The organism is Chloroflexota bacterium, from assembly GCA_035652535.1.
Lineage (GTDB): Bacteria > Chloroflexota > UBA6077 > UBA6077 > SHYK01 > DASRDP01.
On sequence record DASRDP010000065.1, the window covers coordinates 1 to 44,904 of the forward strand.

A 44,904-nucleotide genomic window follows, 5' to 3' on the forward strand; every position below is an offset into this window, starting at 1 on the left:
CCCGCCCCTGCCGTAGCGGGGGAGGGTGGGGGTGGGGGCTGCCCTTCGACGGGCTCAGGGCGAACGGTGGAGATCCGCGATACCCCCGCCCCTGCCGTAGCGGGGGAGGGTGGGGGTGGGGGCTGCCCTTCGACGGGCTCAGGGCGAACGGTGGAGATCCGCGATACCCCCTCCCCTGCCGTAGCGGGGGAGGGTGGGGGTGGGGGCTGCCCTTCGACGGGCTCAGGGGGGGCAGCCCAGTGGATGGCGTCGGCTACCGCTCGCACCGACTTGTCCAGCCCCAGGCTATAGATCACCGTACCGGTCGCGTGCGTGTCCCCGTCGTGGAAGAGGTTCCTGAGGCGAAAGTCCACCGGGTCCCAGCCCATCTCCTTCGCGATGATGTCCATCTGCGACTCGTAGGCCCAGCACACCTGCATGATGCCGAAGCCGCGAAAGGCCCCGGCGGGCGGCTTATTGGTGTAGACGCTGAAGGAGTCGATGCGGACGTTGGGGATGACGTAAGGGCCCGCGCTGGTGTACCCCGACTTGTGCGTGACCCGCGGCCCGATGTCGGCGTAGGCGCCCGTATCCCACAGGATCTGGCAGTCGCGGGCGAGGAGCCGGCCGTCGCGGGTCACGCCCGTCGTGAGGGTCGCCGAGACGCCATGCTTGGTGATGGTGTGGAACTCCTCCTTGCGGCTGAGACGCACCTTGACGGGGCGCCCGGACGCGCGGGCGAGGAGCGCTGTGATCGGCTCGAGCTTCATGTAGAGCTTGCTGCCGAACCCGCCGCCCAGATATGGGACCATGACCCGAACGTGCGACTCCGGCAGGTGGAACATGTTGGCGAGCATGATGCGCACGTAGGAGGGGCTCTGGGTGGCCGACCAGACCTGGAGTCGGTCGGCGCCCTTCCACTGGGCGATGGTGCAGTGGGTCTCGAGATCGGCGTGCTGGGTGGCGGGATTCGAAAAGGTGTGGGTGAAGACCCGGTCGGAGCGACGGAGGCCCTCGTCGACGTCGCCCCTGCGCAGTTTGTACTGGAAGCAGGCATTGCTCGTGGCGGGCACGTCCTCCCCGCCCAGCAGCTCGATGAGGTCGGCGAAGGTGCCCGCCGGGACGAGCCGCTCGCAGATGAGGGGCGCGCCGGGGGCCATGGCCGCGTGGACGTCGAACACGGCCGGCAGCTCCTCGACTTCGACGTCGATGAGGTCCAGCGCCTCCTCCGCCGTGTCGCGGTCGACCGCCGCGACCGCGGCGACCGGGTCGCCCACGTACCGAACCTTGCCGATGGCCAGGGCGGCCTGGTCCTTGAAGGCCGGACCGGTGAACGGGTCGATGTCCATGGCCAGAAGGTCTGCCCCGGTGAGGACGGCGCGCACGCCGGGGAGTCGACGCGCGCGGCTGGTGTCGACGTTCAGGATGCGCCCGTGCGGCACTCGGCTTCGGAGCAGCGCGCCGTGGAGCATGCCGGGCAGCGTGATGTTGTCGACGAACTCGAGGCGGCCGGTCACTTTCTCCCGTCCCTCGACCCGCCGAACGTCGCTGCCGACGATCCCGAAATCCAACGACCCCATTCAGCGAATCTCCAAGCCGGCGCGGTCGGCGGCCGATTCGAGGGTGCGGCGCACGAAGACTTCCGTGACCGTGCGCTTGTAGTCCGCCGAGCCTCGAACGTCGTCCAGCGGCTCTGCCGCGGCGGCATAGCGCCGGGCGACCTCGCCGACGTTCGCCTGGGAGAGGCGCTCGCCGCGCAGGATCGCCTCGGCCGATGGGACGCGCAGCGGCCGATTGGCCACGCACCCGACGACGACCCGCGCCTCCCGCACGCGCCCGTCGTCCGGCTCCAGCAGCGCCGCGACGCCAACGGTCGGCCAGTCGTTCGGCGAGAGGGCGCAGTATTTCCGGTAAGCGCCCCGAAGGGCTGGCGACGGGGATGGCACGTCCACGTCCACGATCAACTCGTCCGGCTCGAGGCAGGTCTCGTAATAGTCGACCAGGAGATCGCCAACCGGGAGGCGCCGCAGGCCGCTGGGACCGCGGACACCGACAGTCGCGTCTAGCGCCATGAGCACGGGGGGGAGGTCCATGTGAATGTCCGCCTGGGCGAGATGGCCGCCGATCGTGGCCACGTTCCGCACGCGGACGTTGCCCACGAGACGTAGCGCCTCCGCGAGAACAGGGAGGCGCTGGGCGAGCTCGGCCGAGCGCTCGATGGCGCGGAGGGTGGTCGCGGCGCCGATGTGGACCCCGGCCGCGCTCGTGGCGACGCCCTGGAGCGTCGGAATGTCGACGACGCTGATGAGAGCCCGGGCCTGGAGCAGCCGCTCGCGGAGGAGGGCGATCAGCATCGCACCGCCGGCGATCCACCGCGCGTCGTCCCCGTGCTGGGCGGCGAGAGCGATCGCGTCATCGACTGTCGTTGGCAGTAGAAGGTCGAAGGGTCGCACGAATTCGCCCCCGTGAGGAGAGACGCCCGGCACATGGCCGGGGTGGGGTGGGGTCAGTATAGCGCTGTGTCCCGAGGGGGAGCCACGGGATTGGGGCGACTGGGGTGCCGCTCGTGGGTCACATCCTATGACCATAGCCGCTTGACAAGCCGGAAATGCTCTCGATAATTGCCCTAGGCACGAGCCACGGCTGTGGCCCGACGGGCGCAATCCGCTCGACGGGCTCAGGCCCGGCGGCGGGCAGTTGACAAACGGAGTGGCGTGCGGGAGGGCAGGCATGCGGCAGTGGCGCTTTCTCGCGCTCAGCTGGATGACGATTGCGCTCCTTGCGGCTGGATGCGCGGGAACCCCCGGCGCGCCGCCGCGGACCAGTGACGCGGCGTCGTCACGCGCCTCCAGCGGGCCGAAGCACATCGTCGCCGCGATGATGGGGAACCCGCCGACGCCCATCGAAAAAGCGGTCGGTGGAGGGAGCGGCGGTCGCATACCGGGGATTACGGGGCTGCAGCAGCTCGTGGACGCTGGGCTCACGATCCTCGACGACAAAGGCCACCATTTGCCCCTGGTGGCCGAGGCTGTGCCGTCGCTGGAGAATGGGCTCTGGATCGTCAGCCCCGATGGCCGCATGCAGACGACCTGGAAGATCCGGCAGGGCGCGACCTGGCACGACGGGGCCCCCTTCACGTCGGAGGACCTGGTCTTTACGTCCGTCGTCGAGCAGGACAACGACTTGCCGTTCGAGCGAAATCCGGCCTACCGGATGATCGAGAGTATCGAGGGACCGGATCCCCAGACCATCGTCGTGAAATGGAAGCAACCCTTCATCGACGCGGACCAGTTCTACATCAGCCCGCAGCTTCCGAAGCACATCCTGGAGAAGCCCTTCATCGAGAACAAGGAGAGCTTCCAGGCCCTTCCGTACTGGAACGTCGAGTTCATCGGTAACGGGCCGTACAAGGTCAGGGAATGGGCGCGCGACACGTACACGGTACTGCAGGCGAACGACGCGTGGATCGAAGGTCGGCCGAAGATCGACGAGATCGAGGTGCGCTTCCTCGCCGACGAGAACGCCTTCATGGCGAACATTCTGGCGAACCAGATCGACGTCACCATCGGGAAGAGCATCACGCTCGAGCAGACGCTCTCCGTGCGCGACCAATGGGCCAACGGCCACATCGAGATGATTCCCGAGACGACCATGAAGATCTGGCCGCAGTTCATCGGCGCCAACCCGCAAATCATCACGAACGTGCAGTTCAGGAAGGCCCTGATGGCCGCGACGAATCGGCAGGAGATGGTGGACACCATCATGGGGGGCCTCTCGTCTGTGGCGCACTCCAACCTCTTGCCGACGGACGCGGAGATCTCGGAAGTGGATTCGGCAATCGTGAAGTACCAGTTCGATCCGCGCCAGGCGACGCGGCTGATCGAGGGCCTGGGCTACACGAAGGGCAACGACGGACTCTTCCACGATCAGGCGGGCCAGCCGCTGAGCGTGCAGATCACCTCGACGGACGAGAACCAGAATACGAAGCCGATGTTCGCGGTGGCCGAATATTGGCAGCAGGCCGGCGTCGGCACGGAGACGGTCATCATTCCCATTCAGCGCCAGCGCGACCGCGAGTATCGCGCCACGTTCCCCGGCTTCGCGCTCCAGGGCGGAGCGAGCGGACTGGCCGCACTCCAGAACTCGCACGGATCGCAGGCTCGCCTGCCGGAGAACAACTACACGGGCAGCAACTACTCCCGGTACATCAATCCGGAGTTCGATGCCCTCCTCGACACGTATGCGAGCACGATTCCGCGCGTCGAGCGGCTTGAGGCCCTCAAAGCGGTCCTGCATATGATGACAGACCAACTGAGCATGATGACGCTCTACTACGCGACGTCCAGCACGATGATCAGCAATCGGATGGTGAACGCCGGCCGCGACCCCACGTGGAACGCCCCGCAGTGGGATCTCAAGTAGGGGCGCGGGCCTGAGTCTCCCCCTCCGCCGCCGCATACATCGGGCTTGGACCACGTGCCAGATCTGGTCAGCGTGCCGCCGACTTTGGCGGCTCGGATGTGAGTCGGATTCCGAGGCCGCGCACGGTGATCAGCATGCCCACCGCGGCGGGGTCTCTCTCGACCTTTCGGCGGAGGCGATGCAGCGCCACGCGCAGTGACTCGATCATACTCGGGTCCTGCGTCTCACATGCGTGTTGCAGGAGAACGAAGGTTGGAACAACGGAATCCGCGTTGAGCATCAGGCAGCGAAGGAGTCGGAACTCCGTCAGGCTGAGATTGAGCGGCGCGCCACTGCTACGGACCTCGTGGCGACGCTCGTCGAGCGTGAGCGGCCCGACCCGGATGACCGATTCGGCCTGGAGCGGAGCAGCGGCCGCCGTGCGGAGACGAGCGCGAATCCGTGCCAAGAGCTCGCGATAGCCGAACGGCTTGGTGACATAGTCATCAGCGCCGAGGTCCAGACCGAGGACCCTGTCCTCCTCAGCAGTGCGTCCGGTCAACAACAGAACGGGGACGCTGTGCGTGCGTCGAAGCTCACGGAGCAAGTCGAAGCCAGATTCGACGCCGAGGTTCAGATCGAGCACGACGAGGTCTGGCGGGGCAGTCTGGATCTCGAGCATCGCCGAGCGCAGATCGTCGGCGCTGGCCACGGAGTAGCCCGCACGACGGAGCGCGTCGCCCAGGATGTCCACCAATTCAACGTCGTCGTCGACGAGGAGAATTCTCACGCGGCGGCGTCCGCCAGCGGGAGAGTGATCCAGAAGTGAGTTCCGCGGCGGGTCTCGGTGTCGAGTCCGACGTTGCCACCATGCGCCTCGATCGTGCTCTTTACGATGGCGAGGCCGAGGCCAGCGCCGGGAAGCTGGAGGGAATTGGAGCCGCGGAAGAAACGGGTAAAGACGTTGCCCCGCTCATCAACGGGTATGCCCGGGCCACGATCCTCGACCGTGATTCGGGCGAACCCATTGGCCGTGTCGACTCGGACGCACACAGGCTCACCGGCGGGTCCGTACGTGGACGCGTTGCTGAGAAGGTTGACGAGGGCCTGGACCACGTACCGATTGTGGGCGCGAACGACGAGCCGCTCGTCGGCGACGTCGAAGTCGAGCCTTTGGTCGCGGCCCTCGAGGAGCGGGGCGACGGCATCCGCCGCTTCCGCGAGGATGGGCATCAGGAGGGTGGGGCGCGGTTTGATGACGAGCCGGCCCGACTGGATGTTCTCGGCGCTCAGCAAGTTGTCCATGAGCGTGTGGAGCCGGGTAGCCGTGCGTCGGCCAGCGCCTACCAGGTTCGCATATTCGCGAGCGCTCAGTTCGCCGGACTGTGTCGCCAGGATTTCGAGCACGTTCTCGACCACTGCGAGGGGCGCGCGAATTTCGTGGGCGACGAGCGCCATGTACTGCTCGCGCTGTCGGTTTGCGGTGTCCATCGCGGCAGAGGCGAGGCGCACGTCGATCGTGCCGCCAGCCAGCCGGACGTGTGCCTGCATGAGGTCAATCTCCCACGGCTCGTATCGATGCGCGTCGTCGTGGACGAGCAGGAGGACGTAAACGCGGTCGGTGGTGATGCGCCCTGCCACGAGAGTCAGGACCTGCGCACCGCATTCCAGCAACTCGGATGGCACCGTGGATGGTCGGTCGATGCTCGGAGCGATTTGGACGCTGGCGCCGCGCCGCAGGTCGGCCAGTGTCTCGCCTGAGAGGATCGCGGCGACGTGCCAATCCTGCAGAGGGCAGCGCCCGCGGTGGATGGCCAGCACGTCTACGGCCGCCGCCGCGCCGATGCTGCAAAGGGCGACGGCCTCGGCGCGATAGCGGTGGGCGGCCATTTGCGCGATGATTTCGGCGATTCGGCTTGGGTCCTGCTCGCCGGCGAGGCGAGCCGCGACGGCGGCCAGCTCCTCGGACCCGGCGATCCGCCCCGCCAGCTCGAGGCCGACGGCGTGGAGGCGCGCCGAGATCTCGCGCTGCTCCTCCAGGCTCTTCTGGAGCGCCTCGCCGCGCTGGCGCGCGATCCGCGCATTGAAGGCCATGCTCTGGGTGGCGATGGCGGTGACGTTGAGGCCGAGATAGTTGAGGAGCAGGTCCGCTAGGGGCACTGCCGTGCGGGCGCCGAGCGCGTGCGCGAACGTGGCATAGGCGAAGGAGACGTAGAGGAGGTGCGCGACGGCCACCGAGGCGCGCTGGGACCGGCGGACCGAGACGGCCACGGCTCCGGTGTAATAGAGCCCAAGCATGACGCCCTGTTGGCGCGGGGCGAGCGTGTACGCTGCGCCGAAGCTGATCGCCGCAATGATCGGGAGGAGGAGCGAAGGTTTGCGCCAAATCAGCTCCGAGGTGAGCGCGACCGCACCAATGAGGCTGAACGCGCCAGCGAGCATGCCCTCCGACAGGAGCCATTCGCCGTAAATCAGAAGCGCGGCGGACACCACGAGCTCCATCACGGTATGGGACTGGGCGAACCGCTGGAGGGTCTGGTGAATTCGTGCGATCATGGGCGCGGCTCCGGCCGAGCTTCTGCGTGCTATTGACGCAGCTCTCCACGAATTTGCCCTGCAATGCTGCGAAAAGCGTCGGAAAGATTGATGCTGGTGTCACCCTTCAGTAACGGGTAGTAGTGGTCGCAGCCAATTTTTGATGACGAGATGTGGATCAGCTCCCAGTCCACGGACATGGCGGACGCGGGGACTGTCGTCTCAAGGCCCTCGGCCGAAGTTCGGTTGGCGCAGTGGTGGGGCGTACCGGTGAGGCCGCTCGCGCCCGCTTTGAAGATCCCCACGGTGAAGATCTCCACATCGTCGCACGGGGGATTCGTGGTCTGGAGGCATGGCGACTCCTGCACGCCGTTGGCCCCCTTTTTTAAGCGGATGGCGTCCTGGATTGAGTTGAAGTCGGCGGGCCCGCAGTGCGTGATCAAGGCGTCGCACGTCTGGGTGTTTGGCGGTGCTCCCGGGTAGGTAAGGTTGTTCTGGCCGTCAGTCATCAGGATGAAGAACTTCTTCGCCTCGGGTCGGCCTCCGTTCGCGAAGATGTTCCAATCAGGAGTCCCTTCTTTGAACACAATGTCCACCGCTGCCCGGTGGTAGGTGCCGGAGCCGCCTACCGCGTCGAGGTAGCACATATAGGTGCCAGGTGGCTGGGCGGGCATGGTGAAACTTGGCTGGGGAGGCAGGGTCGGGCACGGCGGCACGGGCGCAGGGGTGGCCGCGGCCATCACGAGCTGGTTCCGATCGGCCGTGAGGGGGATGAGGACGTGCGAGTCTAGCGCGAGGCCGGTGCATGCCACGGCGAGCGTGTGGCCGCCGGCTGCCGTGCCGCCTGCGGAAGCCCAGGTGACGTTGACGACATCGTAGTTTGTGACGGGTACGTGGTGCTCGGTGGGTACGTCGCCAGTGCCCAGCTCGCCGTGGGCGTTGCTCCCCCAGACCCAAAGCTGCTTGAAGTTGTCGACCGCGACGCTGTGAGAATAGCCGGCATAGACGCGCACGATCGCGTCTCCTGCAGGGATGACGAAGCTCACCTGGCGTGGGCTTCGGGAGCACGGGGTGGCCCCAACGGTGCACGGGGTTGCGTCCACCACGTCGTTGGTCCCGAGCTGGCCGTTGGCGTTGCTGCCCCAGGCCCAGACGGTTCCATCGCTGAGGACCGCGAGGCTGTGGTTGGCGCCGGCAGCAATGTGGATAACGTTCGCCGGAAAGTCGATCGCGGCGGGTGTAGGCACGTCGTTGTTATCCGTGCCGTTTCCGACCTGGCCGAAGGTGTTGTCGCCCCACGACCAGATTCGGCTGAGGTTGTTGCTCATGACGACCATGCTATGGTCTCTCCCGGCTGCGAGGAGGGGCAGGCCATCTGCGCCGGGCTGCGGATTCGTACTCCCGGGGAGCCCGGTGACGGCGGCGGGGGTGGTATGAGCGGATCCGTCCGTCGTGCCGAGGCCGAGCTGGCCGTGGGTGTTATCGCCCCACGCGTAGACACGCGTCGCGCCGGCTCCCGTGGAGGCAAGGCTGTGCGCCCGGCCCGCGGCGATGCCCGTGACGCTCACGCTGCTCAGCGGGGCCCCTGGGGTGGTCGGGGTGCCGTCGTCCGACGTGCCGTTCCGGCCGAGCTGGCCCCGGTCGTTCCTTCCCCACGTTTTGAGGTTCCCCGTTCCCGTCCCAAAGCGTGCCAGGTTGTGGTCTCCGCCCGCTGCGATTTGGCTCACGGTCGTGCTGGGGGAGATGGTCTGCTGGTTGTTGAAGAATGCTGTTGCCGACCCGTTCACCTGGTGATGGTCGTTGAGTCCCCAGGCCCTCAGTTTGGGGGTGCCGGACGCAACGGCTGACAGGCTGTGGTTGCCGCCGGCGGATACTTTGACCGAGTTGGCTGGGTCCGATGTGACGGGCACCCAGCGGTCCGTCGTGCTTGAGTCGCCGATCTGACCGCTGGCGTTGTAGCCAAATGCCACCACGCCGGAAGAGGTTGCGCAATCTTCGCCCTGGAAGGCCGCGAGGGCGATCTTGTTGGTGATGGGGTTGCTGACGTTTAAGTTGAGGGCATCAACGAACGCAGCGACGGCAGCTCGCAGCTCTGGTAACGTACCCGGGTCTTCCGTCTGCATGCTTTGCGTAAGGTCCACGACGATCGCAATATCGTTGTCGCCGCGACCCGGTGCACCCACCGCGGATCGCTTGAGGGGAATGTTGTTGATGCCGACGATCCGCCAAAAGAGGGTGGGCTTGTTGCGCGTGACCTCGACCTTCATCGTGTCGAGCTGGCCGGTGTTGGGGTCGGTCGTTTCGGCATAGTGGATTACGTCGCCCTTGGCCGTGGAATACCCCTGGTTGTTGAGAAACGCCGTTGCCGTCGCCTCGCCAGATATGGCGCCGGGCGTTGGCGCGTAGAGCATCCCTCGCGCGCCCGCGAGCGCAGCCGTATCGATGGCGTTTTGGATGCTTTGCTCCTCGACGAGAATCGATCCGTAGTCGATGCCCGATCCCACGGCGAGGATGAGCATGAACACGGCGACGGTGAGGAGCACCATCATCTGCCCAGGGTGTCGGCGCCGTGCACGGAATCCCCAGGGGTTTTTCATCAGCCTCTCCTTCGCGTGCGCGGTGCCCGCGAACGCTCAGCCATTCGGAATCGCCGGCTCCGCCAGCATGTACATCGTGTAACTTGGCAAGCTCGTCGGGATCCCAACTTGAAACCGACCGGGGATGCCGAACACGTGCGGGAGGAAGATGTTCGGGCCTGCGTCGTAGGAGACCGTCACGCTGATCACGTCGTTGCGCGCCGCAACGCGGATCGGCTGATTGGCTGCATCGACGCATCCTAGGATGGGGTCCACGGTCATGCATGGAGGGCAAATCTGGATGCCCTTTAGGCCAGGGTTCGGTATCCCGCTGGATGGGCACGTCGCCTTGGGCATCTGGGCAGCGGTCAGGTTCGATGGGATGCGAGCAACAATCTGGGCGATATTCGTGTCATCGGTGTTGTGTGGGTGCACGGCGACCCACCGCGCGGCGTCACGGGTGATGTTCAAGACACTCAGATACGTAAGAAAGAGGATTATGAGTTGGAGGAGCGCAAGGCCAAAAAACACGATAATGGGCAGCATCAGGGCGAACTCGACCAGTGCCTGGCCCCTTGACCTGACCCTCATTCCATCACCATCGAAGCGCTATAGGTGCGCGGGCCGGTGGGGATTCCGACGTGGAAGCTGCCGATGTTCGCGCCCGCGGGAAAGAAAATCACGCCCGATGCCTGGATGTCGTACGTGGCGGTGACCGTGATGGCGCCGCTTGGGGCACGCCCTGCGCACTTGGGAGGTATCGAGCTGTCCAGTGACGGGCAGGATGGATCGATTGAGAGCTGGATCAACGACGGCCGGAGGGTGAGCGGGTTGCCGGAAGCATTGGCGACCGGTGTGCCCTGTGGGTTGACGAAGTTTTCCCCTCGCGCGTGATGGAGCGCGTTCGCGTCGACAGTGTCGCCCCAGTTCACGGCGAGCCACCGGGTCGTTTCGCGGGTCACGCGCATGAGGCTATATTGCTGTAGCGCGATTACGCCCATCTGGACTACCGGTAGGAGCGTGAGCAGAAAGACCGTAATGACCAGGGCGAATTCGACGATCGCTTGACCGTTCGGTCGAACCCGCACCGCTAACCGGGACAAGACTGCTTGTGTCAACGGATCTCCGAATGGAAGGGATTTCCGCGCGGAAGATAGTCATATCCGCCATTACCATGCTATTGTTTGCGCCTTACAGTTGCGTACATAAAGAACATTAGCTGTTACACTTCGTTTCACTGCCATCTTGGTGTTAAAGCCGACGACTTCATGAAGAACCCACGAAAAAACGGATGTAGTCAGCATAGAAGCGACAGAAGAGGGCAGCGCTAACGTGGCCAGATACCGAGAGGATTCGACGCGGACCGCGATTGCACCCGTCTCGATGGCATGAATCAGGCAGATTGGTTAGTCTGCCGCATCGGCGCCACTCGTTGAATTGTTCGTCTCTTCCATCACGGTGATGTGCGCCTTGTTTATCGAGACGAACGAGGTCCACATCGTCGATCCGTTGGGCTCGACAACGACAGCGTCGGTCACGGCGATGAACTGCTCGGTGTCGCGCTCGAGGAGGTCGAGCACACGTGTCCCCGGCACGAGATAGACGCTGCCGCGAATCTCCAGCCCGCTGTCGGTGCGAATCAGGGCGGGGTGAGGGACGCGGCGCGTGCGATCGAAGGACTGGGTCCCGATGCCGCGGTGGCTGAGGCTCATGTGGTCCAGGCTTGCCAGCGCGCGGTCAAGGTGGCGTGAGCGAATGCAGCGACGCGAATGAGGGCACTGACCGCGACAAATGAGATGCAGAAGACCAGGACGGTCGGAAAAACACAGATGAGCGCAACGGCAGCGAGTGGGAAGTCGGCATCCGCTGGCGCATTGAGCTCGGACACACTACTGATGCCCTCCGCGAGAGCGAGCGCGCTCATCGCCGCCGCGGCGCACGCGGAGATCGGTGTGGGATGGCGAAGCGCGAACGCGCGCCAGCCCCCGCCGAACCGTGCAAAAGCCAGAATTCCGGTGACCAGGAAGACAGTCGCCATCGGCGACAGATCGGATGACCACGCCCAAATTCGTGCGACCACTTGGGACTCGGTCATGCACATGGCGAGCGCAAACGCAGCGGCTGCGAACGCCGCGACCCGCGGATGATGTCGCCGCCACGTCAGAATGCGTCTCAGCGCTGTTGCCGCGATGCGAAACATGCGCAAACGGTATCGCGGGGGAGGGTGACACGTCCGTAAAGAACGGTTTACACGTGCGTACGTTTCGCGCTTTTGACGTTACAGTTGTGGGCCGGTGCGCCGCGGATGCCTACGAACGGGGGACGAAGCGGAGAACAGTCCATGCGCCGACAAATCCCACGGTAGCGGCGAGGAGCGCCGTGAGCGCGAGGGACGCTGCGGCGTTAATGGGATCCACCCCGTCAACGGACGTCTGACTGCCCGCGACGATCAATCCCGCGAGAGCCGAGCCTGCGAGGAGCGCGAGGTAGCCCGCGACCGCCGACGCGAGAACGGCCGGGTGACGTGTGGCCATAGACCGCCAGATGAGCCGAAGGCGAATGTACGCGACGGCGAACACGGCCATGTGTGCTGCCACGACGGGGGACGGGTCCGCCGGCCAATGCCAGAGCGCTGCCGCCGCGCGAGAGGTGATGGTCGACACGGCGATCGCGTAGGAGGCGCAGACAGCGGATGCTTGCCACCGGTGACGAAGCTCCCGCTCGGAAAGGCGATGGGTCCAGCTATTGGGGACGGCGAGCACGGGGGCGTCTCCTTCAGCGTGGCGTTCGTGCTGCTGGCGCGTCTGTCGGCCAGTGATTGGGAGCACGGGGCGGGCGGGTTTGGTGCGGGCCATTCACGCGGCGCAGTCCGATTCCGCCGAGACCAGGGCGAGGTTGGAGACGCCCAATGAAACCGGGAAGACCATCACCACCTCCATGGTGTCGCCGGGCATGATCACCTCGTAGGGGTGCTGTACGCCGTAGTCGCGGGCGACGGTCAATAGGAGTTGTCGGTCTTGAGACATCGGATAGTGGCGCCCGAGATCGTCGACGAGGTCGATCGTCTCCGCCGGCAGTGCCACGATATGGGCCTGATTGGTGACGTCCATGACGATTACCACCCACATGGACCCGGCCGGGGCTCCTCGGTCCACCACGGTCGCGAGCCACTCGGCCGATGCCACGCTCATGTGAAAACGGTTCTGGTCTCGACACGCATCCACCGTTTGATTCACGAGCGTCGAGCTTGGTGATCGCGTTTCGCCACTCCCAACAGGTTGACCACGGGCAGTGTCGGAAGCGCCTGCGATTGCGACGCAGAGAATCGCAGCCAGTGCGCGCGCGCAAGGCCTCTGCGGATAGGGAACGTTCCCCTGTCGCAGGGATTGAATGGGCTTTGGCAATCAGCTACTCAAGCGCACGATCAGCGGCCCGTTATCGCCGGGGTGAAACTCTGTGCCGGTCCCGCCCGACACAATGGCCGTCCCAACTAGATGCGCCTTCGTGCAGTTGGCGGCGGTGCATCCGGAAGGAGGTGATCCACCTGGCAAGAGCTGGAAAACCCCCCACGTAACGACGCACACATTGCGGGTCGGTGGCGCGCCATCGCGGGTGCAGTCATTGCCATGCGTTGGGTCGTTCGCATTCACCATAATCGGCAGAACGGTGAAACAGTTTCCTGCCTGCACCTCGGCGGAGTCGTGGCAGTTAGGCAATCCGGCAATCGTGGCACGGATGGGACCGGCGTGGTCTCCAGGCTGGTACTGCATCCAGCACGGGACCTCTGGATCGCAGTCCAAGTCGCCGTCGTCGCCTTTGAATGACGATCCCGCCCATCCGCAGCCACCATCGCTCTGGCCAACTTTGCTTCCGTGGACAACGAAAATGGGTGCCGTTGGCGTCGGCGCTGGTGGCGTCGCCGTGAGGTTAAAGATGACCTCAGGGCGAATCGACGGTGGGGTGTGAGAATAGTCCAGGAGCCCGCCGGGAAAGAACGTCAAGTCCTGCATCAGGCCGTCCGCGCAAACCACGATCGGCGGATTGGTGCCTCCGGTCAGCACTTGGAGATTGGCCGTCGCCTGCGCATTGACGGTGAGGGTCGAAAAGCCGGGGACGAGCTTGACGAAGAACGTCGGAAACGTCTTGGTGACCATGACTTTGACACCGGTCGCCGATGCCTGTGATACAGCCGCCCCGGCGTTGTCGATGAAGCTCCACGACGTTGAAACGACGGTGGATCCGCTCGACGCGCCGGCGTTCGCCGTGGCGTTGGACGTGATATCGGTGTTGAAGTTGGGCGATGCGGGCGGGGTGCCCAACGATCGCGCCAGATCCGCCAGACCCGCCAGCGCTCCTGCGTCAGCGCCATTCTGCGCCGCCCGCCGCTGGGCCAGCATGTTTCCGCCGTCGATGGCAAGGCCGACCGCGGCCATGATGGGGATGAGCGAGAGAGCTGCCAGCACGAGAACCTGCGCGCGCCTCCGGGGTGGGCTCGGCGGTTTCCTCTGCGCACCTCTCCCGCTCGGTCCGATCCTTCCTACGCGGATAGCCGGTTGCATCATTCGACGACCATCTCGGCGGAGCTGGTCAGTGTCAGGGTGCCCGGTAGCTTGATGAAGGCGACCGGCGCGTACGGGTAGCTCACCGTCACCTTGATGAGGTCACCGGCGGCGCGTGGCGTGGCGGTGGAAAAGGCGACAGGCGTCTGGTTGGCGACCGGCGTCGCGGAGTCCACCGAATAATTGGAGATCTGCACGACGGCGGTGGCCCCTGGGGCGATGATGACCTCCCGCACGCGGGCGGTGACCGTCGCGTCGTTCCTACCGGCGATGGCCCCGGTTCGCGCTCCCTCGCGCGCGGCGTTGGCGACGCTCGAGTACTCGAACATCAAGCGTCCCAGCTCGAATACGCCGTAGAGCAGCACGAAGAACGCGCTCCCGACGATGGCAAACTCCACCATGGCCTGGGCTAACGTCAATCGCGTCATAGCATCTGCATGGTGGCTGAGCGGGTGAAGTGCTCCGTGCTCCCCAACACGGCCTTGACCATCGGTGTGAAGAAATTGACGTCGTAGGTCACCGAAACGGTGACTTGCTGCTGAGAAGCCGGCGTGGTTGGAGAAATGGTGATATTTCCGTCGGGGATCGAGAGCCCTGGAGCCGCCCGCTTCACTGTGGCTTTCACACTCGGCGTGAAGCTGGCTGAACTCGAATCGGCGGTGATGGCGTAGCGAGCGCCCTCGCGGGCCGCGTTGCGGACGGTCACGTCGTAGTAGAAGAAGCGGCCGATATCTACCGTCGCGGACAGGACGAGCACGAGCGGGATCCCGATGAACGCGAACTCCACGAGCGATTGGCCGCCCTTGCGTCCAATCGTTCGGCAGCCGCCGCGCAGGGCAGCGTCGAGTCGGCGAATTGTCATCGAATGACACCCGTCCACCACGGTTCTCCCGGCGAGGATCCCTCGCGACCTGTGCCCGGTGCACCCGCGCCCTTCGCCGGGTGCAGCGTGGTTCTTCCTAAACGACAGGTTACGGGCGTATGACCGAACCGTTGCCAGCTCTTTACAGTCCCGTACATCTCGGGATCGCGGCGTTACATTTCGATGACAGAGCCGTATTGATTCGCGGAAGCAGCGTTCATGACGAGAAATCGGTCGGGATCACTGACAGGCGCCGCATCTTGGGCTCCGTGGCCGGTCGTCGATTGGTCCGGCGCGGCAGGCGCGCGGGCAACCGTGCACAGCCCCGGGCTACGCCTCCTCGGCGGATGGGTCGGCGCTGAGGCGAATCCCCACACCGGTGACCGTGAGGAGGAGCTTCGGGTTCGCCGGGTCGTCCTCGATCTTTCGCCGAAGCCGGTGGAGGGTCACGCGGAGGACGTCGGCCGCGCCCGGGTCCGTCTCGCCCCAGATCTGTTGCAGCAAGGTCCGCGTTGGCACCACGGCGTCCGCGTTGAGCATGAGGTACCGGAGGAGGCGGAACTCTGTGACCGTGATGTCCAAGGGGCGGCCGTCCTTGCGCACCTCGTGGCGACGCGCATCGAGCACGAGGGGCCCAACCTCCAGCACTTCCGCTGCCGGCGCTGGCTCCGGCGTCGTGAGGCCGCGCGTGCGCAGGCGCGACCGGATACGCGCCAGCAGCTCGCGATAGCCGAAGGGCTTGGTGAGATAGTCGTCCGCGCCGAGATCGAGCCCGAGCACCTTGTCATCCTCGGACGTCCGAGCGGTGAGCAGCACGACCGGCAGGTCGGACGTCCGTCGCAGCTCCTTCAGGATGTCAAAGCCGGACGTTCCGCTCAGGTTCACGTCGAGCACGACGAGGTCCGGGGGATTCTCGCGAATCTGCCTGTACGTCGACGCCGCGTCCACCGCCTGGCTGACCGAGTAGCCGGCCCGGCGCAGGGCGCCATCCAAGATGTCGAGCAGATCCCGATCGTCGTCGACGAGGAGAATGCGCATCAGCCGGCGTCACTGACCGGCAGGGTGAACCAGAAGCGGCTCCCAACGCCGAGCTGAGTCTCGAATCCGACCGTTCCTCCGTGCGCCTCGACCACGGCCTTCACAATGGAGAGTCCCAGCCCGACACCCGGCTGCTGACCCGAGCTGGATGCGCGATAGAAGCGCTGGTAGAGTCCCGCCCACTCTTCGGGCGGGATCCCGGGCCCCGTGTCCTCGACGCTCATGCGAATAAACCCCGTCGCGAACTGATCTGCTCGAACGCGAATCACGCCGCCGACCGGCCCATAGGTGGATGCGTTGATCAGCAGGTTGGTCAGCGCCTGAACGATATAGCGTGAGTGCGCCATGACGAACACGCGCACGCTCGGCAGCTCCGTCTCGATCCGTTGATTTCGTCCTTCCACGAGGAGGGACACGCTGTCGATCGCCTCGGCGACGATCGCCGCGAGGGCTGTCCGGCGCGGGGACACGACGAATCGGCCGGACTCGACGTTGCCCGCGCTCAGGAAGTTGTCCATCAACGTATGGAGCCGCATGCTCGTGCGCCGCGCGGTACTGACGACTTCGTCGAACTCCTTGGTGCTCAGGTCGCTGGCCTCGGTGGCCAGAATCTCGAGCGCGCCTTCGAGGACGGCGAGGGGCTCCCGAAGCTCGTGGGCCACGTAGTACACGAGCTGCTCCTTGAAGCCGCTTGCCTCCACCACGTCGTGGAACTGGGCGTGGAGTCTGAGCCGGGCCTGCTCCAGCTCGGTCGCGACTGGGGCGAGCTCGGCGTCGGCGATCTGGGGCACGGGCGTGTCCATGTCGCCCTGGCGCATTCGGCCGGCTGCTGCCGCGAGCGCCATCGCCGGCGCGGACTCTCGGGTCCGCCACACGTGCAGGATCGCCGTGCGAAGAACGGCGAAGACGATGAGAATCGGGATCGCGAGGATGATGATTCTTCGCGGCTCGCTCGCGTCGCTGACTGCACTGAGGGCCAGAGTGGCCACGGGCGTGCCGTCGATGCCAACGAGGGGTGCGAAGAGCGCCCGGACGTGGCCGCCCGGCGTCTCGCGGTCGGCATACGCCGTCTGGCTCGCCGCTGTTTCCGGGGCCCCGCCGAGCGGGTCGGCGCTTCCGATTCCCGTTCGGATCCCGCGCTGATCGGACATGGTGGAGAGGAGCAGCTCGCCTCCGACGTAGAGGCTGGCGTCGAGGCCCGTGCGCTGGCGAATGGCGTCCAGACCCGGGGCGTCCAGGTGCGAGACGAGCGCGAGCACGGCGACGAGGTTACCGCCCTCCCGTTCGACCTTGGGCACGAACGCGACAATCGCGGGGAACCGACCGGAGCAGAGAACCAGACCAGCCGTCTCGTGGCCGGCGGCGAGGGAAGTGAAGCCTGGCAGCTCGCGCATATGCTGCTGATCGGTGCAGCGATGGTCGGCGGAGCGTTGGGCCAGCACCGCCCCGGAGGGGTCAGAGACGACGATGTTGTCAACACGGGGAGCGACCCGCAGGGCGCCAAGTTCGCGCGCCAGCGCGAGCGGATCGGCCGAGATCAGCGCCGCGTCGAGGCTGGCATCGTCGGCGAGGAGGTATCCGAGCGCGACCAGCTCCCCGCGCGTCTCGTCGATCTCCGCTTGAAGGAGACTCGCTTCGCCGGCGAGCCGCGCGTCGATCTCTTGCTGGATGTGCTGCTGGAACACCCAGGTCGTTGGGAAGAGAATGACGGTCACCACTGCGCCGATCTCAATGATATGGAGCGCAAACGATCGCGCGATGGCCCAGCGTCGGCGCCAGAGGATTGCGAGTTGGCCGATGTTCAGCAGAGGCTGGCGCACGATAGGCGATTCCTCGGAGCGAGCGCGGGCCAGGGGCACCCGTTGCGTCCCCGCAGCCATACGCTACGCTTCCAGCACGCCGCGCAGCATTCCAGATCGCCGCGCGCTTCCTTGCTGCGTCCAGCGAACAGCTCCCGGCCAGTAGCCGGCCGCGCGCACAGTGCGGCGGAAAGGCCCGGATTCGACTCCGCGGTGTCTACACGGGCGCGTACGGCCAAACAGGGCAGAAGGGCGATCTACGCCAAGAACGTGTGTGGTCGAAACGCTCGACAACTCGGCCGAAGATATACGAGCCCGGCATGACGCGGCCGTTGAAATGTGATTACAGACCCGAACATTGACGGAATTGTGCATTACAGAATCGTTACGTTGCATCCATCTTGGCCGGGGCACGGTGATCGTGATTCGCGCGTGGTCCTGACGCGCGCCCAACCCGGCCCCGGACTCTACGGTTTGAGGGCGACAACGCGCCGCCGTCCGTCCGCCCGATCGAGGGTGGAATGGTGGCGACCGTGCAGCTCACGACCGGCAGCCTCGAGCGCTTCCGCCTGCCGAAAGAGGTCGAGCACGACTGGAGGGACCGGCATGTGGCGAAAAAGCCCGTCGCCCGAGGATGCGGCTGGCCTTCCCCAATGGGCGTTCCCATGCTTCTTGCGCTCCTGGGGCAACTCCACGAACCTGGCCGCCTCCGCGTCCCGGTACACTTCCATCGGCTCCTCGCCGCGCGCGACCCGATCGATCTGCTCGTCCAGAAGCTGTCGGTACATGATGATGCCGGTATCCGACGCGCCGAGCTTCTCGTGCTGGCGCTCCGCGATGGCGCCCTGGGTGACCCAGGCCATCATGTCCTGACCGAGGGTGAAGTCGACCAGCGCGTCGCCACTCTCGTCCTGCCACGGGATCTGGTGCACGCTGACACGCTCCTGCACGTCCCGCGGGACTGGGATGCCGGGTCGGTAGCACTTGTAGAGCACGTGAAGCGTGTGGGTGTCGTCCATCGGAACCCGTATCTGGAAGGATGAGGCGGCGACTGCGCCGGTCTTCAGCGTGTACGGGAAGACAACGGGGTGGCCGACACGCCAATCGTCGTCTTCCTCGCTTCCACCCGCCTCGATTCGTCGCTTGATCATTCCATGATCGAAGCGGTCGAAGCCGATGCGTGTGTGCCCACGCAGCGTGCGCGGCCGGAAGGGCTCACCGCGCTCGGCGGCACGGCGCTCGTTGACGAAATTGGTGTAGTAGCCGTGGAGCCATTCGACGTGGGTTGCATCGAGGGAGTTCTCCATAGCCTGGACCCAATTACACGGAAGCACCGTGAAGCCGATCTGCCGGATGGCGTCGTCGCACACGAACAGGTCGTAGCCCGGCAGGAAGGGCGCGGGTGTGGGACCCAGATAGGCGAACACGAGGCCGCCCAGGACCTCGACGGGATACGAGACTGCGCGAACGCGATCCTTGAACGTGCTGTCGGATGGCTCGGCGGGCTGGTCGAGGCACTGCCCATCCCGGGCGAAAGCCCAACCGTGGTAGGGACAGCGGATCCCGTTCGCTTCAGGGATCCCGTAATAGAGGGAGATCCGGCGGTGGGGACACGGCTCGGCGATCAGTCCGAAGGCGCCCGAGCGATCTCGGTAGAGAACGAGGTCTTCGCCGAGCAGGCGAACGCGCTTCGTCGGGCGCGCGTCAAACTCGGCCACGCCGGCAATCGGGTGCCAGTAGCGGCGCAGGAGGTCACCGCCCGGCGTCCCTGGCCCCACGCGCGTCAGCTTCTCATTCAGCTCGCTCGACAGCATTGCTCATACCCCCGCCGTGGCGCTTTTCGTGCACATAGTAGCCGAAGTTGTGCCTGGAAGCCGGCGTGGCGAGCGCCCGTGTGCGGCGGGCGCGAGGCGCTCATTCGGGCGCTGGGCACTGATGGGCCAGGGTGATGGTGCGGCCCTCCCGCGACGACTGGAGAATGCCGAGGATGACTTCGAGGGTCGCCAGACCCCAGCGTCCGTCTGGGAAGACCGATGTCCCGCCGGCGATGGCCTGGGCCATCGCGCGCAGGTCCCCGGCGCGGTCTCGGTACGGGGGGCAGATGATCTCCTCGCATCCGTCGTCCGTGTACACGTAGATGCCGTCTGGCGACTGGCGTAGGTCACCGTACTCACAGCTGACGACGGTGAGACCGAAGATCGGCTGCCTCCGCTCGCGGTCAGGGCGGGGCCGCTCCAGCCGCGGTTTCGTGTAGAAGGTGGCTGGATCTGCGGGGGCGGTCTGCCGGACCTGCCGTCGGTAGCCGGCCGACGAGGCGAACCCACTTTCGCCGACTCCCCACGTCAGGTCGGTGATGTTGAAGTAGCCATAGCCATTGAAGACGAGGGTCGCCGGCGCGCCATTCTCGAACTCGAGAAGCGCCGTGTAGTCCCCCTCCGTCTGGAAGCTCGAGTGCCATCGTCCCGCATACGCTCGAACACTGCGCACCATTCCGCCGCCGATGCGCCGAACGATCTCGATTTGATGCGGCCCCTGGCGGAAGACGACGCCGCCGCCCATCGACGTATCCAGCTCGGCCGGCAGTCGTGGACTCCGCAGCCAGCCCTTGTAGCTCCACGCATGAATCCCGATGAGGCGGCCGAGGCGCCCGCTGGCGACGATCTCCCGCATCTTCACGACGGGCGCGTCGCTGGCGTGGGAGTGGAGGAGGAGGCGGATCCGGCTGCGCTCGGCGGCCTCCACCATCGCCTCGGCCTGATCGAGGGTGATCGCCATTGGCTTTTCCAGGATAACGTGCACGCCGTTTTCGGCGGCGCAGATCGTGTGCTCAGCGTGAAATGGGTTTGGCGTGGCGATCCAGACGGCGTCGACGGCCCCGCTCCGGCACATGGCCTCGACGCTTTCAAACGCACGCACGGACGGGAAGTCGTGGCGAAAGGCCTCGCGCGCCTCGGCGCGCACGTCTGCGACGGCCGTGAGCTCCACGGTCTCCTCGCGCGCGAAGTAGGGCGCGATCTGCCGGCCTTCATTGCCGAGGCCCGCCAGCCCCAATCGTATTCTGGTTGCCACGTGCGTCTCCCCTCAGGTGAGATCCAGAGTCTCTGGCGCGAAGAGCTCGTCCGTTGCGACGCGGCGCTCACACAGCCCCTGCTCGTAGACGTAGAGGGTGAGGGCCTCAATGCTGCTGCGGTTCGCCGCGACGCCGTAGGGCCACGGATCGTTCCCGAAGATCTCGCGCTCCTCGTCGAGGTACGCCTGGAGCCAGGTAAGCGTGGTCCGCGGGGCGCCGGTCTGGCGCAGCCATTCATAACACCGCGCCTTCGATTGGCTGAAGGCGCGGTACAGGCTCGCCGCGATCCATCGATGCTCCTCGTAGATGGACCGCCTCAGCGCCACGACGTGCATGATGGGTACGATGCCCGTGCGGCGATAGTAGTCGGCCTCGACTCGATGGTAGTCGGGGAACAGCCGTCGAACGCGAGAAGCGCCCTGCAGGAATACGCGCGGGATCGAGGCGCACACCACCGCGTCCAGCGCGCCCCGCTCGAGCATGTCGCCGAGAATCGATCCGTCAGGTGTCTGCTCGATCTTCACGTTGCTGGGCAGGCGTGGCGCGAGGGGGAGGATCTTCGCGGGGGTATCGAGTCCGCCGATGAGCCAGTGGATCTGTTCGGGCGCCACGCCGTAGTCGTGCTGCAACAGGCCACGAATCCAGACGGCCGCGGTGATGGTGTAGTCGGGTACGCCGACCCGTTTCCCGATCAGGTCCTGAGGAGCTTCGATTCCGCTATCCGTGTTGACGTAGATAAAGCTATGGCGAAACAAGCGCGACGTGAAGACCGGGATGCCGATCAAGTCGCGGCTTCCACGCCCGATGGCGTTGGTGAGGCTGGAGAATGACATCTCCGCGACGTCGAACTCCCCGTGGAGAACGCGAACGAACAGTTCGTGGGGCACGTTCACGGGTTCCCAGGCGATCTCGAATCCGTCCGTGGGCACTGAGCCATCGAAGAGCGCCCGCGTACGATCGTAGTCGCCGCACCCGACGCTGAGCCGGAGGGTTGGCATCGGCGTTCCCTCGCATAGTGGCCGTATTTCGACGCGATTGTACGCGGTTCCGCGAGGGACGGGTTGAGCCGGTTGGCTGGGCGTGCCATGATTGCAGCAGCCCGCCCGTCGCGGAGACGCGGCCGCGCCCGGCGATGCATGAACCGAACGAGGAGTGAGGAAACACCGATGGAGATCGAAACGGAGCCGCGAATAACCGGACCCACGACGAGCTGGGCCGGAGCCGTCGCCCAGTTTACTCGGGGGTTCGCATACGATCGGTGGCTCGACACGGTCGGGCTCCCCGTCCATCGAGGGTTCTTTGTGGAGGACCTTCGGACCGTGCCCGTTGCTCCGTGGGAGGAGCGCGAATGTGGCGCGGCCTTCATCCAGCTCTCCGGGCAGGAGGGCGTGAGCGAGGCGCGGGTTTGCGAGGTGCCTCCGGGCGCGACCCTGCCTCCATTGAAAATGGGCGTGGACGAGGCCGTGTACGTCGCCGCCGGCGTCGGGCTGGCGACGGTCTGGGCCGATGAGGGTGGGCCGAAAACGACGTTTGAGTGGCAGCCGCGCAGCCTCTTCTTCATCCCGCGCAATTACACGTGCCAGCTTTCGAACGCGCGCGGTCATCAACCGGCGCGCCTGCTGCATTACAACTATCTGCCCCTCGCGATGTCGATGATCCAGGAAGTGGACCACTTCATCAACAACCCGCACGGCAGGGCGCCGGCCAGCCCCACCGACGGAGAGATGTACGCCGAGGCGCGCGCGGTTGAGCTGAAGAACGCCGCGGACACCCGCCGAAAGTTCTGGTACGGCAATTTCTTTCCGGACATGCAGGCGTGGGACAAGCTCGAGTCGTTGCGATCACGGGGCGCGGGCGGGCAGTCCGTGCTCATGGGGTTCCCCCATTCCGAGATGAGCGCCCACATGTCGGTGTTTCCGTCCCGAACCTACAAGAAGGCGCACCGGCACGGACCCGGACGCGTCATCGTGATTCCCGGCGGCGAGGGCTTTTCGGTCATGTGGGTCGAGGGCGAAGAGCAAGTGCTCGTGCCCTGGCACGAGGCCAGCATGTTCGTGCCGCCGGACCGTTGGTTCCATCAGCATTTCAATGTCGGGGCGGAGCCCGCCCGATACCTGGCGCTGCACCCCATGCGCCAGTTCATTGGCCACGGCGAGCAGGTCGAAGACCTGGCGCGCGATCAGATCGAGTACACGGCCGAGGCGCCGTGGATCCGCCAGCATTTCGAAGAGGAGCTGGCGAAGCGCGGAATCACGTCACTGATGCCGCCGGACGTGTACGTTGATCCCGAATATGAATGGAAGGCCCCCGGCGGCGGTGACTGACTCGTCGCCGCGCGTTTAAGCCTTCGGGAGGAAGCCGGGAGTGAAAAGCGCGTGGACGGGGAAGATCTCGACCCTGGGTTGCGTCTCGATTCCCACCTGCTTCACGCCTTGTGCGAGACGCGTGTCGACGAAGCGCTGGAAGTCCTCCGCACTGTCCCACACGTCCACGACGCGCAGGCCTGTGTCGCCGAATGCGGAGACGTGAAACCGGGCTCCAACGGGGACGTTGCCCTCCCAGTTGACGAGAGAGCGCGCCGCTTCGTATTGCTCTTTCGTGACGCCGTCCCACTCCATGATCATCACTACGCTCATGTTGCTCCCCCCGTACTCCCCGTGATTGGGGATTGTGGTCGCGGGTCGAGGGCGGATGATACCAGACCTCGCGACTTCGGAGTCGCCTTCTGGAGCGGCGTCCGGACCACGAGGTTAATAGAGCAGGTCCAGAGCGCGGCTCCGGGTTGGGCCGAGACGGATGACGGCGAAATCGGCGTCGTAGGACCACGCGCGAAAGGCGCGAACGCGCTCCATCGCGGCGAAGCACAGGCGATCGGTGAGGGCGAAGTCCTGGTCAGGCCAGTCCTGTCCGAGCTGCCACGCTCGGGCGTAGTCCTCGCGGGCGACAGGCTCGACGGCCAGTCCGCCGGCCGCGAGCCCCTGGAGCAAGCGATCGGCCGCCTGACGACCGGCCGCGGCGCGGAGCAGCCGCCACAGCTCCACGGCCACCGCGTCGATCGTCCATAGCGGCTCCCGCTGGTCGCGCACCTGCTGCGCCGCGCGCGCGGCCTCCGGGTGATGCCGGTCGCTACGATTCAGCAACGCGAAGAGGGCGCTCGTGTCCGCGAATGTCGCCAAGGATCTCCTCGTAGAGCATCTGGTCCTTCTGTGTCGCGACGTCCGTCGGCTCGCGGGTGCTCACGGCGCCGATGAGATCGGTCAGGTCCGTGGGAGGGCTTTCCTCGGAGATGAGGTACTGTTCCACCAGCCCGCGCACGATGGCCGCCATGGAGGAGCCCGACCGGTCGGCCGCGCGTTGCAGCGCGGCGTACTCGGCCTCGCTCAAGTAGATCTGCGTGGCACGCCTTGTCATGATAACACCGCCCAACGTTAGTGGCGATATCATACGCGATCTATGCCATCATTACAAGGCCCGGGCCTGCCCGCCCCTCAGCTTTGGTAGTCCCACTCATATGCGCGGTCCTGGTAGGCCTTCTCGGGCATCAGGCTGACCAATCCGCGCTTTCTCAGCTCGCTCTCAAAAGTCTGACGGATCCAGGGGTCCTCATCCGGGTACTCGATCTGGTCCCGGGCCCGGTCCTCGATTCGCTCGCTCTGCATCACGCCGCGTGGAGCATGAAACGCCAGGTAGCGCCCGGCCGCACCACCGACGTTGAAATGCTGGTGGAACCAGCGGTTGGGCGGGACAAACACGCTCCCCTCGTGCCACGGGATGAAGACCTTGTCTTTCCCCTCTTCCCACATTACAGAGTAGCCTTCGCCGCCCGGGATGATGATGACGACGCCGGGTCCGTGGCGATGCGCCTTCTTGTAGGTCTGGGCCGGGAACACCGACATGTGGTTCGTGATGGTCGAGCCGGGATAGCGGATCCAGACGACATGGCCGCCAGCCCCGCGGCCGCGGAATGGAACCAGGCTGTCCCATGCCTGCATATCCGGGAAGAAATTCCCCAGCCAGTAGGCCATGCCCTGGCTGAGACCGGGCGCGTTCTTGCCCTCGACCGGCATCGAAATCTTCGCTTCCGAGTAGAAGTCGGCGCCTGCCGCGGCCAGCGAATCGGAGCGGCCGTAGGGATTATCGAAGAAGAATTCCGGGTCGGGAGCCAGCGTCATGGCGATGGGGAGATGGTTGTAGTGGAGGAGTCGCGCGGGGCGATTCCCCTGGGCGTTGCTGAGCTGGTGGGTGCAGTTCCGGGGCAGCATGAACAGACTGTGCGTCTGCCACTCAAAGGTCCGCGGGGCGCCGCCGTCGGGCGGCGTCACCGTGGTGAGGCCGCGGCCATCGGCGACGTAGACGATCTCGTCGAGGGCGAACTTCAGCGGCCGGAGGGACTTCCCCGGTGGGATCTCGGTCACACGCGCTTCGGTGATGCCCTCCTGGCCCGCCAGCTTCAAGATCGCCGCGTTACACCCGCGCTCCTCCCACCAGGCCACCTCGACGGTGCGCACGTCCTCGACGTAGTACCCGGTGTGGATCGGGATCGGGAGCGTCTCCAGCCAGAGTTCGTACGGGCGCTCATAATCGACCGTGATCCGTCGCATCCGCTCGCCGGGTGAAGTCTGTGTCTGCGCCATCGTGTCCCCCTGCTCGCCATCTGCTCTGGCGAAGACGTCCCGCCACTATCGGCCGGCCGCGATCGCCTGCTGGAGATTCTTGGCGAACTCGTTCATCGTCTGCTCGGCTTTCTTTCGAATGATCGGCTGGCCGAACTCGCCGATGCGACCCATGACCTGGGCATCGGTCTCCATCAACAGCTCGGTGCTGTTGGGATTGCCGGGCGTCTGCGTGAGGGCCATGCTCATCACCGCCTTCACGGCGCCGCCCGCGCGCTTATCGGCCGCGTCGGCTCGCATGGACGCCTTCTTCGCCGCGTCGTCCTTCTCCGTGATCGACACGTCCCCCTGCAACGCCAGCTTGATGGGACCGACGGCGACCTTGATCGTTCCCCGATAGCGATCGTCGCCGAGGGGCTCGACAGAGTCAACGCCCGGGGCGCAGGTGGCCACCTTGGGCACGTCCATGAGGAACGCCCAGACCTGATCGATGGGCGCGGGAATCGTCGCCTTGTGCTCGAACTTCATCGTCTCAACCTCCCTGTCGGCCGTTACTTCGCTCGAGGAGGCCGCGCAGGGCGCGCGAGGTCCAAACGCGCGCCATCTCGCGCTTGTAGCGCGCCGAGCCTCGAACGTCGTCGATGGGGTCCACCTCCTCGCGGACCAGCTCGGCCGCGTCGTCGATTGCCTGCGGCGTGATCTGTTTGCCGCTGAGGGCGTCTTCCACCTGGTGGGCCCGGATCGGTGTGGGGCCAGCCGAGCCGAGGGCCACGCGAACGTGCTCGCACCGCCCATCGGTGCCGAGCTTCAGCGCCGCCGCGACGGAGACCGTGGCATAGTCGTCCTCGGTTCGCGGCAGGAACTTGACGTAGGTCGTGAGGACGCCGTCTGGCAGGCGCGGGAAGCGGACGGCCGTCAGCAGCTCGCCCTCCCGCACAGCCGTCTGGAAGAAGTCCTCGAAGAAGCCGTCTATGGGGATGGCACGCTCCCCGCTCTTGCTCGCGACCACGGCCTCGGCGTCGAGGGCCAACAGCATCGGGGGCGGGTCCTGCGCCGGGTCGGCGTGGACCAGATTGCCGCCGATCGTCGCCTGGTTGCGGATTCGCACCGTGGCGATCCGCGAGAAGTTCTCGGCCAGGGTGGGGCAATACGCCGACGTTTCCTTGGCGCGCTCCACCTCACGATGGGTCGTGGTGGCCCCGATCTCGAGCCCGCCGCCCGGGACGGAACGCACGCCGCGCAGCTCGCGGATGTTGCGCAAACCGACGACGTGTCCCGGCTGCACCAGCCCCTGCTGCATCATGAGCATGAGCGAGGTACCACCGGCCATGAAGTGGGCGTCATCTCCGTAGCGCCCCAGCAGGTCGAGCGCCTCCGCGGTTGAGGTCGCTGGATGGAAATCGAACTCTCGCATGTCAGGACCCCGCGATCCGGTGCGTCGGCCCCGACAAGCCCGCGGCACCCGCGGGAATGGGCACCGGGGCAGAGACCTCCGCCGCCGCCATGATGGACTCCACGATCTTGTAGTAGCCGGTGCACCGGCAGAGGTTGCCCATCATCCAGCGCTTGACCTCATCCACGGTCGGGTGCGGGTTCTCGGCCAAGAGCGCCGTCGCCGCCATGATCTGGCCCGGGGTGCAGATGCCGCACTGGAACCCGCCGTGGCGGATGAAGGCGTCCTGCAGGGGGGTTAGCGGTCCGCCTTCCGGCGACAGGCCCTCGATGGTCGTCACCGTCGCGCCGTCGACGTACGTGGCCGGCAAGAGGCACGCCGACATCGTATTGCCGTCGACGATCACCGTGCAGGCGCCGCACACGCCGACGCTGCAGCCCTCCTTCGTGCCGGTGAGGGCGAGGTCCTCACGGATGAGATCGATGAGCCGACGATGGGCGGGGACGGAAACCTGCCGAGGCTCGCCGTTGAGGGTGAAGCGCAATTCGTGAGTGCTCACATCCACTTACTCCGTCGTTCATGGCGGACGCGGGCCCTGAGAACCAGCGTCCGGGCACCACTACTATAGCCGTGGATGGACCGGCGTCAAGCCGAGGGAACAGGGAAGAGGGACGGACGGGAACGTGGACGCTGATCGCGGACGGTGATTTCTCGCGCGGCCTGAATGCCCCGTCGCAGGGAAAGAAGCATCCTCTTGGGGGTTAGTTGCCGGACGGGGCGTTGGAACGGCGAGGGGCGGCGGCTACCGGACTTCCCACAGCTGGCCGTTCCAGCCGGTGTTGTTGGCGTGGACGCCGCCAATGCGGTTGTTCACCAGGACGGCGGATCGGTGACGGCCCGATTCGCTTCAGTGGGTCAGATCAGGCATGCCCCTCGGGCGCGCGGGATCGGTGCCCATTATAGACACGGCGCGACGTATGATGCTTCCGAGCAGCGCGGCCAAGGGGATTGGCGCGGAGGTAATGACGTGCTGACCAGGGAAGAGAACGAGCTGTTGACCAGGACCGGGCCGGGCACGCCCGGTGGCGAGCTGATGAGGCGCTACTGGCAGCCCGTCGCGCTGGAGGCGGAGCTGCCGCCGGGGAGCCCGCCGCTACCCGTTCGGCTGCTGGGTGAAGATCTGGTCCTCTTCCGGGACGAAGCTGGGCGACCCGGTCTCCTGGGTGTGCATTGCGCGCATCGCGGCGCCGATCTCAGCTACGGGCGGCTGGAGGATGGCGGGCTGCGATGCATCTACCACGGCTGGCTGTACGACGCGACCGGCCATTGTCTCGAACAGCCCGGCGAGCCGGCCGGGAGCTCGTTCCACGAGCGCGTGCGCCAACCTGCGTACCCGTGCGTGGAGACGGGCGGCTTCATCCTCGCGTACCTTGGTCCGGGAGAGCCGCCGCTCGTCCCCGGCTTCGATTTTTTGCACGCGCCGCCGGAGCGCCGCGAGGTGGCGAAGGTCATCCGGGCATGCAACTACCTGCAGGGGAACGAGGGGAACTTCGACCCGCACCACGTCCCGCTCCTGCACTGGACGGCGGCCGGCGCCTTCGGCTCCGCGGCGCCGCTGGGTCCAAAGCGGCGGTGGCTGAAACCGACGACGGAGATCGAGACGACCGAGTTTGGCGTGCGCCTCTACGCTATCCAGGAAGCGCCGGACGGCGCCACGCACGTCGGGATCCACCTGTTCATCGTGCCGAACTTCAGCGCCTTCAGCTTTCAGGAGGGCGGCGACGGGTACGGCGTGAACTGGCACGTGCCCATTGACGACACGGCCCACTGGGTGTACCGAGTCCAGTTCTCGCGGGACCGGCAGGTCGACCACGAGGCGATCCGGAAGAGTCGGCTCGCGCCGAGCGATCCGGTGCGCAATCGGGCCAACCGCTACCGGCAAGACCGCGAGGAGATGACGGAACGGAGCTTTGCCGGCCTGGGGGTCTCGTTTCCGGACCAGGACGCCTGCGTCACCGAGGGGGCTGGGCCGATCCAGGACAGGACGCAGGAGAACTTGGGGGCGAATGACAAGTGCATCGCCGCCTCGCGGTTGTTTTTGCTTCGGGCGATTCGCGAGCTACTGGCGGGGAAGGAGCCGCCCATGTTCACGCGGAACCCGCTGGAGCGCCGCGAGATCCGGCTGGTGGCGGGCGGCATCCAGGTCCCAGCGGGTGTCGATTGGCGGGGCTATGTCAGGGAGCTGATCGGAGAGAAAGCGGCCGTGTGATCCTCCGTCGATCGGCGCAAGGCGTCGACGGTCGCGCCTAACCCGCAGTGAGCCGTCAGGTGCGTCAGCGCCCTTGCTCGTCCTTCGCGCGGCCCTCGGCCACCCCGCGCAGGATCTCCCTCCGATAGGCACGCTCGATGTCCGCCAGGTGCTCCACGATGCGCTGGATCGACCAGTCGCCCTCGTCCGGCCCCGCTCGGGCGAACTCCTCGTCGGAGAGGCTGAGAAACAGCGCTTCCAGCTCGCCGAGGAGTCCCTGCGCCTTCATGAGGAGGATCTGGGGCTCTGTAGCGCTCCAGCCGCGCTCCCGAAGGAGCTTCTGCGCGTGCTGGAGATGGTCGAGCTGGTGCGACGTGAACGCGCGGAGCAGGAAGTTCACCGATCGGTCGGTGCCGGCCCACCGGGCCGGGTAGCGGCAGTCTGACTCGGCCAGGGTGAGCAGCGATCGCAACGTCTCATCGCGTTCGTGGCGGAGGTTCGCCACGGCAGCCTCGGCCAGCTTTCCCACGCATCGCCCTCCTATTTGACCCTCGGGTCGGCACCCCTATATACAACAGCATCGGCGGGCGTGCCATTGGACGCGGGGCGGTATCTCGCGGTCCGGGAGCGGATCGCGGTGAATTTGGCCGTGCGAAACGGCACCCTGAGGGCGATGATTCGACGGCCCCTGGCGAGCCGTTTGTCAGCGACGTGGAGAGGCAATGACGCGCGACGGCGAGGCGGCGTTCACCAGGGAGGAGAGCTGACTATGGCGCGTGTGTACCGAGTGCCCGTTGTGCTGACGCCTCAGGCCGAGGGAGGTTATACGGTGACCTGTCCGGCCCTGACGGGGCTGGTCACTGAGGGTGACTCACTTGAGGAAGCGCTGGCGAACGTCCGCGACGCGCTTCGCGCTACGCTCGAGCTGTACGAAGACACGGGCCGGCCTATTCCGAGCGGCCTCGTCCAAGACCCCGAGGCAGGGGCGGTGGAGTTTGACCTCCTGGTCCCCTCTCTGTGAACTACAGTCGAGCCGCCGCCAGGCTGCGGCGGCTCGGCTGTCTGGAGCTGCCGAGGCGCAGCGGTGGTTCACACCGCAAGTGGAGCAATCCGGCCACGGGTGGGATCACTGTCCTCCCTGATTGGGGACCCAAGGATCTGAAGCTCGGGACGCTGCGAGCAGCGGTGCGAGACCTGGGGATTGACTGGGAGACATGGGTGAACGCGTAACGTTGTTCAAGCGTGCAATGACGTAGGTAGCGAGGTTCGCTGACGGCAACTCGGTCGGACCGCTCATTGTCGAAAGTCCGTCCGGCAGTCCCAATCCTCGACCGAGGTGCGACGCCTCTCACATCTATTGCTCGTCTATTGCTCGTCGAGATTCTGCGCCCGCTGGAGATGATCGCCCTCCTATTTGACCCTCGGGTCGGCACCCCTATATACAACAGCATCGGCGGGCGTACCATTGGACGCGGGGCTCGGGCACCGAGCTGCGAAAGGAGAGGCATGTGGCAGCGGCCGACCAGGCGAGCACGCGGGTCCTGCGCATGGGCATCGCGGGGCTCGGGATCGCGAGCACCCAGATCCTCCCGGCCTTCGCCGGCCGGCCGCATCTCCAGGTCGCGGCGGCCGCCGACATCCGGCCCGAAGCCCTGAAGAAGTTCGCGCAGGAGTTCGAGGCGGAGACCTACACCAGCGTGGCCGAGATGTGCGCCAGCCCGAACGTTGACGCGGTCTACGTCTGCAGCCCCAACCACTTGCATTGCGAGCACGTGGTCGCCGCCGCTAAGCACGGCAAGCACGTCATCGTCGAGAAGCCGATGGGGCTCGACCTCGCCGAGTGCGAGCGGATGAACTCTGCAGCGGAGCGGAACGGCGTCCGCCTGCTCTGCGGCCACACCCACAGCTTCGACGCGCCGATTCAGAAGATTCAGCAGATCGTCCAGGGCGGGGATCTCGGTAAGCTCCGCATGATCAACACGTGGAACTTCAACGAGTTCATGTACCGTCCCCGGATGCCGCACGAGCTGGACCCCAAGGTCGGCGGCAACGTGGTGTTCAATCAAGGCCCGCACATGGTGGATGTCGTCCGGCTCATCGGCGGCGGGATGGTCCGCAGCGTGCGGGCGATGACCGGCAACTGGGACGCGGACCGAAAGACGGACGGGGCGTGGTGCGCCTATCTCGAGTTCGAGGATGGCACGCCCGCCACGCTCGTCTACAACGGGTACGGCCACTTCGATACGGCGGAATTCTTCTGGTGGGTGGGTGAAGGTGGACAGCCTCGGTCGCCGGAGACGAATCTCCGGGTGCGCCGCGCGCTGAAAGAATCTGGCGACGAGACGCTCCTCAAGGAGTCACAGCGTTACGGCGGTTCGCGCACCCAGGGCCGGGAAGAGGGTGGTGGCGAGCGCCACCAGCCGTTCTTCGGGCTTACCATCGTGAGCTGCGAGCACGGAGACATTCGGCAGTCGCAAGATGGCCTGATCATCTATGGCGACGAGAAGAGATGGGAGGAGCCTGTTCCCCTCGGAGCGCACGGCCGCGCCGCGGAGCTGGATGAGCTGTACGACGCCGTCGTCAATGGCAGGCCCGTGCGTCACGATGGACGCTGGGGCGAAGCCACGCTCGAAGTCGTGTTGGGCATCATGGAGTCGGCGCGCCGGCGCGCCGAAGTCTTCATGTCCCACCAGGTTCCGACCCCGCATTGAACGTCAAAGGGCATCGCGAGCGGCGAGAGGAGGCGCACCGTGGCCGTGGCGGCAAAGCAGCGCGTGCAATATCGAGACCTACGCGAGTACCTAGACCTCCTGGAGGAGGCCGGGCTCCTCACCCGGGTCACGGGCGAGGTTGACCTGAAGCACGAGATCGGGGCGCTCTGCACCTACGGAATGGAGCACGGCGGTCCAGGCCTCATCTTTGAGAACGTAAAGGGCTACAAGGGCAAGCTGCTTGTCAGCAACATCATCTACAGCGTGGAGCAGCTCGCCCTCGCATTCAATACCGAGCCCGACGCCGAAAAGATCTACTCGATCATCGTCGAGGGTCACAAGAATCGCATCCCGTCGGTGGTGCTGGACTCGGGCCCGTGCAAAGAGGAGAAATTCTTCGGCGACGACGTGAATCTGCTGGAGATGCCAACGCCCTGGTGGCACGAGCTCGATGGCGGCCAGTACATCGGGACGGCCGCCGGCGTGATCGACCGCGATCCAGACACCGGCATCCTCAACATGGGCACCTACCGCGCGATGATCGTCGATAAGAACACGCTGACCATCTGCGGGCAGCTCAGCCCGCGAGTCCTCAAGAACGAGGCGCGCGGTCAGGCGACGAAGCTGGCGATCGCCATCGGCATGGATCCCCTGCTGACCCTCGCCTCTGGCAGCCCGGTGGCCGTCGACGAGAACGGCTATATGGAGTACGAGGCCGCGGGCGCATGGCGCGGCGCGCCGACGGAGCTGGTCAAGTGCGAGACGAGCGATCTCCTCGTTCCCGCGAACGCCGAGTACATCATCGAGGGGGAGCTTCGGCCGGGCGAGCGCCACGTCGAAGGGCCGCACGGCGAGGCCGGCGGATTCTACGGCCAGAACGAGCAGGCGTTCCTGATCCACGTCGACTGCGTGACCCATCGCCGCAATCCCGTGAACTACGGCATCATCTGCCTGCTGGAAGAGGACTACCCGCGCTGGCTCTTTCGCTCCGGGGCGTTCCAGGATCGGCTTCGGCGCGATGCGCCGGACCTTCCGGTCAAGCGCGCGTATCTCCCGGAGCTCGGCGGCCGGGGCTGGGGCGGCATCATCGTCGCGGCCGATATCCAGGATCCGAGCGACGCCCGGCGCATCGTCGACGCTTGCTGGCGAATCACTCCCAACCGCTGGGTGATCGTCGTCGACGACGATTGCGACGTGCGGAACTGGAACGAAGTCATGTGGCGGGTCGTCACGGCGGTTCGACCCCGAGAAGACGTCTTCACCGGGAAGGCGGTCCACGACACGTTGATGAACGGGCAGCGGTCGCGCGCCGAAGAGTACGACATCGATAGCCAGATCCCCGACCCGACGGGGCTCAACGCTTCGTTCAAGTTCAAGTTCAAGAACCTGGCCCCCATCAACAAGGTGAGCAGCGGCTTGATGAGCAAGGCTGCCGCCCGGTGGCGCGAGCTGGGGCTGCCATGACGCGGCAAACGACCCCGTACGTGGAGGTGTCACCATGCTGACCCAGGAGCAAAACGAGCTGCTGACGCGCACCGGTCCTGGCACGCCGGGCGGCGACCTGCTGCGGCGATACTGGCAGCCGGCCGCCCTCTCCGAGGAGCTGCCGGCGGGCGGAGCGCCGGTACCCATTCGCCTGCTGGGTGAGGACCTCGTTCTGTTTCGTGAGTCTTCGACCGACTCGGGCCAGCCCGGACGGCCTGGGCTTCTCGGCCTGCACTGTCCCCACCGCGGTGCGGATCTGAGCTACGGTCGCCTGGAGGATGGCGGGATTCGCTGCATCTATCACGGCTGGCTGTTTGACGTGAACGGCAAGTGCCTGGAGCAGCCCGGCGAGCCCGCGGGCTCGACGTTCCACGAGCGGATTCGCCAGACGTCGTACCCCTGCCACGAGGCCGGGGGGATGATCTTCGCGTACCTCGGGCCGGGCGAGCCGCCCCTGTTCCCCAGCTACGAGTTTCTCCACGTTCCGGAGGGCAATCGCTACGTCACCAAGACGGTCTACGAGTGCAACTATCTCCAGGGAAACGAGGGCAACATCGACCCCGCGCACCTCTCGTTCCTCCACCGGTTCCTTCGGGAGGACCCGAACACCGCCCGCCCCGCGACCCTCAGCACGAACGGTAACGTTTCATCCAACGAGCTGTTCGGCCGCGATCCGGCGCCGACCATCGAGATCGAGCAGACGGACTTCGGGATCAGAATCTTCGCGCTGCGCGACGCGGGAGACGACGACCGCTACGTGCGTGTGTCCAACTTCATCTATCCGAACCTCTCCGCCTTCGCGGGCGGCGGGCGCGGCGACGGATACGGGGTGAACTGGCACGTGCCCATCGACGACGAGCGGCACTGGAAGTACATGATCAACTTCAATCGGAAGCAGCCGCTCGACGGCGCGGAAGCGCGCCGCGGGATCGGGATCGAGATCGGCCCGGACTACCGTCTCCGACGCAGCCGCGAGAACCGGTACCTGCAGGACCGGGAGGAAATGAAGACGCGCAGCTTCATCGGCCTGGGGAGCTTCTTCCACGTTCACGACGCCATGGCGACGGAAGGGCCCGGCAGGATCCAGGACCGCACGCAGGAGCACACGGGCTACACGGACAAGGCGATCGTGATGCAGCGGCTCTTGCTCCTCAAGGCGATCAACGACGTGCAGGAGGGCCGTGACCCGCCCCACGTGATTCGCACGCAGGGGGCGAACAATCTTGGACACATCGGAGCCGTCGACGTCGTGGTTCCGAACTCCGAGGACTGGCGAAGCATCTGGAAGCGGTACCTCCCATACGATCAGTGACGGGTCTGGCGCTGATGAGGGTCCGTCTCCCACTTCGCCTGGGACTCGCGGCGTGCGCGGTTGCGGCGGCAGCGTGCACCGCCCCGGGGACGAGCCAGCCCAGCGCTCCGCGCGGACCGGAGGCGGCGACGAGGTCTGGCGGCAGCCGAACGATGACCATGATCGTGCGCTACGAGGTGACCGACCTCGCCGCGAAGATCCCTGGAAGCAGCAGCCCCGTCGTAACGAAGCGGCTCTTCAACGCCGATCTTGCCCTCATCGATGGCCAGGGACGACCGCGGCCGGATTTGGCGGCGGACCTGCCGCGTCTCAACACCGACGCGTGGCGGTTGTATCCCGACGGTCGGATGGAGACGACCTACCGGCTCCGTCCGAGCCTGACGTGGCACGACGGGCAGCCGCTGACCGCGAACGATTTCGTGTTTGCCGCGCGGGTCTATCAGAATCCTTCCTTCGGCATCTTCACGCCCCAGCCGCAGGACCGCATCGGCCAGGTGCTGGCGCCCGATCCCCAGACCCTCGTCATTCAGTGGAATGCCGCGTACCCGGGCGCCGGCGCCCTCATCTTTGGCGACCTGGACCCGCTTCCGCGGCACATCCTCGAAGGGCCATTGGCCGCAGTCGAAGACGGATCCGCCGCCCCGGACACGTTCGTGAACCTACCCTTCTGGACGACTGACTACGTGGGCGCTGGCCCGTACCGGCTCGAGCGCTGGACGCCGGGCGCGCAGTTCGACGCGGCGGCGTTCGACGGCTACGCCCTCGGCAGGCCGAAGATCGATCGCATCGTGGTGCGGATCATCGGCGACGAAAACGCCGTCCTGAGCGCCGTGCTCGCGGGCAACGCCGACTTCACCGCGGACTTCACCCTCCGATTCGAGCATGGGCAGGTGCTGAAGCGCGAGTGGGAAGCCCTGGGCAAAGGGAAGGTGATGTTCAAGCCCAGCAGCGCCGTGGTGCAGATGGTGCAGCTTCGACCGGAGTTTGCGGCGCACCCCGGCCAGCTCGACGCGCGCGTCCGGCGCGCAATGGCGGCGACCATCGACCGCGACGCCCTGAACGCCGGCCTCTTCGAAGGGCAGGGATTCACCGGCGACACACTGGTCCCGCCGACGGTCTCGTACTTTGCGGACGTCGATCGAGCGATCACGAAATATCCCTATGACGTCCGCCGCGCCGAACAGTACATGGCCGAGGCGGGTTATACGAAGGACCAGGACGGCTTCTATGCGACGCGGACCGGCGACCGGTTCCACACCGACGTTCGCGTCACCGCGGGTCCGGAGTTCGAGCGCGGCCAAGCGATCCTCATCGACACCTGGCGTCGGGCGGGTTTCGACGTGAGTGGATCGGTCCTGGCCGCCGCGGAGGCCCGCGACCGAGAAGCCCGGCAGACATTTCCGGGCATGGCATCCCGCGGCGGCGGATTCGAGGAGCGGAGCCTGATAGGCGCGGAGATCGGCTCGGCGGCCAATCGATGGACCGGCGACAACCGCGGAGGCTGGTCGAGCGCCGAGTACGACCGCGTGTACGATTCCTTCTCCGGGACGCTCGATCGGGACGAGCGCGAGCGGCTTGGCATCCAGATGCTGAAGCTCATCAGCGACGACGTGCCGGTCTACCCGATGTATATTGGGCTCCAGGTGAACGCGCAGGTGGCCGGCCTCTCCGGGCCTGATCCGGGCACGTCCGGCTTCGGGGCGCTGTCGCCCGCGACGCTGCCGTACTGGAACATCGGCGAGTGGGAGCTTCGCGCAGAGCAATGACCCGGCGCCGAGCGGGGCCGGGCGAAGGAGTCAACGATGGCGAGAACGTACCGCGTCGTTTCCGCTGACTCGCATCTGGATCTGAACCCGGAAGTGTGGACGAATCGCGTGCCGGCCAAGTGGCGCGACCGCGCCCCGAAGCGCATCGTACTGCCCAACGGGTCAGACGCCGTGCAGTGCGACGGGGGGCCGCCCAACTCGATCGGCATCACGCGGAACGTGGGCGTGCCGTTCGAGGAGATCCCCTTCATGGTGCCGAAGTTCTCCGAGCCGGTCGGAAATGGAACGCCGCAGCAGCGCATCGCGGAGATGGACCGGGACGGGGTTGACGCCGAGATCCTCTTCACCTGGGCCGACCAGATGTTCCGGAACGCCAAAGACGACGACCTGTACCTGTGCCTCGTCTCAACGTACAACGAGTACCTCGCCGAAGAGTACATGTCGGTCGCGCCGGACCGGCTCATTCCCCAGGGGACGATTCCCACCACCGGCGTCGACGACGCGATCCGCGAGCTGGAGCACTGCAAGCGGCTGGGATTCAAAGGCGTGACGCTCACGACGTTTCCCAGCGGCCACGGCTATCCGACGGCGGAAGACGATCGATTCTGGGCAGCCGCCGTCGAGATGGAGATGGCCCTTGCGCGGCACTTTGGTGGACGGTTTGGCAAGTTCGGCGGGCCAGGTCGCCAGGAGCCCGTGTTCAAGTATCCGCGCGTCATCGAGTCGCCGGACAACCACAAGGACGACGCCTTGGCGCTCCTGTTTTCAAACCAGGGTGCGCAATGGGCCATGGGAGCGATGCAGCTCGCGTACGCGGGCGTGTTCGACCGGTTTCCGACGCTCCAGATGTACTTCGCCGAGACGATGGCCGGATGGATTCCCTTTTGCCTCTTCATGCTCGACGACAACTATCGGCGCTACCAGCCGATGATGCGGCACTTCTGGGGCCTGGAGGACCTGGAGCGGATGCCGAGCGAGTACATGAAGGAGCACACGTACTGGGGGACGCTCTACGATCCGGTCGGCATCCAGCTTCGGGATGCCATCGGCGCGGACCGAATCATGTTCGGCACGGATTTTCCCCATGCCGCGGGCGATTGGCCCAACACCCAATCGGTGGTCATCCCCGACATGTTCCGGGGGGTGCCCCAGGGCGACGCGCACAAGATCCTGGCCGGCAACGCTGTGCGGTACTGGCATCTCGACAAGAGCTGAGGGGCGGCTTGATGAGCGACGTTGGCACGACCACCGAAGACCTGGAGCGGTTTCTCGCTGAGCACCACCTCGCCGGCGCGGGCCTGAGCAGGGCTCACCTCCCGCCGCCCCGAAAGGGCAACGCCGCGGCCTACTGGAGCTGGGAAGGGATTCGCGCGGGCCTGCTCCAGTCGGGCAAGATCGTGACCGTGGGGCCAGATGCTATGACTGGCATGCGGTCGGTCACCGGCGTCGAGGCGCGCAACTTCCCCATCTGGATGAATGTGCAGATCTTGATGCCCGGGGAACGCACGCAGGCTCACCGGAACATGCGGAGCGAAACGCGGCTCGTCGTCGAAGCGCCGGAAGAAGCGGTATTCGTGTGCGACTTCGAGGCGTACCCCATGAAGCGGGGCGACGTGGTGATCAGCCCCAATTGGACGTTTCACGACCACTGGAACCAGGGCTCCACGCCGGCCCTCTTCGTCGACGGGTACGACAACGGCTATATGGGCGCCAACATCAACGAGCGCTTGCCGAACGACGCCCCGTACCAGGAGATCAGCCGGCCAGAAGGTTACGCTGTGAACGCCCTGGGACTCGGCGAAGGCGTGGCGGGACCCGTCTTCCCCCTACCGGTCGTCCGCTATCCGTGGGCCGAGACGGAGGCTGCGCTCGCCGCGATGCGAGCAAGCGAAGTCGACGGGGACCCGTACGACGGCCTACGCCTGATGTTTCGGAGCCCGGTCGACGGCGGGCCGACGCTCCCGACGATGGCCTGGCACGTCCAGCTCCTGACCCCTCATCAGAAGACACTGAGCCATCGGCACAACAGCAACGTCTTCTATCACGTCTTCGAGGGCGAGGGCCTGACCATCATTGACGGCGAGCGACTCGAGTGGCACAAGGGCGATATCTTCGCCATCCCACCATGGGCGTGGCACAGCCACGAGAACACGACCCGTCAGGACGTAGTCCTGTTCTCCATCGACGATTGGCCGGCCAAATCGAAGCTGGGCTTTTACCTCAAGGAAGAATCCCCGCGCTAGTCGGTGCCCTGCTCAGCGGCGCTGAAGGTGTGTCACGCTGACGGCAGCGAAGCATCGCTCTCAGACGAGATCCTTCGGGCTGCGCCGCCAGGATGGCCATTCCATCCCACGCCATCAGCGGAACGAGATGAGGTCCGTTCGGCTCAGCGTGACGCGGGCCTCGGCAAGGGGGGTGTTGTCCGCGTTTGCAAAGCCCGGCTCGTGAAGGAGCTGGTATTGGGCGACGTACGTCGTGAAGTCGTCGGGTGACGAAATCCCGTCCTGGGCGACGACGACCGTGTATCCCCGAAGGTTCGCCTGGAAGCTGGTGTAGAGGACCGCTCCGTTGGCGGATACGCCGACGAGCACGGCCGTCTGGATGCCGTGCGAGGCGAGGATGTCCGCGAGATCCGTCTGGTAGAACTTGTCGGACCGGCCCGTGACGACCGGTTCTCCCTCGCGGGGAGCCACCTCTGGCAAGACGTTGCCGCCGGTTGTCGTGGAGTACACGACGAGCGCCCCCGCCTCCCTGGCGCGATCGAGGAACCGCGCCACCGTGCCGATTGAGTCGACACACGCCGGGTACTGAAGGCACACGCGGTCGTTCATATCGAGCACGAGATACGCGGTCGTCGATGCGTCGAGGGTCACCGGGACGGGGTCGGGAAGGGGTGGCGCTTCCTGGGCGCGCGCGCTCCCGGACTGTGGGGGGATCGCGGTCAGAAGCGCCGACGCGATGGCAAGGGATGCGAGATGGGCGACGCGAGCCCGAAGCGCCTGCCGAACGAAGTCGATTCGCAACATTCACCCTCCTGCTCGAATCTGGCGCCCATTATAGGACGCGGACGCGGGGTCGAGCCCTGGGCCCTGCGCCGGACGCCCCGCGCTCGCAAACGAGGGTCAGCTCGACGAGCCCACCTCGGACGCAGGTATGAACGGGCGCAGGATCGCGTCGACGGAGCCCTCGGGCAGGGACCACACCTGGCGGGCTACTTCGGGCGCGAACGGGCGATCGACGAGCTGGCCGAACTTCTCTTCCAGACCCGCGCGATCGACGGGATTCTCCGGCGAGCCGAGCGGGTCTGGCTGTCGAGCTTCGAGCGTTGTGCCGTCCCGGAGGCGAATCATCACCGCGGCGGGCCAGTGGTCGGGATACGCCGCGTCGAGCTTCGCGTCCCGGTAGCAGGAGACCTTTTGCATCAGGCCTCGGATGACGGGATCGTCCACCGCGGCCAGACAGTAATCGCGGTAGCCCGCCCCGCCGCGAGCGAGCGCGATCGCGGCGGCAAAGGCAGCGCTGAACTGCGCGTCGACGACGTTGCGCGGGGCCCGCTTCTGCTCGATGGGCTCGGCCACCAGGAGGGCGCCGCCACTCAAGACGCCCAGGCGGATCTCCTCCACGTCTTCGAGTGCGATCTCATGCCCGCGCCGGATCTGGAGGACGCAGTCGATCAGGCCGTGGTTGTAGCGACAGCAGGCGTAGGGCTTGATCGAGACGCGCATCAGTTGAAGCTCGGCACCGAGACCGGCGGTCGCCTCGGCCGCGAGCGGGGAGTCGGAGTGTCCTCGGAGCAGGCCGAGCGGCCCTTCGATGGCGGTGGATGGGCCGGTAAATCCGGCCGCCGCGAGCCGCGCTGCGACGACACCGCAGTGGGCGGCCCATCCGGCGTTGAGCCGCTTGGTCCACGAGCCGTCGCTCAGGTACTCGAGCGACCCCGCCGCCATCGTTCCCGCGACCCCGAGGGCATGCGCGGTGCGCTCCGCGTCGAGGCGCAGCAGCGTCGCGGAGGCCGCGGCGGCCCCGAATGCGCCAGCGACCCCGGTGGGGTGAAAGCCGCGTCGATATGCGGATGCCGCGTTGAGGGCATTTCCCACGCGCATAGTCACTTCGTAGCCGGCCGCCACCGCGACCAGGAGGTCTTCGGCGCGTGACCCGAGCTCCTCGCTCAGCGCGAGCGCAGCCGGGAAGACGGCCACGCCCGGATGCAGAGAAGAGCGCGCGGTGACGTCGTCCATCTCGAGGGCGTGGGCCGCCGTACCATTGGCCAGGGCTGCCCAGGCGGCCGGCGCGCCCGTCGGGTCGCCGAGGATGGAGGCGGCGCCGGGGGGCGAGAGCGCCCGAATCGACCTCACGGCGGCCTGGCTCGACTCGGTGTCCATGCCCCGAAAACAGACGCCGAGAAAGTCGAGGAGCAGCTCCTTGGCGCGCTCGACAGGCGCGCGCGGTAGGTCGGCGAAGCGCAGCTCGGCGCAGAAGGCGGCGAGCTGGGCGGCGATGCTGGACTCGTGCGGGGCGCTCGGCGTTCCCCACCTCCGCGTTCGTGGGCCTTGCACCGGATCGTAGGCGCGACGGGGCTGGCGCGTCAATCGGGCGCTGGACAACGGTGACGGAAGAGCGGGCGGTATGATCACGCAAAGAACCGGTCGTCACATCCCTGTGGAGAGAGCATGCGAATTCGGGAGGACCCATGCGAGGACCACGAATAGCGCCAGTGCTGGCCGCCCTCACGATCTATCTGGCCGCCTGCGCGCCGGCGGCGCCCGCGCCGCGAGGGGCGGCCGGCGGAGGTGGAGAGGGCGGTGCGCCGAGCGGAGGACGGGGATTGACCCTCACGCTGGTGGTGCGCTACGAGGTGTCCGACCTGGGCGCGAAGGTCGTGGCGGGGGGACCATCGAGCGCGACGAAGCGCGAGTTCAACGCGGCCCTGTCCCTGATCGACGGCACCGGATCCCCGCAGCCATACCTCGCGGCGAGTCTCCCCCAGGTCAACACCGACTCGTGGCAGGTGACGCCCGACAACCACATGGAGACAACGTACCGACTGAAGCCAAACCTCACGTGGCACGACGGCTCGCCGCTGACCGCGGATGATTTCGTCTTTGCCTACCACGTGTACACGGCGCCCGGGATCGGGGGGTTTATCAGCAAGCCGCAAGACCAGATCGAGTCGGTGGAGGCGCCGGACCCGCGAACCGTCGTGATTCGCTGGCGCAGCCTGTATCCGGGGGCCGGCTCCCTTTCCGATGGCGACCTCGACCCGCTGCCCCGCCACATCCTCAGCAGCGCGCTGGATGCCTTCCTCCAGGACCCGACCGATCAGGACGTGCTGATGGGCAGCTCGTTCTGGACGACGGACTACGTGGGCGCGGGGCCGTTCAAGCTGGTCGAATGGACGCAGGGGACGTCCATCGAGGGCAGCGCGTTCGATGGTCACGCGCTCGGTCGGCCCAAAATCGATCGCCTGGTCGTTCGGTTCATTCCGGACGAAAACACGGCGATGACGAACCTGCTCGCGGGCTCCGCCGACATCGCGACCGACAATGCGCTCCGATTCGAACATGCCATTGAGCTGCAGCGGCAGTGGGGCCCGGACAATCGGGGCGGGACGGTCCTGATGCGGCCGGGCACCCGCCACCAGATCCTCGTCCAGTTCCGGTCGGACTTTCTGAAGACTCGTGCGCTCTCCGACGTGCGCGTCCGGCGCGCCCTGATGCACGCGATCGATCGCCAGGCCCTCAACGACGCGCTGTTTGAAAACCAGGGGTTGATGGCGGAGTCGTTCGTGCCGCCCGGGCTCCCGTATTACGACGATGTGCAGCGAGCCATCACGCGCTATCCATTCGACCCGACCCGAACCGAACAGCTCATGAACGAGGCGGGCTATTCGAAGGACGCCAGCGGCACGTTCGTGAGCGCGTCGGGCGAGCGGTTTCGCCCAACCGTCCAGACCGACTCCGGCGCGCAATTCGATCGGGAGATGAGCATCATCCAGGATGGCTGGGCCCGGATTGGAATCGACATCCAGCCGGTGCTCCTCGCCGCGGTCCAGGTGCGGAACAACGAGGTGCGCAACACGTTCCCGGACCTGTACATCACTTCCACGGGCGTGTATGAATCGGCCCTCAACATCTTCTACTCGGGCGAGATCGGGACGGCGGCGAACCGCTGGGCGGGGAACGACCGCAACGGGTGGGTGAACCCCGAGGTCGATCGCCTGTGGCAGGCATTCAACTCGACGCTGGACCGCTCGCAGCGCAACCAGGACATCGTGAGCATGATGAAGATCATCAGCGACGAAGTGCCGTCGCTGCCGCTCTACTTCAACATCAGCCCGATCGGGTTTGTGGCGTCGTTGAAGGGTCCGGCGGCGGGGACGACCGAGACCCTGGAATTCTGGAACGTGGCGGAGTGGACCAAGTCGTGATTGGAGCCGCTACTGCGTCCACTCCCACTCGTGGATGTTGCGCAGTGGACTTCCGCCTTTGAGGGACGTGCGGATCTTCGGGCCCTTGAGGCTCGCGACGTGCGCCCATGCGCGGGAGTGCCAGTAGAGGAAGATGCCGGGAAGATCCGCGCTCACGATCTTCTCCATCTGAATTGTGAGCCGAAGGAGCTGATCGGGGTTGACCTCCTCGAGGGAGCGGTCGATGAGGCCGTCCAGCTCGGGGTTCGAGTAGTTCCCTCGGTTGCCGCCCGACCAGCGGTTGGCGGCGTTCGGGATCTCATCGGTGTGGTACTGGGTGATCAAGTTCGATCCCACGGCCAGCATGCCGGGCAGCTTGGCGCGATCCTCGCGCGTCCCGCTGGAGGGGAATCGCTTTGACACCGCGTCGAACCCGAATTGCTTGAGCTGGGCGACGATAATCGAGTTTTCCTGCTCGAAGAGGGAAGCGCCGCCGGTGAACCAGACGGGCAGCTCTGCGCCCGTCCCGCGTGGGGTCAGCCACCCGCCGCCGGAGCCGCGCGTGTAGCCGGCCTCGATCATGAGCTGCTCGGCCCGACGAGGATCGTAGGGGTATTTGGTGATCTCGCGGTCTACCTGTGGGTAATATTCCTCGCCCGGATGGGTGCGCGCATCGGCGAGGAGTCCATGGCCGCCCGTCACCACGTCGTACGACTCCTTCTTGTCGATGGCATGGGCAATGGCCTGCCGGACCCGAACGTCGGTAGCGATCTCCGGCGGGGAGGCGAACTCGGGATTGAACTGGAAATTGAGGGTGCGTGAGCCGAGCGCCTCCCACAGGACGACGCCCGCTCCTCGCGAGACCCAGTCGCGCTCCAGAATCAGCCCCTCCTCGGCGCGGAACAGGTCGGCGGCGAAGTCCACATCGCCGGCGATGGTCGCTGCCAGGGCGGCGTTCACGTCCGGAATGCCCCGGATGCTGACCCGATTGATCTTCGGTCGCCCGAGGATGTGGGCGTCGAAGGCGGAGGCCTCGATGGAGACGGCCGGGTCGTAGCTGTCCACCTTGTAGGGACCGGCGCCCACGTAGTTGGTGTTCCAGAACGGACTGTTGGGCAGCGACGCCTCGGAGCCCTCGACGCTCTGGCGGTGCTGGGCCTCGAGGATGTGCCGCGGCAAGGGTGGGAGCTCGTCTGTCAGTCGACCGGCATCGGCATATCGCTCACTCCAGCGGATAACCACGGTGGATGGGTCGGGGGCGAGCACCTGGGACATGAAGCGGATCGGGATGCTGCGGTCGACGCCGTACGCGGGAGTGGCGTAGACCTCCCACGCGAAGACGAAGTCCTCCGCCGTCAACGGCTGGCCGTCGTGCCAGGTCAGGTTGGGTTTCAGCGTGTAGGTCGTCTCCATCGAACCGTCGGGGAACAGCTTCCACGAGTCGGTATTGAGCTTCGGGAGCGCGGAGGCGAGATAGGGCGAGACTCGGCCGCGGTCGTCGGCGATGGCGAGCGTCGCGTTGAATATCGTGCCGGCGACGTTTTCGGCTACGCCGGTCGCGGCGCCGGTGCCGCCGGCCAGCCCCTTCGCGGCGAAGTCGGTGGGGACCTGGTTGGCGACGATCACGAGGGTGTGCTGTCCCGCGTGGGCGTCCGCGGGCGCGGTCCCCTCTGGGCGACTGGGTTGTGGGCTCTGGCAGGCGCTGAGTCCGAGCGATGTGGCCAAAGCGGCGAGGGTGATCGCGGTAGTCAGGTGTGGATAGTCCACCGAACTCCTCCGGATGGTCGTCACGCGCGCGTCCATCGCCACGTGTGAACGTCCCACGTGTTGCCTTTTTGGGCGGGGGAGCGAGGGCCGGGCCCGGCGAGGCCCGCGCGCGACGCGATATTCTCCGTGACGTAGGTCAGAGTAACGATGGCCACGTCGTCCATCAACAACCGGTGGGCATGGAGGAACGCGTTGGTGCGCTCTCGGTCGTCGAGGCTCGTGGTGGCGACTTGCACCAGGCGATCGTACTCGGTATTGATCCAGCAGCCCACGTTCTTCCCGACGAACCGCGCGTCAGCGCGGGGACACTGGTCCGCCGTGAAGTTCTCCATGGCTGTCGGGTCGTCGTACACGCCGGCGGTGGCGTACAGCCCGGGGAACAGG

General features: G+C 66.1%; 43 protein-coding genes. 12 read left to right on the forward strand and 31 right to left on the reverse strand.

The annotated features are described in order from the left end of the window. Together VFC51_07285 and VFC51_07290 are read right to left on the reverse strand one after the other, a co-directional pair. Positions 1-1,559: molybdopterin cofactor-binding domain-containing protein (locus VFC51_07285; protein HZT06818.1), on the reverse strand; the 1,559-nt coding region annotated here is incomplete at its 3' end. Then, positions 1,560-2,432 (reverse strand): xanthine dehydrogenase family protein subunit M, encoded by an 873-nt coding sequence (locus VFC51_07290; GenBank protein HZT06819.1) that lies wholly within the window; start codon positions 2,430-2,432, stop codon positions 1,560-1,562. It abuts the gene before it with no gap. Positions 2,433-2,709: 277 nt separating this feature from the next. Here VFC51_07290 and VFC51_07295 point away from each other — a divergent pair, with 277 nt between their 5' ends. Next, the gene (locus VFC51_07295; GenBank protein ID HZT06820.1) at positions 2,710-4,401 is read left to right on the forward strand and encodes an ABC transporter substrate-binding protein; all 1,692 of its coding nucleotides are present in this window, start codon (positions 2,710-2,712) and stop codon (positions 4,399-4,401) included. Positions 4,402-4,468: 67 nt separating this feature from the next. Here VFC51_07295 and VFC51_07300 read toward each other — a convergent pair whose 3' ends face one another. From VFC51_07300 to VFC51_07380, 17 genes are all read right to left on the reverse strand, one after another. After that, on the reverse strand, positions 4,469-5,170 hold the full coding sequence (locus VFC51_07300) for a response regulator transcription factor (protein HZT06821.1): 702 nt from the start codon (positions 5,168-5,170) through the stop codon (positions 4,469-4,471). Beyond that, on the reverse strand, positions 5,167-6,936 hold the full coding sequence (locus tag VFC51_07305) for a HAMP domain-containing sensor histidine kinase (protein HZT06822.1): 1,770 nt from the start codon (positions 6,934-6,936) through the stop codon (positions 5,167-5,169). Before VFC51_07305 ends, VFC51_07300 begins: the two co-directional genes overlap by 4 nt. 29 nt (positions 6,937-6,965) lie before the next feature. After that, positions 6,966-9,512, reverse strand: a complete 2,547-nt coding sequence (locus VFC51_07310; protein ID HZT06823.1) for a pilus assembly protein TadG-related protein — start codon at positions 9,510-9,512, stop codon at positions 6,966-6,968. Positions 9,513-9,548: 36 nt separating this feature from the next. Then, positions 9,549-10,082 carry a TadE/TadG family type IV pilus assembly protein gene (locus VFC51_07315; GenBank protein ID HZT06824.1) on the reverse strand — a complete coding sequence of 178 codons (534 nt, stop codon included), beginning with the start codon at positions 10,080-10,082 and terminating at the stop codon, positions 9,549-9,551. Continuing rightward, complete coding sequence (locus VFC51_07320; GenBank protein ID HZT06825.1) at positions 10,079-10,609, reverse strand: TadE family protein; 531 nt, start codon at positions 10,607-10,609, stop codon at positions 10,079-10,081. The genes VFC51_07315 and VFC51_07320 overlap by 4 nt, the downstream gene beginning before the upstream one ends. A 288-nt stretch (positions 10,610-10,897) precedes the next feature. After that, complete coding sequence (locus VFC51_07325; protein ID HZT06826.1) at positions 10,898-11,203, reverse strand: hypothetical protein; 306 nt, start codon at positions 11,201-11,203, stop codon at positions 10,898-10,900. Further along, positions 11,200-11,529, reverse strand: coding sequence for a hypothetical protein (locus VFC51_07330; GenBank protein HZT06827.1), 330 nt, complete (start codon positions 11,527-11,529; stop codon positions 11,200-11,202). Before VFC51_07330 ends, VFC51_07325 begins: the two co-directional genes overlap by 4 nt. 271 nt (positions 11,530-11,800) lie before the next feature. After that, entirely contained in the window at positions 11,801-12,253 is a 453-nt protein-coding gene (locus VFC51_07335) for a hypothetical protein (protein HZT06828.1), read from the reverse strand. A gap of 93 nt (positions 12,254-12,346) precedes the next feature. Continuing rightward, positions 12,347-12,682, reverse strand: coding sequence for a hypothetical protein (locus VFC51_07340; protein ID HZT06829.1), 336 nt, complete (start codon positions 12,680-12,682; stop codon positions 12,347-12,349). 213 nt (positions 12,683-12,895) lie between these two features. Continuing rightward, positions 12,896-13,954 (reverse strand): pilus assembly protein TadG-related protein, encoded by a 1,059-nt coding sequence (locus VFC51_07345; protein ID HZT06830.1) that lies wholly within the window; start codon positions 13,952-13,954, stop codon positions 12,896-12,898. A gap of 95 nt (positions 13,955-14,049) precedes the next feature. Then, positions 14,050-14,478 carry a TadE/TadG family type IV pilus assembly protein gene (locus tag VFC51_07350; protein HZT06831.1) on the reverse strand — a complete coding sequence of 143 codons (429 nt, stop codon included), beginning with the start codon at positions 14,476-14,478 and terminating at the stop codon, positions 14,050-14,052. Beyond that, a complete protein-coding gene (locus tag VFC51_07355; protein HZT06832.1) occupies positions 14,475-14,912 on the reverse strand; it encodes a TadE family protein in 438 nt (145 codons plus the stop codon). The genes VFC51_07350 and VFC51_07355 overlap by 4 nt, the downstream gene beginning before the upstream one ends. 330 nt (positions 14,913-15,242) lie before the next feature. Continuing rightward, the gene (locus tag VFC51_07360) at positions 15,243-15,950 is read right to left on the reverse strand and encodes a response regulator transcription factor (GenBank protein HZT06833.1); all 708 of its coding nucleotides are present in this window, start codon (positions 15,948-15,950) and stop codon (positions 15,243-15,245) included. Continuing rightward, positions 15,950-17,770 (reverse strand): ATP-binding protein, encoded by a 1,821-nt coding sequence (locus VFC51_07365; GenBank protein ID HZT06834.1) that lies wholly within the window; start codon positions 17,768-17,770, stop codon positions 15,950-15,952. Before VFC51_07365 ends, VFC51_07360 begins: the two co-directional genes overlap by 1 nt. A gap of 446 nt (positions 17,771-18,216) precedes the next feature. Beyond that, on the reverse strand, positions 18,217-19,563 hold the full coding sequence (locus VFC51_07370; protein ID HZT06835.1) for a Rieske 2Fe-2S domain-containing protein: 1,347 nt from the start codon (positions 19,561-19,563) through the stop codon (positions 18,217-18,219). 100 nt (positions 19,564-19,663) lie between these two features. Next, positions 19,664-20,818 (reverse strand): Gfo/Idh/MocA family oxidoreductase, encoded by a 1,155-nt coding sequence (locus tag VFC51_07375; protein HZT06836.1) that lies wholly within the window; start codon positions 20,816-20,818, stop codon positions 19,664-19,666. A 12-nt stretch (positions 20,819-20,830) separates the two neighbouring features. Then, a complete protein-coding gene (locus VFC51_07380; protein HZT06837.1) occupies positions 20,831-21,817 on the reverse strand; it encodes an ABC transporter substrate-binding protein in 987 nt (328 codons plus the stop codon). Positions 21,818-21,985: 168 nt separating this feature from the next. Between VFC51_07380 and VFC51_07385 the strand changes: the two genes are divergently transcribed. Continuing rightward, positions 21,986-23,143, forward strand: a complete 1,158-nt coding sequence (locus VFC51_07385; protein HZT06838.1) for a cupin domain-containing protein — start codon at positions 21,986-21,988, stop codon at positions 23,141-23,143. A 15-nt stretch (positions 23,144-23,158) separates the two neighbouring features. Here VFC51_07385 and VFC51_07390 read toward each other — a convergent pair whose 3' ends face one another. From VFC51_07390 to VFC51_07420, 7 genes are all read right to left on the reverse strand, one after another. Next, a complete protein-coding gene (locus VFC51_07390; protein ID HZT06839.1) occupies positions 23,159-23,455 on the reverse strand; it encodes a hypothetical protein in 297 nt (98 codons plus the stop codon). 114 nt (positions 23,456-23,569) lie between these two features. Beyond that, positions 23,570-23,995 carry a PIN domain-containing protein gene (locus VFC51_07395; GenBank protein HZT06840.1) on the reverse strand — a complete coding sequence of 142 codons (426 nt, stop codon included), beginning with the start codon at positions 23,993-23,995 and terminating at the stop codon, positions 23,570-23,572. Beyond that, positions 23,946-24,230 (reverse strand): CopG family transcriptional regulator, encoded by a 285-nt coding sequence (locus VFC51_07400; GenBank protein HZT06841.1) that lies wholly within the window; start codon positions 24,228-24,230, stop codon positions 23,946-23,948. The genes VFC51_07395 and VFC51_07400 overlap by 50 nt, the downstream gene beginning before the upstream one ends. 77 nt (positions 24,231-24,307) lie before the next feature. Beyond that, the gene (locus VFC51_07405) at positions 24,308-25,453 is read right to left on the reverse strand and encodes a cupin domain-containing protein (protein HZT06842.1); all 1,146 of its coding nucleotides are present in this window, start codon (positions 25,451-25,453) and stop codon (positions 24,308-24,310) included. A gap of 45 nt (positions 25,454-25,498) precedes the next feature. Next, positions 25,499-25,960 carry an SRPBCC family protein gene (locus VFC51_07410; GenBank protein HZT06843.1) on the reverse strand — a complete coding sequence of 154 codons (462 nt, stop codon included), beginning with the start codon at positions 25,958-25,960 and terminating at the stop codon, positions 25,499-25,501. Positions 25,961-25,964: 4 nt separating this feature from the next. After that, complete coding sequence (locus VFC51_07415; GenBank protein ID HZT06844.1) at positions 25,965-26,846, reverse strand: xanthine dehydrogenase family protein subunit M; 882 nt, start codon at positions 26,844-26,846, stop codon at positions 25,965-25,967. Between the two features lies 1 nt (position 26,847). Continuing rightward, positions 26,848-27,384: a (2Fe-2S)-binding protein gene (locus VFC51_07420; protein HZT06845.1), complete on the reverse strand. Its 537-nt coding sequence runs from the start codon at positions 27,382-27,384 to the stop codon at positions 26,848-26,850. 468 nt (positions 27,385-27,852) lie between these two features. On the opposite strand from VFC51_07420, the gene VFC51_07425 reads away from it, so the two are divergent. Further along, a complete protein-coding gene (locus VFC51_07425) occupies positions 27,853-29,094 on the forward strand; it encodes a Rieske 2Fe-2S domain-containing protein (GenBank protein ID HZT06846.1) in 1,242 nt (413 codons plus the stop codon). A gap of 64 nt (positions 29,095-29,158) precedes the next feature. Here the strand turns inward: VFC51_07425 and VFC51_07430 are convergent, their stop codons facing one another. After that, positions 29,159-29,602 (reverse strand): hypothetical protein, encoded by a 444-nt coding sequence (locus VFC51_07430; protein HZT06847.1) that lies wholly within the window; start codon positions 29,600-29,602, stop codon positions 29,159-29,161. A 240-nt stretch (positions 29,603-29,842) separates the two neighbouring features. On the opposite strand from VFC51_07430, the gene VFC51_07435 reads away from it, so the two are divergent. The 8 genes from VFC51_07435 (at position 29,843) to VFC51_07470 (ending at position 38,590) form a co-directional block, all read left to right on the forward strand. Then, entirely contained in the window at positions 29,843-30,094 is a 252-nt protein-coding gene (locus tag VFC51_07435) for a type II toxin-antitoxin system HicB family antitoxin (GenBank protein ID HZT06848.1), read from the forward strand. Further along, entirely contained in the window at positions 30,091-30,303 is a 213-nt protein-coding gene (locus VFC51_07440) for a type II toxin-antitoxin system HicA family toxin (GenBank protein HZT06849.1), read from the forward strand. Before VFC51_07435 ends, VFC51_07440 begins: the two co-directional genes overlap by 4 nt. A gap of 278 nt (positions 30,304-30,581) precedes the next feature. After that, positions 30,582-31,784: a Gfo/Idh/MocA family oxidoreductase gene (locus tag VFC51_07445; GenBank protein HZT06850.1), complete on the forward strand. Its 1,203-nt coding sequence runs from the start codon at positions 30,582-30,584 to the stop codon at positions 31,782-31,784. Positions 31,785-31,823: 39 nt separating this feature from the next. Beyond that, entirely contained in the window at positions 31,824-33,248 is a 1,425-nt protein-coding gene (locus VFC51_07450) for a UbiD family decarboxylase (protein ID HZT06851.1), read from the forward strand. 34 nt (positions 33,249-33,282) lie between these two features. Further along, positions 33,283-34,581, forward strand: coding sequence for a Rieske 2Fe-2S domain-containing protein (locus tag VFC51_07455; GenBank protein HZT06852.1), 1,299 nt, complete (start codon positions 33,283-33,285; stop codon positions 34,579-34,581). A 152-nt stretch (positions 34,582-34,733) separates the two neighbouring features. After that, on the forward strand, positions 34,734-36,347 hold the full coding sequence (locus tag VFC51_07460; GenBank protein HZT06853.1) for an ABC transporter substrate-binding protein: 1,614 nt from the start codon (positions 34,734-34,736) through the stop codon (positions 36,345-36,347). Positions 36,348-36,383: 36 nt separating this feature from the next. Further along, a complete protein-coding gene (locus VFC51_07465; protein ID HZT06854.1) occupies positions 36,384-37,562 on the forward strand; it encodes an amidohydrolase family protein in 1,179 nt (392 codons plus the stop codon). An 11-nt stretch (positions 37,563-37,573) separates the two neighbouring features. Continuing rightward, a complete protein-coding gene (locus VFC51_07470; GenBank protein HZT06855.1) occupies positions 37,574-38,590 on the forward strand; it encodes a cupin domain-containing protein in 1,017 nt (338 codons plus the stop codon). Between the two features lie 114 nt (positions 38,591-38,704). Here VFC51_07470 and VFC51_07475 read toward each other — a convergent pair whose 3' ends face one another. After that, a complete protein-coding gene (locus VFC51_07475) occupies positions 38,705-39,373 on the reverse strand; it encodes an isochorismatase family protein (GenBank protein HZT06856.1) in 669 nt (222 codons plus the stop codon). A gap of 96 nt (positions 39,374-39,469) precedes the next feature. Further along, positions 39,470-40,903 (reverse strand): MmgE/PrpD family protein, encoded by a 1,434-nt coding sequence (locus tag VFC51_07480; GenBank protein HZT06857.1) that lies wholly within the window; start codon positions 40,901-40,903, stop codon positions 39,470-39,472. A gap of 134 nt (positions 40,904-41,037) precedes the next feature. Between VFC51_07480 and VFC51_07485 the strand changes: the two genes are divergently transcribed. Continuing rightward, entirely contained in the window at positions 41,038-42,774 is a 1,737-nt protein-coding gene (locus tag VFC51_07485; protein HZT06858.1) for a peptide ABC transporter substrate-binding protein, read from the forward strand. 9 nt (positions 42,775-42,783) lie between these two features. Here the strand turns inward: VFC51_07485 and VFC51_07490 are convergent, their stop codons facing one another. Then, on the reverse strand, positions 42,784-44,520 hold the full coding sequence (locus VFC51_07490) for a peptide ABC transporter substrate-binding protein (protein HZT06859.1): 1,737 nt from the start codon (positions 44,518-44,520) through the stop codon (positions 42,784-42,786). A 20-nt stretch (positions 44,521-44,540) separates the two neighbouring features. Beyond that, a partial coding sequence (locus VFC51_07495; protein ID HZT06860.1) for a hypothetical protein occupies positions 44,541-44,904 on the reverse strand: 364 nt, incomplete at its 5' end.

Bases quoted from the DNA above. Each gene is read 5' to 3' on its own strand.
- VFC51_07475 (HZT06856.1), bottom strand. From the start codon at position 39,373: ATGTTGCGAATCGACTTCGTTCGGCAGGCGCTTCGGGCTCGCGTCGCC.
- VFC51_07325 (HZT06826.1), bottom strand. From the start codon at position 11,203: ATGAGCCTCAGCCACCGCGGCATCGGGACCCAGTCCTTCGATCGCACG.
- VFC51_07295 (HZT06820.1), top strand. From the start codon at position 2,710: ATGCGGCAGTGGCGCTTTCTCGCGCTCAGCTGGATGACGATTGCGCTC.
- VFC51_07310 (HZT06823.1), bottom strand. From the start codon at position 9,512: ATGAAAAACCCCTGGGGATTCCGTGCACGGCGCCGACACCCTGGGCAG.
- VFC51_07390 (HZT06839.1), bottom strand. From the start codon at position 23,455: ATGAGCGTAGTGATGATCATGGAGTGGGACGGCGTCACGAAAGAGCAA.
- VFC51_07380 (HZT06837.1), bottom strand. From the start codon at position 21,817: ATGCCAACCCTCCGGCTCAGCGTCGGGTGCGGCGACTACGATCGTACG.
- VFC51_07350 (HZT06831.1), bottom strand. From the start codon at position 14,478: ATGACGCGATTGACGTTAGCCCAGGCCATGGTGGAGTTTGCCATCGTC.
- VFC51_07305 (HZT06822.1), bottom strand. From the start codon at position 6,936: ATGATCGCACGAATTCACCAGACCCTCCAGCGGTTCGCCCAGTCCCAT.
- VFC51_07370 (HZT06835.1), bottom strand. From the start codon at position 19,563: ATGCTGTCGAGCGAGCTGAATGAGAAGCTGACGCGCGTGGGGCCAGGG.
- VFC51_07465 (HZT06854.1), top strand. From the start codon at position 36,384: ATGGCGAGAACGTACCGCGTCGTTTCCGCTGACTCGCATCTGGATCTG.
- VFC51_07400 (HZT06841.1), bottom strand. From the start codon at position 24,230: ATGACAAGGCGTGCCACGCAGATCTACTTGAGCGAGGCCGAGTACGCC.
- VFC51_07415 (HZT06844.1), bottom strand. From the start codon at position 26,846: ATGCGAGAGTTCGATTTCCATCCAGCGACCTCAACCGCGGAGGCGCTC.
- VFC51_07435 (HZT06848.1), top strand. From the start codon at position 29,843: ATGGCGCGTGTGTACCGAGTGCCCGTTGTGCTGACGCCTCAGGCCGAG.
- VFC51_07360 (HZT06833.1), bottom strand. From the start codon at position 15,950: ATGCGCATTCTCCTCGTCGACGACGATCGGGATCTGCTCGACATCTTG.
- VFC51_07470 (HZT06855.1), top strand. From the start codon at position 37,574: ATGAGCGACGTTGGCACGACCACCGAAGACCTGGAGCGGTTTCTCGCT.
- VFC51_07455 (HZT06852.1), top strand. From the start codon at position 33,283: ATGCTGACCCAGGAGCAAAACGAGCTGCTGACGCGCACCGGTCCTGGC.
- VFC51_07355 (HZT06832.1), bottom strand. From the start codon at position 14,912: ATGACAATTCGCCGACTCGACGCTGCCCTGCGCGGCGGCTGCCGAACG.
- VFC51_07405 (HZT06842.1), bottom strand. From the start codon at position 25,453: ATGGCGCAGACACAGACTTCACCCGGCGAGCGGATGCGACGGATCACG.
- VFC51_07315 (HZT06824.1), bottom strand. From the start codon at position 10,082: ATGAGGGTCAGGTCAAGGGGCCAGGCACTGGTCGAGTTCGCCCTGATG.
- VFC51_07460 (HZT06853.1), top strand. From the start codon at position 34,734: ATGACCATGATCGTGCGCTACGAGGTGACCGACCTCGCCGCGAAGATC.
- VFC51_07385 (HZT06838.1), top strand. From the start codon at position 21,986: ATGGAGATCGAAACGGAGCCGCGAATAACCGGACCCACGACGAGCTGG.
- VFC51_07340 (HZT06829.1), bottom strand. From the start codon at position 12,682: ATGAGCGTGGCATCGGCCGAGTGGCTCGCGACCGTGGTGGACCGAGGA.
- VFC51_07330 (HZT06827.1), bottom strand. From the start codon at position 11,529: ATGGCGACTGTCTTCCTGGTCACCGGAATTCTGGCTTTTGCACGGTTC.
- VFC51_07410 (HZT06843.1), bottom strand. From the start codon at position 25,960: ATGAAGTTCGAGCACAAGGCGACGATTCCCGCGCCCATCGATCAGGTC.
- VFC51_07485 (HZT06858.1), top strand. From the start codon at position 41,038: ATGCGAGGACCACGAATAGCGCCAGTGCTGGCCGCCCTCACGATCTAT.